Annotated in this window: 53 protein-coding genes and 2 riboswitches (1 of these 55 running past the window's edge); of the genes, 24 read left to right on the top strand and 29 right to left on the bottom strand. The window is 46.7% G+C overall.

From position 1 onward, the window contains the following. A protein-coding gene (locus KNP99_RS09030; protein ID WP_215193180.1) for a DUF3427 domain-containing protein crosses the window boundary here: on the top strand, window positions 1-1,577 show its 3' end. Its footprint begins 1,585 nt before the window's first position; the window shows 1,577 of its 3,162 coding nt (coding positions 1,586-3,162); its start codon lies off the left edge, out of view; its stop codon occupies window positions 1,575-1,577. Here KNP99_RS09030 and KNP99_RS09025 read toward each other — a convergent pair. Continuing rightward, complete coding sequence (locus KNP99_RS09025; protein WP_088838220.1) at window positions 1,552-1,956, bottom strand: (deoxy)nucleoside triphosphate pyrophosphohydrolase; 405 nt, start codon at window positions 1,954-1,956, stop codon at window positions 1,552-1,554. The two genes, KNP99_RS09030 and KNP99_RS09025, sit on opposite strands and share 26 nt — an antisense overlap. Before the next feature lie 461 nt (window positions 1,957-2,417). Here KNP99_RS09025 and KNP99_RS09020 point away from each other — a divergent pair, with 461 nt between their 5' ends. Beyond that, window positions 2,418-3,605 (top strand): class I SAM-dependent rRNA methyltransferase, encoded by a 1,188-nt coding sequence (locus tag KNP99_RS09020; protein WP_214770221.1) that lies wholly within the window; start codon window positions 2,418-2,420, stop codon window positions 3,603-3,605. A 110-nt stretch (window positions 3,606-3,715) separates the two neighbouring features. On the opposite strand, the gene KNP99_RS09015 is transcribed toward KNP99_RS09020, so the two are convergent. Beyond that, window positions 3,716-4,705 (bottom strand): zinc-binding dehydrogenase, encoded by a 990-nt coding sequence (locus KNP99_RS09015; protein WP_214845913.1) that lies wholly within the window; start codon window positions 4,703-4,705, stop codon window positions 3,716-3,718. Window positions 4,706-4,813: 108 nt separating this feature from the next. Here KNP99_RS09015 and pepT point away from each other — a divergent pair, with 108 nt between their 5' ends. After that, window positions 4,814-6,046, top strand: a complete 1,233-nt coding sequence (gene pepT / locus KNP99_RS09010; RefSeq protein WP_214805327.1) for a peptidase T — start codon at window positions 4,814-4,816, stop codon at window positions 6,044-6,046. A gap of 48 nt (window positions 6,047-6,094) precedes the next feature. On the opposite strand, the gene KNP99_RS09005 is transcribed toward pepT, so the two are convergent. From KNP99_RS09005 to KNP99_RS08990, 4 genes are all read right to left on the bottom strand, one after another. Beyond that, on the bottom strand, window positions 6,095-7,108 hold the full coding sequence (locus KNP99_RS09005; RefSeq protein ID WP_214845911.1) for a WxLIP family cell surface protein: 1,014 nt from the start codon (window positions 7,106-7,108) through the stop codon (window positions 6,095-6,097). 16 nt (window positions 7,109-7,124) lie between these two features. After that, entirely contained in the window at window positions 7,125-7,832 is a 708-nt protein-coding gene (locus tag KNP99_RS09000; RefSeq protein ID WP_088838226.1) for a WxL domain-containing protein, read from the bottom strand. A gap of 15 nt (window positions 7,833-7,847) precedes the next feature. Then, window positions 7,848-9,395 carry a hypothetical protein gene (locus tag KNP99_RS08995; RefSeq protein WP_214766313.1) on the bottom strand — a complete coding sequence of 516 codons (1,548 nt, stop codon included), beginning with the start codon at window positions 9,393-9,395 and terminating at the stop codon, window positions 7,848-7,850. Between the two features lie 255 nt (window positions 9,396-9,650). Beyond that, on the bottom strand, window positions 9,651-10,517 hold the full coding sequence (locus KNP99_RS08990) for a prohibitin family protein (RefSeq protein ID WP_088838228.1): 867 nt from the start codon (window positions 10,515-10,517) through the stop codon (window positions 9,651-9,653). Window positions 10,518-10,811: 294 nt separating this feature from the next. Here KNP99_RS08990 and KNP99_RS08985 point away from each other — a divergent pair, with 294 nt between their 5' ends. Beyond that, complete coding sequence (locus KNP99_RS08985) at window positions 10,812-12,434, top strand: ABC-F family ATP-binding cassette domain-containing protein (RefSeq protein WP_088838229.1); 1,623 nt, start codon at window positions 10,812-10,814, stop codon at window positions 12,432-12,434. A gap of 129 nt (window positions 12,435-12,563) precedes the next feature. On the opposite strand, the gene KNP99_RS08980 is transcribed toward KNP99_RS08985, so the two are convergent. The 6 genes from KNP99_RS08980 to KNP99_RS08955 all read right to left on the bottom strand — a co-directional run bounded on the left by KNP99_RS08980 (window position 12,564) and on the right by KNP99_RS08955 (window position 18,377). Then, window positions 12,564-13,022 carry an SRPBCC family protein gene (locus KNP99_RS08980; protein ID WP_088838230.1) on the bottom strand — a complete coding sequence of 153 codons (459 nt, stop codon included), beginning with the start codon at window positions 13,020-13,022 and terminating at the stop codon, window positions 12,564-12,566. A gap of 104 nt (window positions 13,023-13,126) precedes the next feature. Continuing rightward, window positions 13,127-14,074 (bottom strand): ATP-grasp domain-containing protein, encoded by a 948-nt coding sequence (locus KNP99_RS08975; RefSeq protein WP_088838231.1) that lies wholly within the window; start codon window positions 14,072-14,074, stop codon window positions 13,127-13,129. After that, window positions 14,071-15,129: an LLM class flavin-dependent oxidoreductase gene (locus KNP99_RS08970; RefSeq protein ID WP_214846197.1), complete on the bottom strand. Its 1,059-nt coding sequence runs from the start codon at window positions 15,127-15,129 to the stop codon at window positions 14,071-14,073. Before KNP99_RS08970 ends, KNP99_RS08975 begins: the two co-directional genes overlap by 4 nt. A 72-nt stretch (window positions 15,130-15,201) precedes the next feature. After that, window positions 15,202-15,306, bottom strand: a riboswitch (SAM riboswitch). Between the two features lie 189 nt (window positions 15,307-15,495). Continuing rightward, window positions 15,496-16,170: a DUF975 family protein gene (locus KNP99_RS08965; RefSeq protein ID WP_214846195.1), complete on the bottom strand. Its 675-nt coding sequence runs from the start codon at window positions 16,168-16,170 to the stop codon at window positions 15,496-15,498. A gap of 66 nt (window positions 16,171-16,236) precedes the next feature. After that, window positions 16,237-17,505 (bottom strand): DUF2325 domain-containing protein, encoded by a 1,269-nt coding sequence (locus tag KNP99_RS08960; RefSeq protein WP_214846193.1) that lies wholly within the window; start codon window positions 17,503-17,505, stop codon window positions 16,237-16,239. A gap of 92 nt (window positions 17,506-17,597) precedes the next feature. After that, window positions 17,598-18,377 (bottom strand): DUF817 domain-containing protein, encoded by a 780-nt coding sequence (locus tag KNP99_RS08955; RefSeq protein WP_088838235.1) that lies wholly within the window; start codon window positions 18,375-18,377, stop codon window positions 17,598-17,600. A 158-nt stretch (window positions 18,378-18,535) separates the two neighbouring features. Between KNP99_RS08955 and KNP99_RS08950 the strand changes: the two genes are divergently transcribed. The 5 genes from KNP99_RS08950 to KNP99_RS08930 all read left to right on the top strand — a co-directional run bounded on the left by KNP99_RS08950 (window position 18,536) and on the right by KNP99_RS08930 (window position 22,771). Then, window positions 18,536-19,204 carry a YczE/YyaS/YitT family protein gene (locus KNP99_RS08950; protein ID WP_214846191.1) on the top strand — a complete coding sequence of 223 codons (669 nt, stop codon included), beginning with the start codon at window positions 18,536-18,538 and terminating at the stop codon, window positions 19,202-19,204. 156 nt (window positions 19,205-19,360) lie between these two features. After that, the gene (locus KNP99_RS08945; protein WP_239456778.1) at window positions 19,361-19,810 is read left to right on the top strand and encodes a MarR family winged helix-turn-helix transcriptional regulator; all 450 of its coding nucleotides are present in this window, start codon (window positions 19,361-19,363) and stop codon (window positions 19,808-19,810) included. A gap of 17 nt (window positions 19,811-19,827) precedes the next feature. Beyond that, window positions 19,828-20,463, top strand: coding sequence for a nitroreductase family protein (locus KNP99_RS08940; RefSeq protein ID WP_088838238.1), 636 nt, complete (start codon window positions 19,828-19,830; stop codon window positions 20,461-20,463). A gap of 53 nt (window positions 20,464-20,516) precedes the next feature. Next, the gene (locus tag KNP99_RS08935; protein ID WP_214805337.1) at window positions 20,517-21,152 is read left to right on the top strand and encodes a nitroreductase family protein; all 636 of its coding nucleotides are present in this window, start codon (window positions 20,517-20,519) and stop codon (window positions 21,150-21,152) included. A gap of 296 nt (window positions 21,153-21,448) precedes the next feature. Beyond that, complete coding sequence (locus tag KNP99_RS08930; protein ID WP_214811028.1) at window positions 21,449-22,771, top strand: NAD(P)/FAD-dependent oxidoreductase; 1,323 nt, start codon at window positions 21,449-21,451, stop codon at window positions 22,769-22,771. Between the two features lie 33 nt (window positions 22,772-22,804). On the opposite strand, the gene KNP99_RS08925 is transcribed toward KNP99_RS08930, so the two are convergent. The 5 genes from KNP99_RS08925 to KNP99_RS08905 all read right to left on the bottom strand — a co-directional run bounded on the left by KNP99_RS08925 (window position 22,805) and on the right by KNP99_RS08905 (window position 27,484). Beyond that, entirely contained in the window at window positions 22,805-24,250 is a 1,446-nt protein-coding gene (locus KNP99_RS08925) for a DEAD/DEAH box helicase (protein WP_215193179.1), read from the bottom strand. Between the two features lie 123 nt (window positions 24,251-24,373). Further along, window positions 24,374-25,447 carry a dual-specificity RNA methyltransferase RlmN gene (rlmN, locus tag KNP99_RS08920; protein WP_088838241.1) on the bottom strand — a complete coding sequence of 358 codons (1,074 nt, stop codon included), beginning with the start codon at window positions 25,445-25,447 and terminating at the stop codon, window positions 24,374-24,376. 145 nt (window positions 25,448-25,592) lie between these two features. After that, complete coding sequence (locus tag KNP99_RS08915) at window positions 25,593-26,396, bottom strand: ABC transporter permease subunit (protein ID WP_214766298.1); 804 nt, start codon at window positions 26,394-26,396, stop codon at window positions 25,593-25,595. Next, a complete protein-coding gene (locus KNP99_RS15410; protein WP_215193178.1) occupies window positions 26,393-26,809 on the bottom strand; it encodes an ATP-binding cassette domain-containing protein in 417 nt (138 codons plus the stop codon). Before KNP99_RS15410 ends, KNP99_RS08915 begins: the two co-directional genes overlap by 4 nt. A gap of 42 nt (window positions 26,810-26,851) precedes the next feature. Continuing rightward, on the bottom strand, window positions 26,852-27,484 hold the full coding sequence (locus KNP99_RS08905; protein ID WP_088838244.1) for a methyltransferase: 633 nt from the start codon (window positions 27,482-27,484) through the stop codon (window positions 26,852-26,854). A gap of 84 nt (window positions 27,485-27,568) precedes the next feature. Between KNP99_RS08905 and KNP99_RS08900 the strand changes: the two genes are divergently transcribed. Then, the gene (locus KNP99_RS08900; protein ID WP_029332105.1) at window positions 27,569-27,898 is read left to right on the top strand and encodes a heme oxygenase; all 330 of its coding nucleotides are present in this window, start codon (window positions 27,569-27,571) and stop codon (window positions 27,896-27,898) included. Between the two features lie 161 nt (window positions 27,899-28,059). Beyond that, entirely contained in the window at window positions 28,060-28,806 is a 747-nt protein-coding gene (locus KNP99_RS08895) for a uracil-DNA glycosylase family protein (protein ID WP_088838245.1), read from the top strand. Between the two features lie 54 nt (window positions 28,807-28,860). On the opposite strand, the gene KNP99_RS08890 is transcribed toward KNP99_RS08895, so the two are convergent. From KNP99_RS08890 to KNP99_RS08870, 5 genes are all read right to left on the bottom strand, one after another. Further along, window positions 28,861-29,589 (bottom strand): GntR family transcriptional regulator, encoded by a 729-nt coding sequence (locus KNP99_RS08890; RefSeq protein ID WP_088838246.1) that lies wholly within the window; start codon window positions 29,587-29,589, stop codon window positions 28,861-28,863. 82 nt (window positions 29,590-29,671) lie between these two features. Beyond that, window positions 29,672-31,093 carry a glycoside hydrolase family 1 protein gene (locus KNP99_RS08885; RefSeq protein WP_088838247.1) on the bottom strand — a complete coding sequence of 474 codons (1,422 nt, stop codon included), beginning with the start codon at window positions 31,091-31,093 and terminating at the stop codon, window positions 29,672-29,674. A 30-nt stretch (window positions 31,094-31,123) separates the two neighbouring features. Beyond that, the gene (gene celB, locus KNP99_RS08880) at window positions 31,124-32,461 is read right to left on the bottom strand and encodes a PTS cellobiose transporter subunit IIC (RefSeq protein ID WP_088838248.1); all 1,338 of its coding nucleotides are present in this window, start codon (window positions 32,459-32,461) and stop codon (window positions 31,124-31,126) included. 14 nt (window positions 32,462-32,475) lie between these two features. Then, complete coding sequence (locus tag KNP99_RS08875; RefSeq protein ID WP_088838249.1) at window positions 32,476-32,805, bottom strand: PTS sugar transporter subunit IIA; 330 nt, start codon at window positions 32,803-32,805, stop codon at window positions 32,476-32,478. Between the two features lie 4 nt (window positions 32,806-32,809). Continuing rightward, window positions 32,810-33,106: a PTS sugar transporter subunit IIB gene (locus KNP99_RS08870; RefSeq protein WP_215193177.1), complete on the bottom strand. Its 297-nt coding sequence runs from the start codon at window positions 33,104-33,106 to the stop codon at window positions 32,810-32,812. A gap of 150 nt (window positions 33,107-33,256) precedes the next feature. Between KNP99_RS08870 and KNP99_RS08865 the strand changes: the two genes are divergently transcribed. Next, a complete protein-coding gene (locus KNP99_RS08865) occupies window positions 33,257-35,065 on the top strand; it encodes a type I phosphomannose isomerase catalytic subunit (protein WP_215193176.1) in 1,809 nt (602 codons plus the stop codon). Window positions 35,066-35,174: 109 nt separating this feature from the next. Further along, window positions 35,175-35,350: riboswitch (Lysine riboswitch) on the top strand. Window positions 35,351-35,454: 104 nt separating this feature from the next. Further along, a complete protein-coding gene (locus KNP99_RS08860; RefSeq protein WP_088838252.1) occupies window positions 35,455-37,038 on the top strand; it encodes a Na+/H+ antiporter NhaC family protein in 1,584 nt (527 codons plus the stop codon). Between the two features lie 241 nt (window positions 37,039-37,279). Here the strand turns inward: KNP99_RS08860 and htpG are convergent, their stop codons facing one another. Together htpG and KNP99_RS08850 are read right to left on the bottom strand one after the other, a co-directional pair. Then, entirely contained in the window at window positions 37,280-39,145 is a 1,866-nt protein-coding gene (gene htpG / locus KNP99_RS08855) for a molecular chaperone HtpG (RefSeq protein ID WP_214770255.1), read from the bottom strand. Between the two features lie 84 nt (window positions 39,146-39,229). Next, the gene (locus KNP99_RS08850; RefSeq protein ID WP_214802354.1) at window positions 39,230-40,087 is read right to left on the bottom strand and encodes a hypothetical protein; all 858 of its coding nucleotides are present in this window, start codon (window positions 40,085-40,087) and stop codon (window positions 39,230-39,232) included. A 148-nt stretch (window positions 40,088-40,235) separates the two neighbouring features. Between KNP99_RS08850 and KNP99_RS08845 the strand changes: the two genes are divergently transcribed. Both KNP99_RS08845 and KNP99_RS08840 read left to right on the top strand, forming a co-directional pair. Beyond that, window positions 40,236-41,057, top strand: coding sequence for an SDR family oxidoreductase (locus KNP99_RS08845; RefSeq protein WP_088838255.1), 822 nt, complete (start codon window positions 40,236-40,238; stop codon window positions 41,055-41,057). A gap of 266 nt (window positions 41,058-41,323) precedes the next feature. Beyond that, window positions 41,324-42,484, top strand: coding sequence for an ArgE/DapE family deacylase (locus KNP99_RS08840; RefSeq protein WP_214766286.1), 1,161 nt, complete (start codon window positions 41,324-41,326; stop codon window positions 42,482-42,484). 47 nt (window positions 42,485-42,531) lie between these two features. On the opposite strand, the gene KNP99_RS08835 is transcribed toward KNP99_RS08840, so the two are convergent. Then, window positions 42,532-42,900: a hypothetical protein gene (locus KNP99_RS08835; RefSeq protein WP_088838257.1), complete on the bottom strand. Its 369-nt coding sequence runs from the start codon at window positions 42,898-42,900 to the stop codon at window positions 42,532-42,534. A 101-nt stretch (window positions 42,901-43,001) separates the two neighbouring features. Between KNP99_RS08835 and KNP99_RS08830 the strand changes: the two genes are divergently transcribed. Next, window positions 43,002-43,421, top strand: coding sequence for a DUF1801 domain-containing protein (locus KNP99_RS08830; RefSeq protein ID WP_214766284.1), 420 nt, complete (start codon window positions 43,002-43,004; stop codon window positions 43,419-43,421). Between the two features lie 51 nt (window positions 43,422-43,472). Here KNP99_RS08830 and KNP99_RS08825 read toward each other — a convergent pair whose 3' ends face one another. Next, complete coding sequence (locus tag KNP99_RS08825) at window positions 43,473-44,714, bottom strand: MFS transporter (RefSeq protein ID WP_214766282.1); 1,242 nt, start codon at window positions 44,712-44,714, stop codon at window positions 43,473-43,475. Between the two features lie 17 nt (window positions 44,715-44,731). After that, entirely contained in the window at window positions 44,732-45,187 is a 456-nt protein-coding gene (locus KNP99_RS08820; protein WP_029332115.1) for a CBS domain-containing protein, read from the bottom strand. Between the two features lie 178 nt (window positions 45,188-45,365). Here KNP99_RS08820 and KNP99_RS08815 point away from each other — a divergent pair, with 178 nt between their 5' ends. After that, window positions 45,366-45,788 carry a MarR family winged helix-turn-helix transcriptional regulator gene (locus tag KNP99_RS08815; protein WP_088838261.1) on the top strand — a complete coding sequence of 141 codons (423 nt, stop codon included), beginning with the start codon at window positions 45,366-45,368 and terminating at the stop codon, window positions 45,786-45,788. Window positions 45,789-45,881: 93 nt separating this feature from the next. On the opposite strand, the gene KNP99_RS08810 is transcribed toward KNP99_RS08815, so the two are convergent. After that, the gene (locus KNP99_RS08810) at window positions 45,882-47,288 is read right to left on the bottom strand and encodes a polysaccharide pyruvyl transferase family protein (RefSeq protein ID WP_088838262.1); all 1,407 of its coding nucleotides are present in this window, start codon (window positions 47,286-47,288) and stop codon (window positions 45,882-45,884) included. Between the two features lie 223 nt (window positions 47,289-47,511). After that, complete coding sequence (locus tag KNP99_RS08805) at window positions 47,512-48,432, bottom strand: ketopantoate reductase family protein (protein ID WP_214846185.1); 921 nt, start codon at window positions 48,430-48,432, stop codon at window positions 47,512-47,514. A gap of 194 nt (window positions 48,433-48,626) precedes the next feature. Between KNP99_RS08805 and KNP99_RS08800 the strand changes: the two genes are divergently transcribed. The 7 genes from KNP99_RS08800 (at window position 48,627) to KNP99_RS08770 (ending at window position 57,471) form a co-directional block, all read left to right on the top strand. Beyond that, window positions 48,627-49,343 carry a GntR family transcriptional regulator gene (locus KNP99_RS08800; RefSeq protein ID WP_088838264.1) on the top strand — a complete coding sequence of 239 codons (717 nt, stop codon included), beginning with the start codon at window positions 48,627-48,629 and terminating at the stop codon, window positions 49,341-49,343. Further along, complete coding sequence (gntK, locus tag KNP99_RS08795; RefSeq protein WP_214770259.1) at window positions 49,336-50,877, top strand: gluconokinase; 1,542 nt, start codon at window positions 49,336-49,338, stop codon at window positions 50,875-50,877. Before KNP99_RS08800 ends, gntK begins: the two co-directional genes overlap by 8 nt. 22 nt (window positions 50,878-50,899) lie before the next feature. Continuing rightward, complete coding sequence (locus tag KNP99_RS08790) at window positions 50,900-52,246, top strand: GntP family permease (protein ID WP_029332123.1); 1,347 nt, start codon at window positions 50,900-50,902, stop codon at window positions 52,244-52,246. Between the two features lie 19 nt (window positions 52,247-52,265). After that, window positions 52,266-53,666, top strand: coding sequence for a decarboxylating NADP(+)-dependent phosphogluconate dehydrogenase (gene gnd / locus KNP99_RS08785; protein WP_214766278.1), 1,401 nt, complete (start codon window positions 52,266-52,268; stop codon window positions 53,664-53,666). Window positions 53,667-53,885: 219 nt separating this feature from the next. Next, complete coding sequence (gene ahpC / locus KNP99_RS08780; RefSeq protein ID WP_028105377.1) at window positions 53,886-54,449, top strand: alkyl hydroperoxide reductase subunit C; 564 nt, start codon at window positions 53,886-53,888, stop codon at window positions 54,447-54,449. Window positions 54,450-54,463: 14 nt separating this feature from the next. Next, complete coding sequence (ahpF, locus tag KNP99_RS08775) at window positions 54,464-55,993, top strand: alkyl hydroperoxide reductase subunit F (protein ID WP_214805359.1); 1,530 nt, start codon at window positions 54,464-54,466, stop codon at window positions 55,991-55,993. Between the two features lie 935 nt (window positions 55,994-56,928). After that, window positions 56,929-57,471 (top strand): ECF transporter S component, encoded by a 543-nt coding sequence (locus tag KNP99_RS08770; protein ID WP_029332126.1) that lies wholly within the window; start codon window positions 56,929-56,931, stop codon window positions 57,469-57,471. Window positions 57,472-57,671: the final 200 nt, after the last annotated feature.

Raw genomic sequence — 57,671 nt, 5'->3', positions numbered from 1 at the left:
GCAATAGTGGTTCTACCCAAGTCGGTCTTGGATTTTGTGTCAATATCAATCATGCTGAATTTATGGCTGCAGAATTCAATAAGCACCACATCGAAGCATTGGCAATCACAAGTAATCAAAGTGAAGTAGAACGAGAACAAGCCATTCAGCGATTAGAAGATGAACATGATCCACTGTCCTTCATTTTCACAGTCGATTTATTTAATGAAGGGGTCGATATTCCTAAAATTAACTTGATGCTTTTCTTACGTCCGACGGAATCACCAACAATTTTCATTCAACAGCTTGGGCGTGGATTACGGAAGCATGATTCGAAAGAATATGTAACGATTTTAGACTTTATCGGGAACAGTCAACGTGCTTTTGTAGCCCCACTCGTTTTATCCGGACAACAATCGTTCCATTCCATTGATCGTTATCATGTAGCAAACGCTGTCCAAAATCACTTCCCGATCCTACCAGAAGGATCACTTGCGATTCTCGATCGTGTAACCGAAAACTTTATTATCGAGCAAATGAAGAAAATTGAGTTTTCTACAAGTAAACAGCTACGTGAAAGTTATCAGCGCCTTACGACAATGATTGGTGATACACCATCACTCAATGACTTAGTGACACACCGTGATGCTCCCGCCATTGAAGCAATCATTCAACAATGGAAAAGTGTACTACGATTAAAGCAACTTGAGAAAGTCGCAACGGATGAAGAACTCTCCCTTTTACTTAATCCGGATGCACGAAAAGTCATTGAACATATCGAAAGTTGGTTCCCAATCCGTGAGCCCTTTAGTTTATTGATGATGCAGTTACTTTTAAATCAAGAAACGATTTCGGTCGATGACGTTATTCAGGCAGCTGCAAACCGCTTTGCGATTCCAACTTCTGCATTGTCCCATCGTTCGTCTCTTATTCAGCATTTATTCAAACGATGGTCGACACCACTTAAAAATGACCGTCTACCGTTACTTGTTGTATTAGACGATGGACGATTCCAGCTTTCAACGCAAATGACAGAAGCGTTATCATCCAATGAACACTTAGCTTCATACTTAAATGAATTGATTCAGGCTGGACTGCATGCTTTTGAACAACTATCGGGAGGTGAAGTCTGGTTAGCAAGTGATCAATCATTGATTTCACGAATGACGTATAGCCGCTCTGTCATACAGCGTTTACTTGAGTCACCACATCAAGAAGGTTCATGGCGGGAAGGTGTCGCGCAAGCAGGGGAAGATTATGTACTGTTCGTTAACCTACACAAAAACGAATCAATTGAAGATCAACTGAATTACCAAGATTACTTCATTGATAAAAATCATTTCCATTGGCAATCTCAAAGCATTGCGACTGCACATGGAAAAGCAGGAGAACTCTATCGTCACCATCAGGAGCGTGGCATTAAAGTTCACCTATTTATTCGTAAAGCAGAAAAAGAACAAGGCCGTTCATTACCCTTTACGTATTTTGGTGAGTTGATTCATAAAAGTAGTCATGGTTCTAAACCAATCAACGTAGAGTGGATCTTAAAAGAGCCTTTGACGGCGGAAGAATTTATTTCGTGGAAAAAACTTTCATAATTTTTTCAACAGCCGGAATATCTGCCGGCGCCCACTCTAACTGTTGTAAATCTTGAACGCGTAACCATCTAAGTTCCGCATGTTCTAACGCTTTAGGTGTACCTGCAACAATTTCCGCATAATATGTCGACAGCTCAACAATGATTTTTTCGTATTCATAAAGTGTTGTTTCAATATGTTCTTTCACTTGAATCGTACAATTTAATTCTTCGTTGATTTCACGGGAGAGCGACTGTTCTGGTCGTTCTCCTTGTTCGATTTTCCCACCAGGAAACTCCCACAAGTTCGGTAACGACATCGCTTCACTTCGTAAGGCACAGAGTACTTCATTGCTTGAATTAAATATTACAGCACCGACAACTTGGATTGTTTTTTTCAAAATAACGTCCACCCTTTCTTTAAATCTTGTCTACAGCATTCAATATAAGTATAGAAGATGATTGATTTTATACCTGAGTTAAAAGAAGATCATCTTCGTAATTACGAAGGCGGTCTTTTTTCGAAGCAGAACCTTCGTTTCCACTCGACTCCTATGGGAAAAGAAAACATGACCGGTCATGTTTTCGTCAGAGCTGAACAAGACCCGAATCGGGACAAGCATTGGACCGCTTCGCGGCTTGTTGCTCGCCCATGGAAAGCGAGTGGAAAGAGATGGTTCGTTGAAGAACGTTCACTTAAGAACGTTCACTTAAATTATCTCCACCTGGATCATCTTAACTTATCCACAGAAACCGACGAAGGACATGTTAAATATCTATCGATTTGAATTATCCACATGTGGACAACTTTTCCTATGCTATAATTTGACTACTTATCCACAACTAGAAATGAGGAACTCACGTGCCACGCGAAATCTATCCTGTCGTCGTCAAAGCGACGGCTATCGAACAAATCAAAAATGGTCAGCCTTTACTTTATAAAGAACTGTTCCAAAAAAGTAACCACCTCAAAGAAGCCGGTGCGCTACTTCGACTTACTACAGAAGATAAAGAATACCTTGCGACCGGCTATTTTGGCAAGCAAGAAAAAGGACTCGGCTGGTTGCTCTCGACGGACGAGATTCAAGAAATCGATGACGTCTTCTTTAAAGAAAAAATCGAGGTTGCTCTCGACCGGCGCGATGCTTTTTTTGAGAACGAACTCATCGATACGTTCCGTGTCTTCAATGGTTCAGGTGACGGCATCGGTGGTTTGACAATCGATTGTTTTGATCACCACTACTTGATCACGTTCGAAAATGAAGGCATCTATTCATTTAAGCAGGAAATCGTCTCTGCCCTTGAGTCGTTAATCCACTTTAAGAGCATCTACGAAAAACGTGCCTTCCAAGTCGATGGTCAGCCCGTCAAAGGCGATGATTTCTTAGCCGGTGAACGGGGAGATTTCCCGGAAGTCCTCGAGGAGAACAGTCTTCCGCTTCTCTATCACCTGGACGCCGGCATGCGGACGGGTCTCGACATTAACCAACGCGACCTTCGTGCCACCGTCAAACAACATGCGACAGGACAAAATGTCTTGAACCTATTTTCCGATACAGGGACGTTGACAGCCGCTGCGCTGCTTGGTGGAGCGCTTGAGACGACGAGCGTCGATTTCTCGACCCGGAGCCGGAACAAGACGATTGAACAACTTGAACTGCATCAGCTTGATCCAGCGGCGCAAACGATCCTCGTCCAAGATGCTTTTGATTATATCGATCAAGCTGATAAGAAAACACGTTTTGATTTTGTCATCGTCCATCCACCGGCACTCGTCAAAACACAAGCACGCCACTTCCGTGCCGAAGTCGATTTACCCGCTTTAATCCAACAAACGATTCACATGACGCATCGCGGTGGACTGTTGTTGATTACGACGGATTGTCAGCTATTTGATCAACAGCGCTTCATGAAAATGGTCGAACAAGCTTTCAAGAAACTTCGTCAAACGTACGAAATCGTTTGGGAAAGTTCCTCGCTTGAAGACTTTCCGGAGCATCCTTCGATGAAAGAAGCGGAACGTAAAGCCGTTCTTGTCCGCCGTAAATAAGCTCAAAACAAATAATTCTGCTAATCTTCTATCGATTAGCAGAATTATTTTTTGTATTAAAAGGAAAAATAAACCAAACGCCGAATCTTTTAGGTTAGTCGACATTCTGATTACACATCATATACGCTGACCTTTCCGAAATGCGAGTGTTGGTCGAAGGTTTTATACGCTTCGTTTAACGCTTCCACTTGGCGCGGGACACGCGAATCGATTCGAAGTTCAATCGTTCCGTCTGCGACTAAACCGGCGACTTCCGTAAGGTGTTCTTGTTGGCGGCGCATCTCATCTGCTTTTCCTTTTAACAACGGCAATGCGACGAATAAGGCTTCAAGCGTCAATGCCTTACTATGCATTTGCGTCAAATCTTGTGTCGTCCGTGTCGCGATTGAGATGATTTTCCCGCGTTCCTTCGCTAAGACGAACGACTCTTGTAAATGATCACCGCCCACCGTATCGATGACGACGTCGAAACCGTCAGGCGCAACACGTTCGAGTAGCGCTTCACTCGTTTCGTCGCGATACCGATGGACTTGTATCCCATGTCCTTCTAGCCAGTTCGCTTTTTCATCATTCGCGGCACTCGCCGTCACGTCGCATCCATAATGTTTTGCAAGCTGAACGACGAGATGACCAACCCCACCTGTTCCACCGACGACATACAGTCGCATCCCGTGTTGAACCATAGCCCGTTCTTTTAAAGCCTCCATCGCCGTTAAACCAATCACGGGCAGGCATCCGGCAATTTCCGAACGCAGTGCTGCTGGTTTTAAGACGGCCATGCTTTCCGGGACAAGCATCTCTTCCCCGAGTGCACCGGATCGTTCGCCTAATCCGCCTCCGAAGGCGATGACGTGATCGCCGACAGAAAAAGTCGTCACACTCGATCCAATTTCGATGATTTCCCCCGTTACATCGCCCTGGAGAATTCCAGTTGTCGGAGTTGCTGCCACATGACCGAAAAACATCTTCGTATCAAGTGGATTTAAGCTCGTCCCCGTAACACGAACGCGTAAATCGTAATGCCCCGTTTCAGCGAGTGTGACGTCTTTTTCTGTTAACGTAGCGTCTGTCCCATACTGATCGACAACAAATGCTTTCATCTGTACTCCCCCTTTTTTCTTTCCCATTTTAGCATGGTTCAGAATACTCGAATATTATCGCTTCATGATATGATAAACGTAACTCAACTCAGAAAGGACGTTTTTTCATTGAAACAAGATTTGATTCGTCGATTGACTACATATGCAAAAATCGACACACAATCCAGCTATGAAAGCACGACCGTCCCGACGACGGAAGGACAGTGGACACTCGCTCGTCTTCTCGTCGAAGAATTAAAAGAAATCGGCATGACGGATGTCACGGTCGACGCCAATGGTTACGTCATGGCGACACTCCCTGCGAATACAGACGCCGACATTCCGACGATCGGTTTTCTCGCCCATCTCGATACGGCGACGGATTTTACAGGAACGAACGTCAATCCGCAGCTCGTCGATGCATATGATGGAGGACCGATTGTCTTAAATGACGCGATTCCCGTCGTACTGTCACCGAACGATTTCCCATCCTTGACGAACTACGTCGGGCATACCTTGATGACAACGGACGGGACGACATTACTCGGCGCCGACAATAAAGCCGGGATTGCCGAAATCATGACGGCGATGGCTTACTTGATTGCCCATCCGGAAATGAAGCACGGACGGATTCGTATCGCCTTCACGCCTGACGAAGAAATCGGTCGCGGACCGCATCATTTTGATGTCGAAGCATTTGATGCCCAGTTTGCTTATACCGTCGACGGTGGACCACTCGGTGAACTCGAATATGAGAGTTTCAACGCGGCAGGTGCTAAAATCACGTTCCATGGAACGAACGTTCATCCAGGTACAGCAAAAGATAAGATGGTCAATTCACAAAAACACGCGATGGCCTTCCAAAACCGCTTGCCGGGTGATGAAGCGCCCGAGTTCACGGAAGGGTTCGAGGGTTTCTATCATTTAATTTCCTTTGATGGATCCGTCGAAAAGACGATCGTCCACTACATCGTCCGTGACTTCGATCGCCATAACTTCGAGGCACGAAAACACTTCTTAACGGCGCTCGTCGAGGAATGGAACAAAAAGTACGGCGCCGGTAGTGTCGAAATGGAATTAAATGATCAATACTACAACATGCGGGAGAAAATCGAACCGCACATGCACATCATTGACATCGCGCATGCTGCAATGGAGTCGCGTGGTATCACACCAATCATCAAGCCAATCCGTGGCGGAACGGACGGTTCGCAGCTGTCCTACATGGGATTACCGACACCGAACATCTTCACAGGTGGCGAAAATTATCACGGGAAATTCGAATTCATTTCTGTCGACAACATGGTGAAGGCGACAGAAGTCATCGTCGCCATCGCAAACGGGTTCTCCGAAAAAAAATAAGTACCTTCACACGTGCGGCCCTGCTGAATCAGCAGGGCCGCTTGCTTATTATTCGGAAGATGCTTTTCGTTTCAAGTGATAAATGTAACCGAGTAAAAGAACGATGATGGAAAGCGAAACAATCATCAACATTTTCGATGTGTCTCCAAGGAACGAATTCGGATGTTGTTCGACGTCAGGAACCGTTTTTTTCATCTGTTCCACTTGTTTTTCACTAATTGTAAAATCATCCTGCCACGTCCAGTTTTTTTCTTTCCCGATTACTTTAACATCGAGTTGATATGTTCCCGGCTTCAAAATTCCCATTGATGTAAGTGGGAACGTCATGTATGTCGTCGGAGCGAATTGAGCCGTCATTTCTTTACGAACGATGACCTTTCCACCTTTTTTGACGACAGCTTCCACCTGAAATTTTTCACTTATGGCAGGTGCTTGGTTCGCGAGGGTGACGAGGACGCTCGGACGAGACAGATAGGAAGTTGCTTTTACTCCCTCGAACAGCAAATCCGGTTCAATCTCCCGGATTGATGATCGAACCTTTACACCAATGACGTACGCTTGACGACTTTGAACACCGACTTCTGCGGATGCCTCTTCTGGTTTGTCCTGTTTCTTGATTTCAATACCTGCGAGCAGGACCCCTTCAATCGCTCGTTTCGGCAAAGTCAGCTTCAACGAAACGATTTTCGACTCCCCTGCTTTAATTGTAATTGGCTTTTCCGACACGCGAGCTAACTCGGATAGGGACACTTCCGCGAGCGTCAATGGTCCTTTCTCTTCATATACAATCAACCCGTTCCCGTTCGTCGTCGCATTTCGGAGCGAGACAAGATAGGACTGATCGTCTGATCCGTGATTATAAATCCGAATTTTCATATCAGTTCGTTGTTCCGGAGGTATCCTTAAATCGAAATACGTGACACCAGAATCCACTTGAAATTCATTCGGTATCGCTTCAACCGAAAAATTGACGTTACTCTCGGCACTGACGACTACTCCGGTCATGAGTAGATAGATGACTCCACTGAATCCAACAAGATACTGTATACCACGTTTAATCAACTCATCCCCTCCTTAATCAAGGAATCGAATCCGTTAATACCCAGTCGATTGTCGCGACGTGGGTTCCTTTGATTTGTTGATTTAATGGAACATTCAATGTAATGTTGTCATTCGACCAAAGTGATCCGTCCGTCTCAGGTGATACATCAGTACCCAACCAAGATAGTAACCAAGAGTAAGGCGATCCAGCTGTCGACGTTAAAATATCTACTGCTTCACCACCCGCAAGCAATTCAATCGCGCTTGTCACGGGTGCCGTCGCCCCGACGTTATAGGTAGGTGTATTCACGATGCCTTCCGCTATCGATAATGATGCTCCAGGCAACGTGTTTTCCCCTCCACTCGTGAACGTATTCAGCTTGGCAGTAACCGTCCATTCAGACAACACGACACGCCGGTCTGTCACTTGTAAAAAGGGTTTTTCGTCAGTCGATTCAAAAATAGCATCACTTCCAAGAATTTCATGTGTCCCAAAGTTAAAATTCGGTGCATAATCTAATGTCAACGGTCCTGTATTACCGGTCGGTGTGTTTTCACCCTTACCTGGGTCAGGTGTGTACGAATCATCGGGATTGGCTGGATCCAGAATGTCAGGTGCTTTATTCGTCTCAAAAGTGATGGTCGCGGTTGAACTTCCTGACGACGTTTCTGCAAATACGAGGGACGGTCCACCTAGTAGTAGTGCACTAGCAAACAATGAAGTAACGGTTGACTGTTTTTTCATTCAAATCTCCCCTTCTCATGGTGCATTAACTAATGTCCATTGAATTTGCGTCTGATACGTAGTAGCTCGTGGTCGTTTCCCTGTCAAATCGAGAATGATTCCTTCACTTGGTCCATACGTCAAAATTGTTGATGTCGCTCCCATTTTCCCGGATGCAATTTCGCTATCAATGGTTTGTAACGTTTGATTTGTCGCACCGACTTTAAAGAGCAGCACGTCATCTAGTACATCACCTCCCTCGCTCGAGAGTGGTGCCGTCAACCTAGCGCGAAGTTTCCAATCATAATTCAAAGCATTTTGATGCGAGATTTCAATCGTCATCGCTGTTTTTCGATTGATTACACCTTCTCTCCCTTTGATTTCCTGTGTTCCAAAATCGAGAACTTCAGGTACTTTAAGGTTAAATACGGGACCGATTGTTAAAGTCGCCATTCCAAAACCACTATTTAAAACATCCAAATCGACTACACTACTCGTCAATGAACTTTCAAATGTATACACTGAATTTGTTCCGACCGGAAGTGGATTGACTTTGAAACTTAACGTAAAGATATCTTTTGATAAAAGTGAGAGTGCAAGCAAAGAACCGACTTCTGCATAAATTTGATTACCGTTTTGTTGAATCGAACTGGCCGGTACATTTGCAACCTTCGCGCCCAGCAATCCTGTATAGGAATAACTCAAACTGATTGTCCCTGCCTGAATCGATTGCATCACTTCCTGTGGGAGTTGAAAAATCACGTATTTGCTTCCTAATCCTAAACTCAAAACGGATTGCATATCCGCAGTCAACGTAATTTTCCTTTGCGCTGCTTCATAGGCGGCGGTCAGGTTGACCGATCCTACCAACGCGACATCGAGTGCTCCTCTTTGTTCTGCTTTTTCCGCTCCTTCGTCGACAGGTATTTCCTTATCCTCTAATGCAGGATTTTGTGACTTTGATGCAGTTGATGATTCATCCTCGGATTCTAGTGATTCTTTCTCTTCAGGTACTTGAGGATCTAGTGTCAGGGGTATGTCAGTCTCGGGTGTTGGGGACTCTTCCTCTTCTGGTGCTTGAGGTTCTGGTGTCGGGGGTATCTCAGTCTCGGGTGTTGGGGACTCTTCCTCTTCTGGTGCTTGAGGTTCTGGTGTCGGGGGTATCTCAGTCTCGGGTGTTGGGGACTCTTCCTCTTCTGGTGCTTGAGGTTCTGGTGTCAGGGGTATTTCACTCTCGGGTGTTGAAGATGCTTCCGGTGACGCAGGCTCTGCGTGATCAAGTTCGTCGTTTTCTGGTGGCACGACCGCTTGATCCTCACCTTTTGCCCTATCGTCTTCTTCCTTTTTTGCTTCTTCGTTGGATTCATTTTCTGCTTCATTCAAGGTGTTTTCACAATAATCGACTACATCGATTGCATTTTGGTCAGGTGGCGGTTGTGCTTCGAGAATGCTTACACATTCTTTTAACGTCGGATTACCTTTAATCGTAATCGAAGTTGCATTCGCTAAAGCGTGTGTGCCTGACAAGAAAATAATAAGCATTAATATTGTTGGGATAGATTGGATTGGAGATTTTTTTATCAACCACTACCTCCCCCTCCTAACGACCGATTACGATTAACTCATTCACGACTTACTTCAACAATTACCTTATAAACACTAAAATAAACCAATTATTTTACAATTAAAAAGAGGTATCTTTCTTATTTTTTTCCTGAAATATGTTTATATGCTTGATATAACTCATTTATTCTCTCGTATCACTTTATCAAAATTATAATTTACTGTTTAAAATCTTCAAAAAAATACACCTTCCCATCGGAAGGTGTATTCCATTACTTATTCCTTCTCTGTTTCCTGATCCGGAAGCGGCAACTGCACCATGCTGCCCGATCCACTCACAAGTGGTGACTTTCCGTCCCACTTCTTGACAGCTTCATATTGAATCATTTCGGCAGTCAACGTTTTTTGAAGTTCCTTCTGTGCTTTCGCCAAACCTTGCGCTTCAATCAAACGCGCATCTGCTTCCCCTTGTGCCTCGACACGAAGTCGTTCTGCTTCAGCTTTGGCAATCGCGAGATCCGTTTTCTTCTTATCTAGCTCTTGTGAGGCTTTAACACGAGAATCGATGGCTTCTTGTGTTTTTTCATCTGGTTTCGGAGCACCGAGTGCAACGTCCTCAATGATGAAACCGATTTTTTTAACGTCTTCTGCAAATTGCGTTTGGATGCTCGTTGAAACATTTCCTGACTCTTCACCGAACAGTTCGAGTACCGTTACTTTCGAAATTTGCTCTCGTGACGCATCATATAAACGTTGTTTCAAATAGCCATCTGCGATTTCATCGATATCGATCGGTCCGAACTTATTGAATACTTTCGTGACTTGATCGGGAGAGACTGCAAAACTGTACGTAAAGTCGACAACAATGTTCTTCCCGTCTTTTGTCGCGAGTGTCATATTGTCGAGCGACTTCGTTTGTGTCCGAATCGGATACTCCGTCACACGTGTGATCGGTGAAACGACGTGCCACCCTTGCGAAAGTGTTTCGTCCTGGACACCGCTTGACGGTTTGTAGACGACACCGACTTGCCCCGGTTCAATCTGTTCGACGATGAACGGTGTCATGGCAAGGAGTGCAACGACGATGACACCGGCGATGATCATCGCTGGGTTAATTCTTTTCTTTGGTTTGATTTCTCTCATTATGAGTCCCCTTTGTCAATTTTGTCTTGGATATATTTATACAGTTCGATTCCTAACAAGGCGATGAGTGCGAAAAACAGTAAGGTAAACAATGTTGCCATGATTTCTCATCCCTCCTTCATCCTGCCTCTTTAACTTATACGGTTGATTTCAGAAAATGTTTCATGACCATGGTTGCTTATTTTTAGAATCTGTCTTAACATGTAAAGAACTTTGTCCTTGAAACGAGCCGTATCATTTTGTGGTACACTCGTAACAGCACATCACACACTAGAAACGAGGGTTCATCTCTATATGATTACAGTACAAAACGTCGGCCTCCGCTTTGCGGACCGCAAATTATTCGAAGACGTCAACATCAAGTTCACACCAGGTAACTGTTACGGTCTGATTGGTGCGAACGGCGCCGGTAAATCGACTTTCCTCAAAATTCTTGCAGGAGACATCGAAGCACAACAAGGCGATGTCATCATCACACCGGGTGAGCGTCTTGGCGTACTCCGTCAGAACCATTATGAATATGAAGAGTTCCAAGTCATCGAAACCGTCATGATGGGACACAAACGTCTGTATGAAGTCATGAAAGAAAAAGATGCAATTTATATGAAAGAAAACTTCTCGGATGAAGACGGCATGCGTGCCGCTGAACTCGAAGGAGAATTCGCAGAAATGAATGGTTGGGAAGCTGAGTCTGAAGCTGCGATGCTCCTTCAAGGTCTCGGAATCAAAGAAAGCCTGCACACAAAAACAATGGCTGAATTAACAGGTGGAGAAAAAGTTAAAGTCTTGCTCGCGCAAGCGTTGTTCGGTAAGCCGGATATTCTGTTACTCGATGAGCCGACCAATGGTCTTGATTTGAAAGCCGTCAAATGGCTCGAAGAATTCCTGATCGGGTTTGAGAACACGGTCATCGTTATTTCCCACGACCGTCACTTCCTCAACAACGTCTGTACGCACATGGCCGATCTCGACTACGGGAAAATTCAACTCTATATCGGGAACTATGATTTCTGGTATGAGTCAAGCCAACTCGCTTCACGGATGGCTGGCGACCAAAACAAGAAAAAAGAAGAAAAAATTAAAGAACTTCAAGCCTTCATCGCGCGCTTCAGCTCGAACGCTTCAAAAGCGAAACAAGCGACGTCACGGAAGAAGTTGCTCGATAAAATCACACTTGACGACATCCGTCCGTCATCACGCCGCTATCCGTTCGTCGGTTTCTCACCGGAACGTGAAATCGGAAACGATTTGTTGACGGTTGAAGGTCTCTCGAAGACAATCGATGGCGTCAAAGTCCTCGACAACGTCCGTTTCTCATTAAATAAAACAGACAAAGTGGCATTCATCAGCCAAAGCGATATCGCCATCACAACACTGTTTAAAATTTTGATGGGTGAAATGGAAGCAGACAGCGGGACATTCAAATGGGGTGTTACGACGTCACAATCGTACTTGCCAAAAGACAACTCGGAGTTCTTCGAAGGGTCTGACAAAACGATTCTCGATTGGTTGCGCCAATACTCACCAGCTGATGAAAGTGACACATTCCTCCGTGGTTTCCTCGGTCGGATGCTCTTCTCCGGAGAAGAAGTCATGAAAAAAGCGTCAGTCCTCTCTGGGGGAGAAAAAGTCCGTTGTATGTTATCGAAAGCGATGCTCAGTGGTTCAAACGTCCTCGTCCTTGACGATCCGACGAATCACTTAGACCTCGAATCAATCACAGCACTCAACGATGGCTTGATTGCTTACAAAGGTGCGATGCTCTTCAGCTCGCATGACCATCAGTTCGTCGAAACAATTGCGAACCGCATCATCGAACTCACACCAAACGGAATCGTCGATAAAGAAACGACGTACGATGAGTACCTCAACAACGATTCAATCCAACAACAATTGACTGCGTTATACGCACATTGATTTGTCTACTGTCCTCGTTAATCGGGGGCAGTTTTTTGTAAATACGTTTATATTTTTTTGTTAAGTATCATCTTCCTTACTTAAAAAGGTACGCCTATTCTCGCAGTAATCGAGAGTAAGCGTACCTTTTTATTCTTGGATTTGCTTCACTTCTTTTTCGAGCCGCTCGAGAAATCCTTTGACGATTTTCTCGTTTTCACGTTCTCCGCCTAACGATAAGAGACTGCGACCGACGAAGTTGACGCCTTCATTTTTCCCCGTGTAAATCAAACGGCAGCTCGTCGCATCGATTCGCTTCAGCGCAAACGACATCTCAAGGCGAAACATCTTCGCTAACGTAAAACCAATCGTATTTTGTTTATAGTCCGGTTCATTCGTATAAGCGAGATCGGTCACGATGTAGGTTTCAAGACGATTCCCTTGCATGTAGGTTTGCCGGTACGTCGATCCGACGACGCCCGGCTTACGTTCAATCACCTCATGCTGGACGACACCCGGAATGAGTCGTTGCAGTCGATCGTGATCAAACAGATGCCACGCCTGTTCGATTGGAATCGCAAGTACTTTTTCTTCACGCCACGTCACCATGACACCACCTCCTTTTAGTTTAAAAATACCCTGATGTCCGTCGTTCTAACGCTCGACTCCGGCACAATCAGGGTATTTTTCTTACTTCAAGTGGTTTTTGATGTTCACTTCACGGTTTGACGTTCTAACGCATGACCAAGGAATGTTGCGAGTTCCAGCATCCCGAACTTCCCAGCTGCCGCTTCAGCGTCCGAATTGTAATTCGTATTCGTATTGACGTCGTACGTATAAATCGTCCCGTCTGCATCCTTGATGAACTCAATCCCGGCGACCGCGATTTTATTTTCTTGCAGGAACGCTTCATACTGGGCGATGATCGGGTCATCGAACCCGTCGACAATTTGGAATTTCATCGGTGTCTCTGCCGCCTCTTCTCCGACCGGGCAGAACAAATCATCGATGACACAAGCATCCGCGGGGCAGAGCTCGAATCCTTCCGACGTATCGACACGGACCGCATAGACGAACTTACCACCGACGAATTCACAACGCGTAATGTAGGGTTCAGGTGCTTGAATGTACTCTTGAATCAACGTGATGCCGTCGACCGGCTCATCGAATGTCGGTCCGTCAAGATACGTCTCGAGTGCTTCAATCGAGTGGAACAATTGAACGCCGAGTCCTTTACCGGCACGATTGTGTTTCGTGATGAACGACGATACTCCGATGTTTTGAGCGGCTTGGACGATTTGATCACGTCCGACGGCTGCCGTCGTTTTCGGAACACGGATACCTGCTTTTCGTAAGGCGGTGTATTGGTTGACCTTACTGACCTCGAGTCGTAACGCACGGGTTCCGTTGAAAACGGTCCGGTCATGTTCTTCGAGCCAAGCGAGGACCCCTTCCGTCAATTCTGGTGCATAGCGGTGCCCGCGCGTATGGGACGAGGCACTCATCCGGCTGTAAAAAACGCCTTCCGGTGGTGTTTCATCGAGTGGGACGACCCCTTCGTTGAGGTGCCACTGTTCATACGGTAAGTTGAGTTCCTCGAGTCGCTTGATTAAATGATCCGTCCATTCCTGATTTTCGTGTAAGATATGAATTTTCGTCATTTTAGTTGACCTACCTTTCGTTTCGCTTCGACGCGTGGCATGACCTCGCGGGCAAAGCGTTCCATTTCTTCGAGTTGCGGAGAAAATTGAAGCAAGAGCAATGTCACGCCGACTGCTTCAAATTCAAGAATCCGTTCTGCGATTTGATCCGGCGTCCCAATCAAGTTCGGACGCAGTCCCCGGTTTGAGACCGAATAGTCATTTCGTTTGACCTGTTGTTCGAGTTGCGATTTACTGACGAAGTCGTCATACCCGGCATATCCGGCACCGTCTTCTTTAACGTTCGTAATCCGGTGCCATTCTTCGAGCGCCGCTTCTTCCGTCTCGCGACAGATGATGTAGGCCGCCAGTCCGAAACTCGCAAGCGGCTGCTTCCCGGTCGCCGCGCGGCGGGTTTTCATATCCGTAATTTTCGTCGCGACTTCATCGACCGTTCCTCCATGCATGACATAGGCATCACAGTGATTGACGATCGTCTGTTTCCCCGTCTCACTCTCACCACCAGCGTAGAGCTTGATTCCGGGACGCTGAACGGGTTTCGGGTGAAGCTCTGCCCGTTCCAGCTGATAGTACGCCCCATCAAAACTATAGGGTGATGCGTCCGCCCATAATCCTTTCATGACCGTCACGAATTCTTTCGTCCGGGCATATCGTTCGTCATGGGCTGTAAAAATCCCATTGTATTGACGGGCTTCTTCCTCCCACCAGGCCGAGACGACGTTGAGCGTAAAACGTCCGTTACTCAACTGATCGAGGTTCGCCGCCATTTTTGCTGTCGTCGCCGGATTATGAAAACCGGGCCGGACGGCTGTCATGATTTCCAACCGTTCCGTTGTCGCCGCAATCGCCGCTGCCGTCGTCCACGCCTCAAGACTCGGTTCGGCTATTCCTTTAATGTCGTTTAAGTTCAATTCTGCAATCAATGTCGTAGAAAAGCCAATCCGTTCTGCCGTCTGTGCGACTTGTTTCGCATAATCGAATGTCGCTGGCATTTGTTCATCCTCGACGTTTCGTAACCAACCCCCGAAGATTGGTAACCAAAATCCGTATTCCATCCCCTGTGCCCCCTTTTTGCATAAAAAATCGCTCTTTTCGTTTAGAAAAGAGCGACGAATATCTACTGTCGGCTCTTATCTTCAAAGGAATAAATTCCTCTTGGAAGTAGCACCTTCCGCTCATGCGGGGTTGCTGAAGTGTCGTCGGGCCAGTCCCTCGACTTCTCGTGATAAGAATAATTGAAATTAGCGTACATCTTTTAGCAGAGTAAAGCAACCTTTAAACCTTCTTTTCCTATCGGAATTAAAAACATTTGGAAAATCACTCTGTTTCTTGATACTTCTTTGTCTAGAAGCTAAAAACAGGAATTGCACATCGGTTTAAGATGGCAATCCCTGCTTTGTATGGTGCTGTTCAAAATCAATTCATTCTGGTGATACGAACGGTGAGTCATTGTGATTTGCATCCATCATGGCTGTCCGGTGACCAGTCGTCGAAACTTCTTCCCCACGCACGCGATCGTAGAACTTCGCGATTGTGACGCTGAAGTACGGGCCAATCCAGAGGAAACCGATTCCGATCGTAACAATTCCGAGCAAGAACCAACCGATGAACGAAAGGACGAGGAAAAACGCCTCTTTTTTGTGTCCATCCATCATTTGGCGTGAACGCGTAATGGCATCAAGGATGCCAATCGATGGTTCGTCCCGAATGATGTAATACGTCAACATGTAAGAGAATGACTTAATGATTCCTGGAATGATGAAAAGTAAGAACCATAGCCCTAAGAAAAAGGTTTGGACGATTGACACTCCAATGGCTTTCAAGAACATTTTGTACGGCTCAAACAAATCGGCGACTTTCGTCTGCTCGTCTCGGGCGACAGATAGGGCGAGCCATGACCATCCCATTGCAACCGGTAAGGTCAACACCGTCAAGAGCATACCAATCAAGTCGATAAATTGGAACTCCTCTTCGGGTGAGGACGCAAATCCGTTCGGAACGCCTTGAATGATTAAGAACAACAACATCATTAATGCCATGAAGCCCCATCGTCCCTGCAACGACTCGCGCGCTGCTAATTTTAATTGTTTTGACATCGAAAGATCCTCCTCAAAAATAAGTGCTACCTTTCTTTACGGTTTATTTTTGAGGAGGTTTCATTTTTAACGCTTGTCTTTTAGTAAACGTTGGACCATTGCTTTTTCAAGTTGTTGCTGGCACGCCGTATACAAAGAGCGTCGTCCATCGAGTCGTTCAATCGCAAACGGAATATCGTGCTTTTTTGCTTGCACGAGGACATGTGCCGCTGCTGCGTGAGAAACCCGACTTTTGACGACGACGATCGCGTCCGTCTTTTTCGCGAGACAGGCGATTTTTTTTGCGGCTTGGGCGTCACCGCCAAGATGGATTAATTCAATCCCCGTCTCCGCAAAGAAGTCGCGGTAGACGGCGCGCTGTTGCTCATTACCGACGATGACGAGACGCATGCCGTCGTAGGAAGCAAAATCGAGTGCCGTTTTATCAACAAATTCGATTGGTTGACCGGGTAACGTCGTCGTATCGAGGCGTTCGAGTTGCTGGACTTTCTTTTCCCGGAGGCGCCGCTCTTTTTTGACTTTCTTCGCCTTCGGTTTCCGTTGCATCATCTTGTCGTAGCGTCCTGTTTTCGCCTGTTTGTTTGCAGGTGACGCAGTGGCGGACTCGGGCGAACCACTCGATACGTCGCGTGCCGGTAATTCCGTCATGGTCGGTACTTCGTAATGAAATGCGTGTTTCCAGACAATCGTCAATGTCTCCGGATGACCTTTCCACATGACGAGGTCGACGAGTTGACCTGCTTTCAGTTGGAAGAACCGCATGCCTTCGAGTGGTGTCGTGTAATAGAACGGTTTTCCCGTCTCATCTTGCAGTGGACCGTCAATCGTTGCTTCGATGATGCCATGGTTCTTGACGATACACTTTTCAAAAACGATTCGCTCTGCAAGTGGTTTTACTTGATCCGTCGCGACGACGGCTAAGATTTCAAGCGACGTCCGGCGCTCATCTTGATGTAGGACTTGGACACGGACTTCCATCCCATGCTCCAGGTTCCAGTCACGGATTTCTGTTTCTGAGACATGACTGTTTGGCCATTCCCGTAACGAGCCGCCCTTTAATTGCCGTTCGAACGTATAAGAATACCGTTGTTCGACAATCCGTTCAACTTCTTCCTTCCGTTCCTGGATCATTTTGATCGGGAGGCTAGATGGTGTTTCCGGACGTTCTACTAGTTTCGTCGTTGTTTGACGTGGCGCGTAGTACTGCGACAGCTGGACCCATTCATCGATTCCGTTGATTTCTTCAAGTAACAAACCCCAGTCGTCTGCTGTCTCGACGATGTTCAGTTTGCTTGTAACTAACTCCTTCGCCCGTTCGATTACGTGATGCATCATGTTAAAAACCCCTTTGCTATTTTTTCCAACTATAGCAAGGTCAAGATGCTTCACCCGTGTAAAAAAACAACCGGGTATTTTTTTATTACGGGTTACGATTTAACTTCGACTGCGGAGTCGCCACTTCGGTATTTTTCGACGACGACAATCAAGACGGTAATGATGACGAGTAAGAACCAAGACGATAATTTGCCAAAATCGACAAGTGCCCAGCCCTCTTGCTGATGCGGATAGACCCAGCCCTTAAAAAAGGTGACGATGTTTTCCGCCAGCCAAATGAACCAGGCAATTAGTAAAAATGATAAGACAAGCGGGAGACGGTAAACCGTATCCTCTAGTCGGAAGTAGACCCACGATTTAAAGAAGACGACGATGACGAGTCCCATCAAGAACCACCGTAAATCGAGCATCCAGTGGTGCGTAAAAAAGTTTAAGTAAATCAAACTCCCGACAGCAAGTGCGAGGGTCGGACGTGGAAAGGACGTAAACCGAAGATCAAGTCGCCGAAACGCCTGACAGATGTAACTCGCGACACTGGCATACATGAAACCTGCGTAGAGCGGAACACCAAACACTTTCGAAACAGCGTCTTCCGGATAACTCCACGAGCCGACGTGGACTTTAAACAGCTCAAGTCCTAATCCGATGACGTGAAAAATAAGAATCAGCTTGAACTCTTCTTTCGTTTCATAACGAGTCACGAGTAAGGCGACTTGGACGAACAGACACCACAGTAACAGGATGTCATAACGGGCAATCGGTTCACTCGGCAAATAACGTGATAAGGCGAGTGCAGCAAAGATGGCTACTGGAAAGATACAACAGAGCGCTTCAAGATATGTAAAACGGATGAGATGGCGGATCAATCGCATCGACGTCCCTCCTCTTCTTTCTTTAAGTATACGAGACGTTCGCCGTACCTCCCTCCTTCTCAAGTTGGACATTCGACAATTTGTTGCTTCTGCTTTAGTCCACGAACGTGATACAGTTAACGAATACGTATCTTATTGAATCGAGGTGACACGCAACGATGTTTAAACGTTTCCATACGTCCTGGTTGCTGCGCGCAACGTTGAAGTGGTTCTTATTTTTAAGCGGTCTCTTTTTACTCGCCGTCGGTTCCTCCATCATGATCACCGCTAACCTCGGTGTCTCGACTTGGGATGTCCTGCATCTCGGTCTTCAAAACAAAACACCTTTGTCAGTCGGGACGGTCATTCTTCTCGTCGGTCTGCTGCTCGTCCTCGTCAAATACTTACTCGACCGGATTCGACCGCAAGTCGGGACACTCGTCAATGCAATTTTCGTCGGTGTCTTCATGAACCTCGTACTTGGTTCTCATTTGCTTCCATCGTTCTCAACTGTCTGGCTAAACGCTGTATGGCTCATCTTCGGTATTTTCATCATCGGCATGGGGGCAGGGCTATACGTCGCCGTCGGATACGGCGCCGGTCCACGTGACGGATTGACCTTGACGTTAGCGGATCGTTTCGGAACCTCAATCCGGATGATGCGGACAATCATGGAGATAACGGCATGTGGTCTCGGTTGGTTACTCGGTGGCCCCGTCTTTTTCGGGACCATCCTCTCGATCTTTTTGATTGGACCGTTTCTTCAATTTTGGTTAGTCTATTTCCGGCGGATGATTGCCGCAATCGATGCTGGGGTCGTTCGACCGAACGAACAAAAAATCAGCTGAGCCGCCTGACTCGATATCGTTTCGAAAGAAATGGTATCTTTTTTTCGTGGATGAAGCAGATTAGTTGCACCTAGAAAAAATACACGTTATATTCGTTTACATATCAATCTTTGATACGTCAAAGGTTTCTTGGAACGAAGGGAAGGATGTGATGATTTGAGTATTTCTTGTACGGAAAAAGGACGCCTCATTTATGCGCTCGTCTCGGTCAATAAGACGATTGCGCAAAAATTTGATTTATGTACAGATGGCTTCAGTCAGACTCGGATGGACTTACTAGCCCAACTCGAGGTCGGAAAGACGATTAGTCAAAAAGAATTGCAGCAACGCGTCAATGTCGACAACGCTGCTGTGACGCGACATTTAAAACATCTCGAAACGAACGGAATGATTCAACGTGTCCGTTCTGAGAGCGATAACCGTGTCATCCTCGTCTCATTAACTGCAGAGGGTGCCACGCGTATCACACAATTGCGCCAGCAAAAAGATGACTTCTTGGAAAGTCTGTTAACCGGCTTTACTGAAGAAGAACAAGATCAACTCGCACAAATGATTCAGCGCATTGAAGATAACGCGTTAACATTACCTAAAACTACTGCACGATAAAAAAGGAGAGCTTACTCATGACAACACAAACATCTACTGACTTTATGGAAATCGTAAAAGGCCGTCGTTCAATCCGCAACTACGACACGGACGTAAAAATCTCAAAAGAAGAAATGACACAAATTCTTGAAGAAGCAACACTCGCACCGTCTTCAGTCAACATGCAACCATGGCGTTTCCTCGTCATCGACAGCGAAGAAGGAAAAGCGACGCTCGCTCCACTCGCGAAGTTCAACCAAGTCCAAGTCGAGACATCATCTGCTGTCATCGCTGTCTTCGGTGACATGAACGCCATCGATCAACTCGAAAACATTTACGATACGGCCGTCGCACAAGGACTTATGCCGCAAGAAGTCCGCGATCGTCAAGTTCCGGCAATCAAAGGTATGTATGAAAACGTTCCTGCTAGTGCACTTAAAGACAGCATCTTGATCGACTCAGGTCTTGCTTCCATGCAATTGATGCTCGTCGCTCGCGCACACGGTTACGATACGAACCCGATCGGTGGATACGAAAAAGATCAAATCGCTGAAGCTTTCGGCATGGATAAAGATCGTTATGTACCAGTCATGCTCCTTTCAATCGGGAAAGCTGTTGATGCAGGATACCCATCAGTCCGTCTTCCAATCAACGATATCGCAGACTGGAAATAAGTTCGATTCGCTTCATCAAAAAATAGAGAACACAACAAGGGAGATTGAATACTATGACAACTCAAACAACTACTGACTTTATGGAAATCGTAAAAGGCCGTCGCTCAATCCGCAACTACGACACGGACGTAAAAATCTCAAAAGAAGAAATGACACAAATTCTTGAAGAAGCAACACTCGCACCATCTTCCGTCAACATGCAACCATGGCGTTTCCTCGTCATCGACAGCGAAGAAGGAAAAGCGACACTCGCTCCACTCGCGAAGTTCAACCAAGTCCAAGTCGAGACATCATCTGCTGTCATCGCTGTGTTCGGCGACATGAATGCGGTCGATAGCATCGATACAATCTACGACATGGCTGTTGAAAAAGGGCTTATGCCGCAAGAAGTCCGCGATCGCCAAGTTCCGGCAATCAAAGGATTCTACCGCCCAGAAGATACAGACACACTTCGTGACAGCATCTTGATCGACTCCGGTCTTGTTTCGATGCAATTGATGCTCGTCGCCCGTGCGCACGGTTACGATACAAACCCAATCGGTGGATACGAAAAAGATCAAATCGCTGAAGCTTTCGGCATGGATAAAGATCGTTACCTCCCTGTCATGCTCCTTTCAATCGGGAAAGCCGTTGACGCAGGATATCCATCAGTCCGTCTTCCAATCAACGACATCACAGATTGGAAATAAGCAATCCGCACGACGAAGAGAGCACCTCGTTTTAACGGGGTGCTTCGACTGTAGACAAAGTTCTATCGGGAGATAAAAGCGTCTTTTTTCGTTGCTTTCCTCGGGCGAGGCGTGACAGGGAAGCGCAAACGGATTGCCTCTCGATATAACATGTTCACGCTTCATAAGCGTTTGTCTTCACGCTGAGCACCTCGTTTTACGGGGTGCTTTTTGCTATATCTCCTGTCCCTTCTTTGCATTTAAATTCAGTTCCAGTCAATCCTTTTGTATACTGAACGAAAAAGGAGCGGATGCAGGTGTATGACGTAACGATCATCGGCGCAGGTGTCGCCGGAATTTTTCTGGCACACGAACTCGTACAGGACGGACAATCCGTCTTAGTGATTGACGCCGGAAAACCGTTAGCCGAAAGAACCGTGACAGACGCTTACCTCGGCTTTGGCGGACTCGGTAAATCAGAAGGAAAATACAATTATTCAACAGAGTTCGGGGGCGAACTGGAACAAAAGTTAGGTCCGGAAGCGACACTTCGCTTAATGCAACAAGTCGATGCTGTCCTGTGTCAGTACGGAGCACTGGAGGTCCCTTTGTATTCCACTCATAATGCGTCATTTGCGGCGCGTGCTGAAGACGCTGGTTTACATACAATCGAGACGTCCGTCCGTCATCTCGGAACTTCACTTACGAAACAGGTGCTCGCCCGACTGGAGGACATGTTGATGCAGACGGTCACGTTCCGCTTTTCGACGCAAGTCGAACAGATACAGAAACAAGCGGATACTACATTCACACTCAAAACAGCGTCAGAGACGTTCTCGAGCCGACGAGTCGTGCTTGCGACCGGACGTTCCGGAACGGACTGGATGCGCCAGCAGCTAAAGCAGCTCGGTCTGGTGCAAACGAAAACACGACTCGACCTCGGGATTCGGATTGAAATGGATGAAGCGCCTTTTCGGACTGTATTACAGGACACGTTCGAAACGAAGCTGGCATACGCATCTGACGCTGGAACGGCCGTCACCTACTGCATGAATCCGACCGGTCGGATCATCCGCAAATATCAAGAAGGTCTCGTCATGCCGGACGGACAAAATTTCCGCGAACAGACGACGGGGACGGCAAATTTAAACTTCACGTTGTTTTTACCACGCTATTTCGATACGTTGACCGCAGCGAATCAATTTGCGACTTCAGTCATCGGACAAATCAACCAGGGGTCGGACCGGATTGTCGTCCAACGTCTCGGTGACTTGCTTGCCGGTGTAGCTTCTACAGCAACCGGAATCGCTCACAATCAAGTCGTCCCGACGCTCGAAGCAACACCAGGAAACCTGCTCGACGAGGTCCCGGACACAGATCTCACCGTGTTACTCGGATTTTTCGAGCGGCTCGAACGTTTGCTCGAAACTCCGCTCTCCCCTGATACATTGCTTTACGGAATGGACGGGAAGTTTTACGCTCCGGTCCTCGCGACCTCCCGCGACTTCGAAACAGACATCACGGGACTGTATGCAATCGGGGATTGTTCCGGCGCGACCCATTCGCTTTCGCAAGCAGCGGCGAGCGGTCTCCACCTCGGACAAGTCTTACAGCAAAAAACAGCCGTTTCGGGAGAGTAAGCTCTCTCAAAACGGCTGTTTTTCATTCAGTTCTTATTTTTTAAACGCTTCATATACTTTCAGTTGTTTCCCTTTGACCTTCGTCGTCTTCATCGCGCGTAAGACGAGTGGCCCTTTACCGTTCAGAATCTCGACATACGTTACCGTATCTTGAATCGTAATGATCCCGATATCCTGAGCAGTCACCCCTTCGACTTTCGCAATCGTTCCGACAAAATCAACGGCCCGAAGTTTCTTTTTCTTCCCGCCATTGAAATAGAGCTTCATGATGTCAGCGTTCAGTTGTTGTGTTTTTGATGTGCGGACATCCGTCGTCGTGATTTTCTCTTCGAACGCATCTGCCGTCCGAATCAATTCACGTTCCGTCGGTGCTTGACGTTTTTCGATTGCTTCGCCACGGTACTGTTCGACTTCACGAAGACGGCGCATATCCGCTTCCGTCACGAGGCTGATTGCTTTCCCCATTGCGCCCGCACGCCCTGTCCGACCCGTCCGGTGCACATAACTTTCTTTTTCGACCGGCATGTCGTACTGGATGACGTGGGTGATGTTTTCGATGTCAATTCCACGTGCTGCGACGTCTGTCGCGACCAAGTAACGGAATTCGCCTGCACGGAATGCCTTCATGACCGCAAGGCGCTCGTCCTGTTCCATCCCGCCGTGAATTTTCTCGACCGGATACTCCATCGCCGTCAGTCCTTGGGCGACAAAATCGACATGTTCTTTCGTCCGGCAGAAAATCATACAACGGTCCGGATTTTCGACGACCGTGACGTCTTTCAAGATTGCGAATTTCGTCTTATCGGTTACAGAAATATAACTGTGATCGATTTGAGCGATTTCGGTTGCATTTGTCGTGATTTCGACCTCTTTCGGCGACTGCATGTAACGTTCGCTCAGCTTGTGAATGTCTTGCGGGAACGTCGCTGAGAACAACATCGTCGTCCGTTGTGTCGGCAGTTGTTTTAAAATCGTATCGACTTGCTCGAGGAAGCCCATGTTCAGCATCTCATCCGCTTCATCCAGGACAAGGTATTTGACCTTTTCAAGCGAAAGTGTCCCTCGCTCGAGGTGATCGAGCACACGACCTGGTGTTCCGACGACGATATGGGTCTTCTGTTTTAATTCCGTGACCTGACCACGGAACGGCTGTTTCCCGAAAACGGCTGTCGCTTTAATCCGCTTGTAACGCCCGATGTTCATCACGTCTTCCGTGACTTGCAGCGCCAGTTCACGCGTCGGTGTCAAAATTAGCGCTTGTGGTTTATTTTCTTCCCACTCGACGAGTTCACAGAGTGGAATGCCGAACGATGCCGTTTTCCCGCTTCCTGTGCGTGATTTGACGATGATATCTTTTTCAGACAAGGCGACCGGAATGACGGCTTGTTGGACATCCGTCGGAGTATGGTAACCAAGTTGTTCAATCGCTTTTAAAATTGGTGAACTGAGTTGAAAATCAGTGAATGGTTTTTTTGGCATGTGAATCCCTCATTTATTATATAGTTTCGAATTGACCGTACATCTCATGACCTCTCATTATGCGCTACTTTCCGCAGGACGTCAAAAGAGCTTCCCGTCAGAGTGACAGGAAGCTCCACTTGCTTATTTTGCTGCGACTTTATCTTTTTTGATTTGTTTACTACGTAACTGTCCACATGCTGCATCGATGTCTGTCCCGTGCTCGAGACGAACACCACAGTTGAGACCGTTCTTTTTCAACGTATCGTAGAATGTCGAGATATCTTCTGACGTACTCCGTTGATATTGACCATGCTCATCAACCGGGTTGTACGGAATCAAGTTGACATACGTCAAGTGACGTTTGTCTTCGAATAATTTCGCAAGTTCGATTGCTTGTGCTTTTTGGTCATTGACTCCACGAAGTAAGATGTACTCAATCGTAATTTTACGATTCGTCGTCTTCACGTAATAATCGATGGCAGGCATCAATTTTTCGAGTGGAATCGCACGGTTGATTTTCATGATTTGTGTGCGCAACTCGTTGTTTGGTGCGTGCAATGAAATCGCCAAGTTCACTTGAAGTTTTAAATCTGCGAATTTGTAGATTTTATCAGCAAGACCACTTGTCGAAACAGTGATGTGACGTGCACCGATCGCAAGACCGTTGTGATCTTTGATGACGTTCAAGAAGTCGACCATGTTGTCGAAGTTATCAAACGGCTCACCGATACCCATGACGACGACGTGGCTGACACGTTCTTCTTTACCGACAGCATCGAGGTGATGTTGGACGTTCATGATTTGTTCGACGATTTCACCAGCTGACAAATCGCGGCTCTTCTTAATCAATCCACTCGCGCAGAAGCTGCAGCCGATGTTACAACCGACTTGTGTCGTCACACAGACAGAGAGTCCGTATTTGTGACGCATGAGGACTGTTTCAATCAAACTGCCGTCATACAACTTGAAGAGGAACTTGATTGTTCCGTCCGCTGATTCTTGTTTAACTGATTCTGTCATCGAGCCAATCGCAAAACTCTGATCTAACAACTCAAGGCAATCCTTGTTGACATTCGTCATTTCAGCGAAAGTAGTGACACGTTTACGATAAAGCCAATCCCAAACCTGCTTCGCACGGAACGGCTTGTGACCTTGATGCGATAACCAGTCTGTCATCTGCTCAATTGTTAATCCATAAATGGATGGTTTATTCATTAGTGAGACCTCATTTCTTTTTCCAGAACTATAACATTCCTTTATCTTAGTAAAAATCGGGCACTTACGCAACGTTCAAATCCTAAATGTTCACTTTCTGTAGATTTCGAAAGGCTGTTTCGCTTTGTTTTGTCAAAAAAATGCCTCAAATCGATAAATTCCGTTTTCGAAAACTGATAAAAGCAAAACTACTGAACATCAGACAGATTAGCACAAGTAGAAGGATGTGCAACAGTAAATGTTCTGTCCCCGCCAGCAATCGTCCCGTATCAAACAAACTGAAGATCGATCCATAACGCATCCAGTCCGTTTTTTCACTTAAGCCCGCTCCAATCGTCAAGACAATCGAGAAGACGAGGACACCGGCAGCGACGGAAAAGGCACGACGCTCATCGTCAAAGAGTGTCGTGATAAACAACGTGAAACCAGCAACCGCATACAGCAAAAACAAAGCATTGACTTGCAGTCGCAATAAAGTCATACCATCAATCGAGATACCAGACATCGTCCAGTCCGCCATCAGTAAAACGAGCCCATTCAATAGAATGAGACAGGTACTCGCAATCAGCATGACGATGAGCGCTGCTGCCGTATATTGAATCCGCGTGATCGGGGATGCTAGATATAAAATCAATTCGCCATTGTCGATCGGACGGGCAAGTAACCGTGCCGCGAGGGACAACATATAAAACGTCGCAATAACTTGAAAAATCAAGCCGTAATAATTGCCGGCTAAGAGATCGAGCAGATTATTGAACGTCACCTTGTCATATTGGAATGCCTGTAACAATTCTTTTGGGAGAGCTTCGAGTTTTGCCTCGAGCAGACCGGTCTTCATCATCGATGGATACAAGGCGGCGAGCAACAATAAGTACAAACTGGTACCAAGTGAATAGGCAACGATCGGTTTGACGTTCTGCTTGAGTAAAGACCAGACGACCACGCTCATGATTCGTCACCCTCCCCGTAATAGTGCAAAAAGACATGCTCCAAATCATCAGCCGTCGTCTGAATCGAACGAATATCGTACGCAGTCAGAAGACGGAGAACTTGACTCAGTGTCAATTGGTCACTCGTCAAGATGTGGTCTCCCGTAAAGTCTCCCGGCAAACTGATTTCTCCCGGCAGATAACCGACGAGTCGTTTCACTTCTTTTGTTTCAACCCAGCAATCAAATCCACCAATCGTCGCATGACCGGAGTCAGCAGCAATCAAGCCCATCAATTGACGAAGTGCCGTTGATTTCCCTGCCCCATTCGGACCAATGAAACCAAAGACCATTCCTGGCTCGACAGAAAAACTGACATCGAATATTCCTTTACCCGACGCGAACGCTTTCGTGACATGTTCGAGATGAATCACTTCAACCGCCTCATTTCTTTTTTAGGAAATGGCTACAGTTAGTTATACCCGTTCTGTCATCGTGTCGGACGTAGCGAATCGATAAATCACAAACCGTTCATCATGATTTTTTTCGAATAAATCGCGTAACCGGACTTCCTCGATTTGTTCGAACGCCGTCTGGTTCTCTAAAAAATACCGGTATTCATCTGCCGGATAATAAAGAATCAAATCGATGGTCCGGGGCGCCTGCTCGACCGACTGTAAGATGTGGTTGACGACCTTGATAAAAATTTGAACGGAAAAAGGGTTAAAAAAATAAAACTTTGTCGCTTCTACCGGAATCGGATAACTTTCTGCATAGACATGTTCAAATTGAAGACTCCCGCGCCGTTTTTTAACTCTTTTTAAGTAATTCATCTGATTCGTCAGTGCATCCTCATAAAACTGACCGTTCATCTCGATTCCGATGACAGAACAGTCAAACCGATCGTGGAGATAAAAGTTCAAGCGTCCCTTCCCGCACCCAAAATCAATCACCGTATCCTCAGGATGAAACGGATAGACCGCGCATAGCTCATCCAGGGCTGCATATGGGGTCGGTTCATAACGGTTATAGTGACTGAAGGCATTGTAGAGGTGCTGGACATCAATCGTTTTAATGTGGAGCCGCGTTTCATATTCTTGTTCATTCATAGTTCAACTTCCTTCTTTCAAGCATTGTTTTCTCCATCGTACTATACTAAAGAGGTACGTAATTCGATAAAAGGGGATGTTTTTATGATCGTCGTAACGAACCGGATTAAAGTCAAAAAAGGGATGGCTGCTGCACTAGCACCTCGCTTCACACGCCCGAGTGGTCTCGACTCGATGGACGGATTCATTCGTGTCGAAGTTCTATTAACGCAAAATATCGAAGAACATGACGAAATGAACGTCAACATGTACTGGGAAGACATGAAGCACTTCGAAGCATGGCGGAACAGTGATGACTTCAAGGAATCGCATAAGCGTCCTGCGCAGCAAGAAGGCGAGGCACAGGAGTCACCGATGCTCGGCAGTGAAATCATCACCTATGAAGTCGCTTCTGTAAAAGAAAGTACACGTTAATCGATACGACTTAAATCCCCGAATCCTTAAATCGATTCGGGGATTTAATTTTTCAAACGTTATTTTGCAATTAACCTCGCACAATATTTAACAAGGGTTAAATTGTATATCGTTCCATTTATTGTTATTATATGTCCAATACTAGAGAGAGAGGACATATTATGATTGATTCCTTAACGATTTTTGAACAAGTCATTCGAGATTTGCCTGTCGACCGGTCGTTGACACGAGAAGATATTTGTACAGAAGATTTTTTATTGCAAACGGAACATGAGTTATCGGTCTATTATTCCCCAATCGGTGACTACATCAATCCTTTCGCAAAAGTCATTATCGTCGGAATTACGCCAGGACTTGAACAGATGCGAATCGCGTTCGAAGAGATGGCCGATGCCTTACACCATGGTGTTTCGTTAGAGGAAGCGGCAAAAATCGCCAATTATTCAGCTAGCTTTTCCGGTGTGATGCGTCGAAATCTCGTAACGATGCTGGACGAACTTGATTTTGCGACAATGCTGTCGATTCCGACGACCGCTACTTTATTTAATGAACACCAGGAATTACTCCATGCGACCTCCATCTTAAAACATCCTGTTTTCTATCGCGGGAAAAACTACAGTGGTCATCAACCGAAGATAGATCGTATCCCTTTACTCCGACACTATGCGTATGAACACTTCGCAGCAGAATTGAATCAATTAAACGAACCTGCCCTGATTATTCCGCTCGGCCGAATCGTTGAGGCGACGGTTCGGACCTTACTTCATCAAGGACGGATTCGAAAACATTTTCTTTTATCGGGTTTTCCTCATCCCTCTGGTGCCAATGGCCATCGTAAACGTCAATTCGAAGACAACCGTTCCTACCTCAACCAACAATTGATTCACTACTTCACGCGTTCGGATTAAATCAAAAAAAGAGTCCCTGTCGTACCAGCTTCGCGCTGAGACGTCAGGGACTTCTTATCGACCGATATGCACAGATGTGAACACGAATTTGTCATACCGGTGCCGCGAAAATGAATATTCAAATGGTTTTCCGTTCCCTAAAAAAACGACTTGTTCCACTTCGATGACAGGATCGGTTTCGAGATTTCCAAGATATTTTTGATCCCATTCATTCGGTTTATCTGCACGGATCATTTTGTGCGAGCTCGTAATCGTATAACCAAGTTCTTCTTGAATATAGCGGTAAATCGATTGATCGAGAATCGCCTTCGTTAAACCTGTAATCAAGGAGGAAGGCATAAATGTATGCTCAATCACGTAAGCCTCTCCTTCGACGTAGCGGACACGTCTAATTTCATAGACTGGATCCGTTTGCTCAATCATCAAATGTCGTGCGACTTCCTTCTCCGGAAAGCGCACCTCAAATTGAAGTACTTCGCTTTTAACAGCCCGTTCCCCAAGCAATTTGGTCAATCCTTGCGATTCTTTGTTCAGAACGTTAATACGTCCTTGTGAAAAATTCGATGGTAAAATAAACGTCCCTTGTCCCCGTTGTCGGTAAATAATTCCTTCTAAGACGAGAATCTCAAGTGCTCTCTTCATCGTCATCCGGCTGACTTCGAATTCTTCTGCTAAGTTGATTTCGTCCGGCATCGCCTGATCGACATCATATCCCCCATTTAGGATTCGTTTGCGAAGTTCATCAGCAATTTTCTCATATTTCGGTTGTTTCTTTATAGACATGACTTCACCCCATGTATAGACATATAAAAATAATATAACAAAAAAAGATGATCAGGACTAGACATCCTAATCATCTTTTCAATTATTTCGTAAATCCTTGCTCTTCAATCAATTGTTTGAACCAATGGCCGCTTTTCTTGACCGTTCGTTTTTGGGTCGCGAGATCGAGTCCGACAAAACCGTAACGGTTTTTATAGGCATTGCTCCAAGACCAGTTATCCATGAACGTCCATAAGTGATAACCTTTGACGTTTGATCCTTCCTTCAGCGCACGATGCATCCATTGCAAGTGAGAGGCGATGAAATCGATGCGATAATCGTCCTGAACACTGCCGTCCTCGTCCCGGTAACGTTCCTCCCCTTCTACACCCATTCCATTTTCAGAAACAAAACACTTGATGTTCCCGTAATTCTCTCGCAGGTTCGTCAAAATATCGTAAATTCCCTTTTCGTAGATTTCCCAGCCACGATATGGATTCATTTTTCTTCCCGGCATCTCGTAATAATCGAACAGATGCTCCGGCATGAAAGGTGCATCTGGATGCGGAAGGTGCTCTTTTACTTTGATGCGTCGTGGTTGATAGTAATTAATTCCGAGTAAATCAACGGTATTTTTCGCGATGAGTTCCAGGTCACCTTGAACGACCTCGGGCAAAGCACCTTGTTGTTCCAATAAATCGACCAATTCGGCCGGGAACGTTCCGAGTACGGAAGGATCCAAGAAGGAACGATTGAACAATACGTCGGCTACTTGGGCCGCTTTCACATCCCCAGCATTTTGGCTTCGAGGATAAGATGGCGTTAAATTCAAGATGATGCCAATTTCACCCGTCTGCTCTGTTTCTTTATAGGCCTGTATTGCAAGTGCACTCGATAAAATCGAATGATAGGCCACTTGAACGGCACGCTTGAAATCAACAACGTTAGGGTAGTGGAAGTCGTATAAATAGCCACCTTCTACCGGGACGATTGGCTCATTATGCGTAAACCATTTACTGACACGATCTCCGAATAGTGAAAAGCACGTTTTAGCATATTCTGTATAGGCGGTGACGACGGCACGACTTTCCCAGCCACCGATGTTTTGCAGTGCAAGCGGCATATCAAAGTGATATAGATTTACGAACGGTTCGATGTCCGCTGCAATCAATTCGTCAATCACACGATTATAGAAATCAATGGCAATCGGATTCATTTCCCCCTGCCCCTCAGGAAAAAGACGTGACCAGGAAATCGAGATTCGAAACGAGTTGTGTCCGAGTTCTTTCATCAACGCAATATCTTCTTCATAACGATAATAAAAATCAGAGGCTACCGTTGCATTTACACCATCGAAAAAGCGATTCGGTTCTTGTTCGTACCAATGATCCCAAATGTTCGGTCCTTTTCCACCCTCAAATGCTGCCCCTTCCGTTTGTGTCGCTGAAGCTGCTGTTCCCCACCAAAAATCTGCAGGGAACGTATACTTTTGTTCTTTTGCCGTCGTAACTTCCGTTTGATTCATCTCATCCACGTCCTATCTCTATTTTTGAATTCAACCTACATGTTGATTTTCATCTCCGGCAACATTCGCTTCTTCTCGTTCTTTTTTCATATTCAAGCGGTCAATGAAGACTAGGAATGGGAACCACACTGCCATGATAATGGCGAAGTTGACGAGTTGTAACAATCCGCCCGCCAGTGAATTCGTTGCCATCATGCCACTGATAAACATCGGCACCGTCCAAGGCACAGCAACTCCTGTTGGCGGCGGAACGATTCCTGTCGACATCGCAAAATAAGTAACGGTTACGGTAATCAACGGTGCAAAAATCCAGGGAATCATGATGAGGGGGTTCATGACGATTGGTAACCCGAAAATGATTGGTTCATTGACGTTAAAGATTCCGGGTCCGATCGATAACTTACCGATTTGCTTCAACTGTTTTGAGCGCATGAAAAGGAGGATTGCGACGACGACAGCCAGTGTCGAACCGGAACCACCAATTCCAACTGTATAAATTTCAATGAATTGTTTACTGATGATATTCGGGAGTTCTCCATTCGCCGTATAGGCGTTTAAGTTTTCAAGTGACAAAGTGTTCCAGATCGGATCCATGACCGAATTGACGATAACTTGACCATGCAGGCCGAAAAACCAAAACAATTGAACAAAAAAGATGGCGATTAATGTCGGAACCAAACCGTTCCCAAGATTCACGAGTGGTTTTTGAACTAAATTAAAGATTAAATCGTGGAGATTCGTGTCTAAAAGCGAGGTGATAGCGATGTTAATGCCAAGGAAAATGGAAAGTGTCAAAAGTGCAGGCACAAGAGCTGAAAATGACTTAGCCACAGCAGTCGGCACACCAGCCGGCATTTTAATCGTCCAGTTTTTTTGAACGACAAATCGATAAATTTCTCCTGCTAAGAACCCTGTCATCATTGCAAGGAACATGCCTTTTGCACCGAGACGGTCAAGTGGAATGACATTTCCGACAGGATCAGCAACATTTTCGACTGCTACAAAGAAAGGTGTTAAAAGTAAAAAAGAAACAAGGGCGATTACACCACCAAAAACAGCTTCTACATCATAGCTTTTCGAAAGATAATATCCGATACCGAAGACGACGAATAGTGACATGATTCCCATCGTCGCCGAGGGGGCGTTTCCTAATGAAGTTTTAAAAGCATCCAATACTCCAGGCGACATAAATTTATCTAAGAATGGTAAATTCGCAATAACAACGATTAATGAACCGAACATCGTAATCGGAAAAGCGAGCATGAACGCGTCACGTAACGTCTGAAGATAGCGGCTATTGTTTAAATATGCCGCAATCGGCATCAGAAAACGACTCAACAAATCGAACCACTTACTATTACCAGCCATTTCAATCCCTCCTCTTATTTTTGAGAAAATTTATGTTCCATCATTTCAACTAATCCTGACGTCAAATCAAGCATCGTTTGTGTCGACATCAAATGATCTTCTGCATGCAAAAGCAGTAAAGACAATGTCGTCGGCTCACCGCTCGCTTCTTTTTGGACTTGACCGAAATGAATCTGGTGCGCTTCTTGCAACTGTTCTCGGGCATCTGTTAATAACCGCTCAAATGCCTCAAATGATTCTTCCTTGTACACTTCGATTGCTTCACGAATCGTACTTCGCGCATTTCCACTATGCAAAATCATCATGAATGCTACTTGTTCCATCGTCTGTTCATTTGTTTTCATTTCTTCACCCCATCAACTTAACGGCTTGTTCATAGGCCGCTTTTCCGTCGGCCATTCCGTACGCTATCATATCGATGACTTCTACTGGTTTATCTGTCGCTTGTTGAAATTTTGATAATAAAAAGCGCATTTGTGGACCAATCAATACAACATCTGCTCCATCCATTTCTTTTAAAGCCTGGTCTTGACCGACTGCCCAAATTGTCGCCTCTTCACCAAGTGATTGGGCATGTTCCTGCATCTTAGTGACGAGAATACTCGTCGACATTCCTGAACTACACGCCAACATGATTTTTTTCATTTCAACCATTCCTCCCGCGTTTTGGAATCGCTTACAACTTTGATTATACGGATTTTACTACCCATGTCTATACTTGATTTTTATTTTGTTTATTTTTATTTTTAAAAAGTGTAGTGTTGTAATCGAAAACAACTTGGAGGAGGAACAATCATGGAAGAACTGATTCGTTTTGAGCCGATTTTACAGGAGCGGATATGGGGTGGATGTAAGCTTGGTGCATATGGATTTGATACGTTAGGCAAACAAAACATCGGTGAAGCTTGGACCTTGGCTGATCACCCAAACGGGCAAACCAAGGTGAATGCCGGACGTTTTTCCGGTGATGCACTACGGGATTTATGGTCAAATCACCCTGAAATTTTCGGGATGGACACAACGGAAGCTTTTCCTTTACTCATTAAGTGGATTGACGCTGCGGATGATTTATCCGTTCAAGTCCATCCTGACGATCATGATGCCTGTCGCCTAGAAGGACAGCCTTACGGGAAAAATGAATGCTGGTATATCGTCGATTGTCCGGCAGACGCCACCATTATTTATGGGCATGACTTCAAAACAAAAGCTGATTTGTTGCGCGCTGTCCGTGAAGACGATTTAACTTCCGGCTTAATTGATTTGCCTGTTTCACCCGGCGATTTTTTTTACGTTCCAGCAGGTACTGTTCATGCTTTAACCGAAGGGTGTCTTGTCATCGAAATCCAGCAGAACTCTGATACCACGTACCGGTTGTACGATTACGATCGAATTGACCATTCGACCAACAAACCGCGTCAACTCCACCTTAAAGAAGCACTCGAAGTCATTCAATTTCCTCATTTCCAGTACGAGGAGCCTTATGTACCGACCTCTTTTTGTTCAAGACTACTGACAACCAACGCCTATTTTTTTGTCGAGGAATGGGCCATCCATGACATGATTACGATTGCACCACGAACTTCCTTCCAAGTCATCACTATCATCAGTGGCACGCTGATCATCAACCAATTGCGTTATACCGCCGGAGACACGGTTCTGATTCCGGCAAAAGTAACTTGTACCGTTTCTGGAAAGGGGAAACTTCTATTGACTGGTCCAAATCCAACACCGAAACAACGACTTCACATCGGAATTGATCTTGGTGGGACTCACACGCGTGTTGCCGCAATCAATCAGCACCATGTCGTAAAACAATATCGATTTTTGACAGAGGCGGCTGCTGGCCCGGACTATACAATTAATCATTTAAGACAAGCCATCCAAAAGCTACTTGAAGAATTTGAAGTCGAACGAATTGGTATCGCAGCGCCTGGTCCGCTTGATGCAGCAACGGGTCGGCTATTGTCACCTCCGAACCTGCCGGGTTGGGACGATGTAAATTTGGTTCGCCCGTTAGAAGAGTTCTTCAACATCCCGGTTTCCCTTGAAAATGATGCAAATGCCGCCGCGCTCGGCGAAGCATTGTTCGGGGCAGGACAAGACTATACATCCATCTATTACATGACAGTCAGTACAGGAATCGGTGGTGGATATGTCTATCAAAAGACGTTGATTCGAGGCGCACACGGATATGCTGGTGAAATCGGAAATACGATCATCGATGCTTCTGGACCGGAACATCACGTCTTGAACAAAGGCTCACTCGAAGGATTAGCAAGCGGTACGGCTCTTCAGACGCGGGCTGATTCATTAAATGAATCTTCTCTTGCACAACTTCTTGGCAATACACAGGAAAGGCTTCGTTTCGTAAATCATTTAGCAACAGGCGTAGCGAACATCATTCACACACTTGATCCGGAAGCCGTCATCATCGGTGGCGGTGTTACGGCTTCCGCCGATTTATTTTGGGAAGAGCTCTTACAAGCCGTCAATGCCCGTCTCTACCCGACGTTACGTCAAAAAACAATCATTCGCTTAGCTGCATTGGAAGGAAATGCCGGTGTCATCGGTGCTGCCCATTTAAATCGGATGAACGCCGAATAACTTCATTGTTCCTTTTGAACAGACTTTACTACTTTTTTTAAAAACAGACTTGAAACTTTTTTCTGAAATATGATAAGGTTTTCTTATTAAAAGAATATGACTATTCTATCGATGAGGTAGAGGCGCGGTCTTAATGAGTATTTGATCTGAGGATGACAACGAGGACGATCAAGGAAAGGTAATGCTGCCGAAGTATCGTCAAGTGTCTGACTTGATGGTACTGGTCGAATTGGGAAATACCCGTTCGATTGCCATACGTGTTTTGTATGGAGCGCTCCAATTCGGCTAAGAAAGACGCATCCAGCAAGGGTGTCGGCTTTGTTGCCGGTGCCCTTGCTTTTTTATATGCAATGGGTCTCATCTTCTAAAAAAAGAGGAGGAACCACACAATGGTCAATTATTCAGATTCAATCGTTGCGCTCATTCCAGCTGTCATTGCAATCGCACTTGCAATCGTGACGCGCAAAGTCGTTATTTCACTTGGTGTCGGTATTTTGATTGGTGCTTTATTGCTGCATAGCTTTAATCCAATCGATACGGTCGTCTATCTCGGCAAAAACATCTTTAGTCTATTTTGGGCGGATGGGGCGTTAAATGAATGGAACGTCTTATTACTCATCTTCTTACTATTACTCGGTGTTCTATCGACGCTTATCCAAACATCGGGCGGTGCACATGCCTTCGGTGAATGGGCAACAACACACGTCAAGACAGCGCGCGGCGCTCGCCTCGCAGCATTTGGTTTAGGTATTTTAATCTTCATCGATGATTACTTCAACAGTCTTGCTGTCGGGAATGTCAGTCGTCCGTTAACGGACCGTCGTGGCGTCTCGCGGGCAAAACTTGCGTATATTATTGACTCGACGGCTGCTCCAGTCTGTGTCATCAGCCCGCTTTCAAGTTGGGGAGCGTTCATCATCTCGATCATCGCTGGTATCTTAACGACACATTCGATTACGGAGTATTCCGCATTCAGTGCTTTCATGATGATCGTGCCACTCAACTTCTATGCGATTTTCGCTCTATTGCTGACGCTTTACATCGCGTACACAGGGATTGCGGTCGGACCGATGCGGACGCATGAACTTCGTGCATTAAAAGGTGAACTTTTCGATGCAAGTAAAGGAACACCGATGGGGATGGCAGAGGAAGTCAAAGAACACGAAGGTGGAAAAGTACGTGACCTCGTCGTTCCGATTATCGTTCTCGTCATTGCAACAGTTTCCGCATTACTCTTTACCGGTGCTCAGGCACTCGCTGCTGACAATCGTGCATTTACGTTGATTGGTGCATTTGAAGCGACAGACGTAACACGTTCACTCGTTGCTGGTGTCGTCATCAGTTTAGTCGTTGCTTTCCTGATGTTGATTGGTCGGAAAATCCCGGCGCGCGAATACGGACACAGCATCTGGGCTGGGATGAAATCCATGTGGCCTGCTGTCGTCATCTTATTATTCGCTTGGACAATCATCGCTGTTATCGGTGACATGAAAACAGGTGAGTACTTAGCAAGCTTCGTCAGTAAGTCGATTTCTGCTTCGTACCTCCCCTTCTTATTGTTCTTGATTGCAAGCTTAATGGCATTCTCGACAGGTACAAGTTGGGGAACATTCGGTATCATGCTGCCGATCGGTGCTGACCTCATCATGGCGGTCGAACCGAATCTCTTACTTCCGACGCTCGCTGCCGTTCTTGCCGGATCCGTCTTCGGAGACCACTGTTCACCAATTTCCGATACGACGATTCTCAGTTCGACAGGTGCCGGTTCGCATCATATCGATCACGTCACGACACAACTTCCGTATGCGTTGGTTGGTGCAGCGACATCGGCAGTCGGCTACCTTGTGCTCGGTTTAACCGATTCATCAATCATCGGCTTCATCGGTGCACTTATCGCCTTCTTACTCGCACTCGTCGTCCTGAATGTCGTCTCGAAACGCGGCAAAGTACCAACTGAACTTCGCGCTGAATAATAAAAAAATAACGCTCAGCTTAGCCGAGACGAGAAAAAAAGAAGGGATTGCCATCTACGATGATGTGCAATCCCTTCTTTTAAGTTGTAGACAACATGGTATGAAGAAATAAAAAGCGTCTTGTTTCGTTGCTTTTTAGGTAATACCGTGAGAGAAATACAGGAAAGCACGAACGAATTGCAATTCGATATCGCATGTTCACGCTTCATAAGCGTTTGTCTACACGCTGAAGCGATCATTCTTACACCATCAAGGCACACACTTCATTTGCAAACGCAACTGGATCTTCGATTGGCAAGCCTTCCATGAGCAACGCTTGTTGGTACATTAATTTCGTATAGCGTTCAAATTTCGGACGGTCTTCTTTAAAGGCCGTTTCAATGGCTTGGAAGACGTCATGCGACGTGTTCAACTCTAAAATTTTCACGGCTGAAACATCTTGGTTGTTCGGCATCGATTTAAGAATTTTCTCCATTTCAATCGAAACGGCACCATCCGTCGCGAAGCAGACCGGATGTGATTTTAAGCGTGAAGAAGCTTTGACTTCTTTGACTTGCCCAGCAAGCACTTCTTGCATCGCTGTAAACATCTCGACTTGTGTTTCGGTCGTTTCTGCTTGATCCGCTTGCTCGATGCCAAGATCACTGCTCGTAACCGATTTAAATTCTTTTCCTTCATAGTTGAGCAACATTTGAATCGCGAACTCATCGATTTCTTCCGTAAAGTACAGAATGTCGAACCCTTTGTCTTTGACAAGCTCCGACTGTGGCAACTTATCTAAACGGTCCGTACTTTCCCCTGAAGCATAGTAAATGTATTTTTGATCTTCCGGCATCGCCGCGACGTATTCAGCGAGCGTGACCAGCTTCTTCTCTTTTGCCGAGTGGAACAGGACAAGATCTTTGACCGTCTCTTTATGCATGCCGTAATCATTGTAGATTCCAAACTTCAATTGACGACCAAAGGCTTGATAAAAGGCTTCATACTTCTCGCGATCGTCACGAAGCAGTCCTTCAAGTTGCGTCTTAATCTTACTTTGAATGTTTTTTGCAATCAATTTGAGTTGGCGGTCGTGCTGCAACAACTCACGTGAAATATTGAGTGACAAGTCTTCCGAGTCGACCATCCCTTTGACGAAGCTAAAGTGGTCCGGCAAGAGGTCACTGCATTTTTCCATGATCAAGACGCCGTTCGCATACAGTTCAAGACCTTTCTCGAACTCTTTCGAATAATAGTCGAAGGACGGTTGCTCCGGAATGAATAAAATCGATTGATAACGGACGGCACCATCTGCACTGATATGGATGTGCTTGACTGGTGTATCAAATCCATATCGTTTTTCTTGATAGAAGTTCGTGTAATCCTCGTCCGTCAACTCCCGTTTATTTTTCCGCCAAATCGGCACCATGCTGTTGATTGTCTTGACGACCTTCACTTCTTCCATCTCGTCCGATCCTTCAATCGGTTGACGTTCCGTCTCTTCCATCTCAATCGGATAGCGGATGAAGTCGGAATACTTTTTGACGATCGTCCGCAAACGATGCGTATCTAAATACTCATCATAATTTTCATCTTCTTCGTTCGCTTTGATGTGCAGCGTGATTTCCGTCCCGACTGTAGCTTTTTCGACTTCTTCAATCGTATAACCGTCGACACCGTGCGACTCCCACTTGTACGCTGTTTCGCTACCGAATGGTTTCGTGATGACCGTGACCACATCCGCGACCATGAATGCCGAATAAAAGCCGACACCGAACTGTCCGATGATGTCGTGTCCGTCTTGCGCGGCATTCTCCGCCTTAAAGGCAAGTGACCCACTCTTCGCGATTGTTCCGAGATTCGCTTCGAGCTCCTCTTTTGTCATCCCGATTCCCGTATCACGAATGACGAGCTGTCGTGTCGTTTGATTCGGTTCAATCGTAATCTTATAGGCATCCTTTTCGAACGTCAGCGTCTCGTCCGTCAATGCTTTGTAATAAATCTTGTCTATCGCGTCACTAGCGTTCGAAATCAACTCACGTAAAAAGATTTCCTTATGTGTATAGATGGAATGAATCATCATTTCGAGTAAACGTTTCGACTCTGCCTTGAACTGTTTCGTTTCCATTTCCGATACCCCCTAGTTCTTTTTTAGCACTCTAACAACAAGAGTGCTAATACAAATCTATTATTACGGATTGGAAAAATAGTGTCAATCCCCTTCTTCGAGTCGGCTGCGGATATATTTTCCGATTTTACGTAAGCTTTCCGCCGACCCGTATGTGCCATGACTGACACCATGGCAGTCCGGCCGATTCCCGAGTCCGATGAACTGCTCACTCGGTTTAAAGTGAAGACCGATGATTGGAACGGAAAATTGTTCCGAAGACCCGAGTTCGACGACGGCATCCGGATACCCCGGGACCGGCTCGGGTGCTTGCCATGTAGCCGTCTGATCGATTGTCCGGTAACGTTCCGTATGTTCCCGTCCGAGAAGAATAATTCCGCGTAACGAAAAAAGACGAATCAATTTCAAAAGGAACGTCTGACCAAATACGGTTTCTTCCAGTTCATGTCGCTGAGCAATCGTTCCCATGTAACGTTTCGTCGGAAATGGAAAAAAATCCGCATGGATGACCGGCTCTCCGGTTCCGTAAAAAGAAGCTTCGAATCCATTCAGAAAACCTTCCAATTTTCCTCCCCCCTCCCGTCCGAACCACGATTTATAAATGTCCGGCTGTTTGAAATAACGATTATAGGAATCAATCATTTGATTAAATCGTTGGTCCGTCCGGTACTCCGTAAGCGGCGCATCGACTTCTCTTAGGACGAATGGTCCTGTCGTCTCATAGCGTAACGTGCCATCCCGGTTCAAAAACTGGCCTGCCGACGGATTCGTCGCAATCGTAAGCCAGCTACGCTCGCTTACGTCACCAAACCATAAGACCGGTGTCGTCCGGTCAATCAACTCATCCTTAAATACATCTTTCTCTAACTCGATTTGGTACAGAATCGCTTCATCGAGTAATTTTTTTGCATATTCACGTTGTTCGGATGTCAGCGTTCTCATTCCTTTCCTGTCGGGTTTTCACTTTTCATCTGTTCCCGTTCTCATGGATTGCTAGACAGTTCAGTAGGTTTATCCTCCAAAGTCAAGGGAATGATTCATAAGGTGAACAACATTCGGAGCAAGAGTACTTAGAAGGAGGAAATTACACATGGGTCGATTAGAGAATAAAGTAGCAGTTATTACAGGTTCAGCTACAGGAATTGGTCAAGCAACGGCACTCGTCTTTGCCGAACAAGGGGCGAAAGTCGTCTGTGCTGACGTCAATCTTGAAAAAGCACAGGAGACGGTCGAAAAAATCAAACAGGCTGGTGGACAAGCGGAAGCGATTCACGTCGACGTCACGCAAGTCGATAGTGTCGAACAGCTCGCGACACAGCTGAAAGACACGTACGGAACGATTGACGTTCTGTTCAACAATGCCGGGATTGATCAGCAAGGCGGAAAAGTCCATGAATATCCGATTGAACTGTTTGACCAAATCATCGCGGTCGACTTACGTGGTACATTCTTGACGAGTAAATTCTTGATTCCTTTAATGCTTGAGAAGGGCGGATCGATCATCAATACGTCATCGATGTCAGGTCGCGCTGCCGACTTAAACCGCTCAGGTTACAACGCAGCAAAAGGTGGAATCACGAACTTTACACGGGCGATGGCAATCGATTATGCGCGTGAGGGCATTCGTGTCAACTCGCTCTCACCAGGTACGATCGAAACACCACTCATCGACACGCTCGTCGGTGGAAAAGACGAAGACCAAGGAAAACAATTCCGTGATGCCAATGCATGGATCACACCAATGGGTCGTCTCGGGAAACCACGTGAGATGGCAACGGTTGCCCTCTTCCTCGCTTCCGACGACAGCTCTTACGTGACAGGTGAAGACATCACAGCAGACGGCGGGATCATGGCCTACACATGGCCTGGCGAGATGTTGATTGATGATAAATGGAAGACGGATGCTGAATAACGATCCATTTGACGCATGAAACATCGCAACATCTAAATAAAGAGGAGGACGATTTCGAATCGTCCTCCTCTTTTTCGTATGTCCTTCGACTTATTAAATCAACAATCTGCGCCTTTTGACCACAGTCCTTTGACGCATCCTCTTAAAAACGGACCATTTGATTCTAAGAAATACCGCGATTTTAAATTTTCTCCTCGCTTGTTTATCTCTCGGATAGCTTTTTTTCGGGGAATACTCTAGTGAATGTAAATCAAGGAGGAATCAGCATGACGCAACAACAACAAATCGAATCACTGCAACACTGCCTGCAAATTCCGAGTGTCAATCCGCTCGACGGGGAACGAGACGTCGCGACTTTTGTCTATGACTACTTGACCACTCACGAAATCGAAACCGAATGGATTGAGGTCGCGCCAAAACGAATCTGTCTCGTCGCGACCCTTCCGGCAAGCGAGGTAGCCACCGAACCAAAAACAATCGGTTTCTCGGGTCATCTTGATACCGTACCTGTCCAAACGACCGGTTGGACAAAACAACCTTTTGGTGGTGAAATCAGCGACGGACGGATTTACGGTCGCGGGGCATCCGATATGAAGTCTGGTGTGATGGCAATGGTCAATGCGATGATTGAGTTAAAGGACTGTGCGGACCGCCCGAATCATCTCAAACTACTTATTACATCTGATGAAGAAAATGGTATGACAGGCGCGAAGTATTTGACGGAACGTGGTGACGCCGACGATTTAGATGCGCTGTTGATCACGGAGCCGACAAGCGGAATGATTGGGTATGCTCAAAAAGGTGTCGTCGGAATCGAAGTGACGTGCGTCGGTAAAGGGGCTCATAGTTCCGCGCCGCAACTCGGAAAAAATGCCATCGATGATCTGTATCGTGTCATTCAGGAAGTGAAGTCGGACCGTTTCACGATCACCGACAATCGCCACCCGCAACTCGGTCCTGTCGTCGCCTCGATCACGTCGATCCAAGGCGGAGAAGGTCCGAATGTCATCCCGAGTAACGCTTCCTTTTACATGGACATCCGGACGATTCCCGGATTCGGACGCCTCGAGATTTTAGAAGCTTTTGCGCAGATCGAACAACGGCTGCGTAAGGAAGATCCGACGTTCGCGATGACCCTGCGTGTCATCAAAGAGATTCCTTCATGTGAGACGGATGCGAATGCACCGTTCCTCGAAACGGTTGCACGACACATGGAAACCATCACGGGTCATCCGGCGCGGCGCGTTGCGATTCCGGGTGGGACGGACGGAGCCATGTTCAGCCAAGCCAACCGGACCTTCCCGATTGCCGTCGCTTCGTTCCACGACTTCCGTTTCGCCCATCAAGTCGATGAATCGATTCCCTTGTCGGAGTATTTCCAGACGATTGCGTTATGTAAGCAACTCGCACTTGAACCCCTAGCCTGAACGAAAAAAACCGCTCAAGCCTTCTCTTTCGAAGACTCGAGCGGTTTTTACGTATAGACTCCGATACTCGCAAGCGCTTGTCCGAGATAACTCTGATCACTTTGCAACGCTATTGTCTGTTGACCCTTCCATCCGATTTCAATCGTGACGTGACCGAGACGATGATAGGTCAACGTCATGTGAAAATCTGCTTGCGTATAGGTCGCAGATCCACGAAGTTGCTCATGGACCGTTAAAAAATCATGCGCAAAGGAATCATACTCAGCGAACGACATATTTAATCGATGACTGGTCTGGTTGTCCGATTGCGATAGGACGACATCAATTTCCAGTATTTCTTCCAGACGATTGACCCGTAAAATACGCCATTCGACCTTCCCTTCATAACCAATAAAGTAAATACTATGGACCTTCATCACGCTCACCTCGATTCTTATTGAGTGGATCGACATAAAATCGGGAAAAGAAGAACTAAAATCATAAATATCAATAGGTGTTTTCAGAAAGGAGCCGCCATATGACTTACAAACAAAAAACGCAACCCAACACAAACAGTGTGACTGAATTTTTAAATCAAATCGAATCCCCTGCAAGGCGCGCAGATTGTCAGGTATTACTTCAGCTATTTGAAAAAACGACGAACGCTCCACCTGTCATGTGGGGAGAATCAATGATCGGATTTGGTCACTATCATTATAAATACGCCTCCGGACATGAAGGAGATGCCTTTCTCGTCGGTTTTTCACCTCGCAAAGCAAACATTAGTCTTTATTTCGCTCCCGGGGCTGATCGTGAGGCATTGCTCGCCAAGTTAGGTAAACACAAAAGTGGAAAGGCATGCGTCTATATCAATACGGTAGCAGATGTCGATCTGGCTGTCATCGAATCCCTTATCGTCGAGTCTATGACTTTTTTACGTACTACGTATCCTGATTAAGAAAAACAATCCGCTCTTCTTTCTTAAGCAATTGAAAGAAGAGCGGATTGTTTAGTGACCGCTATCGATTGTATCGATGTGACGGATGTGCTTAAGATTGACCCCGATGATGACGACAGAGAGTAAGACAAATCCGCTCCCGACGTAAAACGGCAAGTTTGCGTTAAAGATTTCAGCCAATTTACCGGCCATGAATGGCGCGATGGCTGCCCCAAGGAAACGTAAAAAGCTGTATGCAGCAGATGCGGTCGAACGTTCGACCGGTGCCGCGTCCATGACGGCTGTCGTAATGAGTGTGTTGTTATTACCAAGTACCGCCCCGGCAAGAATCACACAGACGATGACGACAGCTGGTGTTTCCGTAAAGATCCCCATCAATAGTAAGAGAACGGCGAACAGTAACAGCATCAACACCATCGCTTTAATCGTCCCGAGCCATTGTTTTAATTTCGGTGCCGTCAAGACAGACGTGATGGCGAGCAACATCCCCCATCCCAGGAAGACGAACCCGAGACCTTGTGCCGGCAGTTTCATGACGAACGGCGCATAGGCCATGATTGTAAAGAAACCGACGTTATAGAAGGCCGCGACAATCCCGAGTGTCAAGAGCGACCGGTGTTTCATCGCTTGGAAAGGCGCGAGCAAGGAAATTTTTTGCCGTGGTGCCGTCGTTGTTGCGACCGGTTTCGGCATCAAGAACAACAGGACAAGGAAGGCGATGACCATGATTGTCGCGACACCCATGAATGGTGCACGCCATGTGATCGAACCGAGTGTCCCTCCGAGAAGCGGCCCAATTGAAATCCCGAGACCGACAGCTGCTTCATATAAGATGATTGCTTTTGCTGTCCCGCCTGACGAAAGGGAGACGATGGCCGCAAGTGCCGTTGCGACGAACAAGGCATTTCCAAGCCCCCAGCCGCCACGTAAGGCGACAAGCGTCCAAATGCTATCGGCTTGCGCTGCAAATCCAGCGACGAGCGCGATGACGGCAATTCCTAACATCAATGTTCCCTTTTGACCGATCCGTGATGAAATCGCACCTGTGATCAGCATCGCGAATGCCATGACGGCATTATAACTTGTAAATAAGAGCGTGACTTCACTTTTTGAGGCTTCTAAATTATCGGCGATCGTTGGTAAAACCGGGTTGACGAGCCCCATCCCCATGAATGCCGTGATACTCGCAAAAAATACTGCCCACACGGCAATCGGTTGGTGGAATAATCCATGCTTGCTTTCTTCTAACACCGTTTCCGGCGCAAGCGTCGTTGTTTTATTGGCAAGTGCCATATTGTCCCTTCTTTCTCTTATAAGAACCGTTTAAAGGAGTGACGGATGACGTCGCCCCGACTGATGATTCCGACAAGCTTTCCTTGTTTTAAAATCGGTAATTTTTTAATCCGTTTCGAACCGAGCGTCGCTGCGATTTCTTCCATCTCCGTTTCAACATCTGCCGTGACGACTTTCCGGCGTGCCATCTCCATGACCGGACGGTTCAGAATGTGACGCACCCGCGCGTCATAATCTTCTTCATCCCCTTTGATGACATCTACATATAAAAACGTATCGACGATGATGTCTTTGTGCTTTCCAATCGCCCGCATGATGTCACCATCACTGATGTACCCAACGACTTCGCTCTCGTCATTGATGACGGGAACACCGCTGATTCCGGATTGGATGAAACGTTCGACGACATGGCGGATGACGTCTGTTTCGTGGACTGTGATCACTTCTTGTTTCATCGATTCATAAGCTTTCATCGGAATTCTCCTTTTGTGTGTGTTCTGAATAAATAAGTTGTATGATGCAATTAAATAACAGAAATGATTGTATAATACAACTAATGGACTGTCAAGTTTCCTGACCTCTCATTGACAGGGGCTAAGTCCTTGCGTAATGATGGGAAACATGAAGCACTTAGGAAAAGAGGGGATTAACATGTCTGATCAGGCACTCGAAGTGATTGAACTAGAACTTGCGATTCTGATTCGTCGTTTGACGACAGCGACGGCCGATAACCGAAATTTAGATCGCGCGTCGTATTTGTTACTGCGTCAACTGTCCGAGTCTGGTCCAGTCGGGGTGAAGACATTGGCACGCGAATTGCAACTTGACGTCTCTACCGTCAGCCGGCAAGCGGCAGCGCTCGATCAAAAGAAATTGGTCGAAAAAGTACGCGATGAAGCAGATGGCCGTGCCTTCTTCTATCACATCACTTCATTCGGACAGGAAGAATTGACGATTTACCGGACGGCACGCCTCGCGAGCATCGAACGCTTACTGACAGACTGGTCAGGCGATGATACGGAAGCATTTGGACGCCTGCTCCAACAATTTAATCGTGAACTACGGGAACGTTAATTAAAAAGCTTCATCTCTTCTTTTTTAGGAGATGAAGCTTTTTCTATGCAATAAAAAACGTCTCACACCGCATTGGCATGAGACGTCTTATTTTTATTTCTTCGCGAAGAGATCGGCTGTCTTAAGTGCCATCCGAACCGCTTTACGGTTCAATGTACCTTCTTGATGTTTAACCATCTTCGTCTGCTTGTTGAGTTTACCTTGTAATGTTTTAATCTTTTTATCTTTATCTTTATCGCGTTTTTGGATCGCAGCGATTTTTTTCTCTTCTTCCGGGAAGAATGATTCAAAACGAGCGATTGCTTCTTCCATGCTGATTCCTGTGATCGGTTTAACCGCTGGGAGAAGTTCTGTTTTCGCCATTTCACGGTCAAACGGCACGTTCTCTGGGTAGTTCGTGTCTTGGTAGATGTGCTCCAATTCGTTTGTGTTCAAGAAATCGACGAAGTTGTCGAAGTTTTTCGCTTGAATCCGAGCCGGGCTTTGGAAGTCAGCTGTTTCGACGATGTCTGAAAGACGTGTGTCTGCCGTGATATCGTTCGCCCAGATGTGCGTCAATTGGTGGTAATCCGTCAATTCACGCATCCGTGCATCTTTCGGAATCAAAATACTTGGTGTTCCAGCGAGCGTCGCTGTGATGTTTCCGTGGAGACGCGCACCAAAGCTCAAGTCAGCTTCTTTGAGGAAGTCGAACCAAGTTTGAGCGTTCAAGAAGAAACGAACACGGTCGTTCATATATGTCGGGTCAGACATTTTAACCGGGTAGTTCGTGACAGAAAGGTCCGCGATCGGATGCGTTCCTGTGTACGTCAATTTCAATTCTTTCATCCATTGCGGGATGAAGTAGTGATTTGGATACTCTTCCATTCCACGTGTGATGAAATCAAGGACGTTTTTCGGCGAAAGACGTGACGAGTTAACACTGATCATCGAATCTTTCGTGATGTTTGTCTCACGGATGTGAAGATCACGACCAAACGCATACATCGATGGGCAACCGATGACTTTGTGATCGATGCCTTCACGGAAACCGAGGCGTGTCAGGTATTTCGATGTGATTTCACCACGAAGTCCGATGATGCTTGAACGTTCGAGGACTGCGCTGACGAATGCTTTAACATCCTCGTCGAACGGGAATCCGCCTTTTAAGTCCGGCTCGAATGGTGCGCGTAGACCAACACCGATGACGACGACCGGAATTTTCAATTTCTTAATCAAACGTGTGTACTTACGAAGTGATGGTGCGAACTCTTGACGGAATGCATCCGCAAGTGGAATGACGTAAAGATCGAAGTTTTCGTTGATCTCGTCTGCACGCTCTTCATCGTAGTAGTAATAGTCAGGTGTGATCGTCGTTCCTTCTGTCATCAATGTACGGAAGATACTGTACTGATAGATCAAGTTCCCGACGTTCCCTCCGATTGAGTTTTCTTTCATCATGTACTCAGCGTCGAACTGCTCAAACGGTGTCATACCGGCGCGAATGATAATACGTTTCATGTAAATTAAATCCCCTCTCACATCTGTTGTTCAGTTTTATATCCAAATGGTACTACACAATATATTGATGGTTTTTTCAATCTTACTAAGAATAGATGAATTCTAGTAAGGAAGTCAATGCTATGTCCGCGAGATTCAGCTAAAGTTCAGCTAGAACGTTTGTGCTCTCCAGTCTACTCTCTCCGCTTAATTTTACCAGTATAGTAAACAGCGTACTAATTCCTTATTCGGAAACTCCACTCCGCAATCGTTCATATATCTTTAAATTCGTATGAATCATCCGTAACGTCGGGTGCACCGCTGGCTCCGCTCCTTCTATTAAACTGCCAAACAGATGGTCTGCTTCGACCATGCCTTGTTTTTCCATGTCCCGTTGCAACGACGACTTCATATCCGGTGCCATTTGGTGAATCCGTTTTTCCTGCTCCTGTTCGATATGTTGCACGAACGTTGCCCCTTGACTTTCCATGGCTTGTTTTGCTTCTTGTAAGACATTCCGGATGACACGATCCCCGGCTGCGTCGTCGCGAATCGGACCGATCGGTGCCCGAAATAGCGAAGTCACTCCGGAAAAAGTCGTAATGAAGAGATACTTTTGCCACATATCTTGCATGATGTGGTCTGATGCTTTAATCGATGCTTTCGTCCCTGCAAGTGCTTCCTTCACCTCAAACAAGCGATCCGTCCAGTCCCCTGTTCTTGGACCAAACACGAGTTGATGGGCAGGACTCGTCTGAATGACGCGTCCATTCGTGTCAAGCGTCGATTCAATGAAGCATAAGCCTCCGAGGACACGCGTCTCGCCAAATTTAGCGACGAGTTGTTCGATATGCCGCATCCCGTTCAAGACAGGTAACACATATGTATCAGGTCCGACGAACCCTTCGAGATCCCCGATGACATGCTCCAGGTGGTACGCTTTCGTCGACACGATGACTAGGTCAAACGTCTCTTTTGTTCCAACTTGGATTAAACGCGGCGTCAACGACACGTCTCCGTGCGGACTGTCAATCTCAAGACCTGTTCGCTCTAACTCCTTTGCCCGACGCTCACGGACAAGAAACGTCACGTCTTCCCCTTTTTCTGCTAGGCGTCCCCCGAAGTACCCTCCGACAGCTCCTGCACCCACGACTAAAATCTTCATCATATATCCTCCTTTGTCTTAAAGATCAACATGTTTTTCTCAGAAAATTGTTTTCTACATCCTATCATACTGAAGGTAATGCGAATGTAAACCAAACGAAATAAAGCGTTTTCATTAAAGCGCTTGCATTTTATATTCAGTCGTTTATACTACTTGTATACAAGTATACTCATAAAACAAAGCAGGTGATTTTTATGTCTGATTTTTTATACCCGATTAAATGGTTATCAAAAGCATCAACTGGAGATCGTGTCGCCCACGAACTCCGGATGCGTATCATTTCCGGAAAGATTGAGCAAGGGACCGTCCTTTCTGAAAATAAATTAGCGACGGATTTTTCCGTCAGTCGCTCGCCCGTTCGCGACGCTCTAAAAGTTCTCGCTGCTGAACGGATCATCCGGCTTGAGCGGATGGGTGCCGTCGTCGTTGGTTTGTCGGAAAAAGACATCCGCGAGATTTATGACGTCCGCCTGTTAATCGAAACGTTCGTCTTCGAACGGATCGTCCGGATGGACCGTCAAGAACTCGTCCGTGAACTGAGCAAGATCCTTGAGATGATGAAAGTCGCGATCAAGTTTAATGATGCCGACGAATTTTCGTATCAAGATGTTTTGTTCCACGAGACGATCATCCGGTCGATTGATCACAGTTATGTCAGCATGATTTGGCAAAACTTAAAACCGGTCATGGAAAGCTTCATCCTCTTATCGATGCGGACTCGCTTCGAAGGACAGATGGAGGATTTCGACCGGATCATCGCCAATCACGCACTTTATATCGAAGCCATCGAAACAGGAGACCGTGAACGGATGGTCACGTCTCTACACCAGAACTTCGACGATGTCCAAGAAGTCGAAGATTTATGGCAATCGCAACAGATGATGACGAAAGGAGTCGAACCACATGACTGAATACATGCTAGGAATCGATATCGGGACGACGAGCACGAAAGCCGTCCTCTTTACGACAAAAGGAGAAGTCGTCGGCCAGACGAACGTCGGTTATCCGCTCCATACACCAAACCGTTCGACTGCTGAACAGGATCCGGAAGAAATTTTCCACGCCGTCCTCGAAACAATCCGGCTGCTGACGAGGCAGTATCCGGACCAAAAACCGAAATTCGTCGCTTTCAGTAGTGCAATGCACAGCTTGATTGCCATCGATGAGGAGGACCAGCCTTTGACTGCCTGCATCACCTGGGCGGACAGTCGGAGCGAAGCCTGGTCGAACCGGATTAAGGAAGAGTACGGAAATGATGTCTACCACCGGACCGGTACACCGATTCACCCGATGTCCCCTCTCGCGAAAATCTTTTGGCTCGTCGAAGACCGGCCGGAGATTGCCGAGCGGACGAAAAAATACATCGGAATCAAGGAATTCGTCTTCCAGCGTCTGTTCGGACGTTACGTGATTGATCATTCGCTCGCATCGGCGACAGGATTGTTCAATATCCACGACATGAAGTGGGACTCGAAAGCCTTAGAGATCGCCGGCATCGATGCTTCAAAATTGTCGGAACCTGTCTCGACGACGACACAGTATTCGGACATTAATCCTGAATATGCAAAACAAATCGGACTTGATCCGGCAACACCTTTCATGATCGGTGCCAGTGACGGGGTCCTGTCAAACCTCGGTGTCAACGCCATCCGTAAGGGCGAGATTGCCATCACGATCGGGACGAGCGGTGCGATCCGGACTATCATTGACCGGCCGCAGACGGACGAAAAGGGACGGACATTCTGTTACGCACTGACTGAAAAGCACTGGGTCATCGGTGGTCCGGTCAACAATGGCGGGATGGTCTTACGCTGGATTCGTGATGAGCTCGCATCGGCTGAAGTCGAAACAGCGAAACGACTCGGGATTGATCCGTATGCGGTGTTGACGAAAATCGCTGAACGGGTCCGTCCGGGTTCAGACGGACTGTTGTTCCATCCGTATCTATCGGGCGAACGGGCACCTCTTTGGAATCCGGACGTCAGTGGCTCATTCTTCGGATTGACGTTGTCACATAAAAAAGAACATATGATTCGTGCCGCGTTAGAAGGTGTCATCTACAACCTGTACACTGTCTTCCTGGCATTGATTGAATGTATGGATGGTCCTGTCACACGGATTCAAGCAACCGGGGGGTTCGCGCGATCTGAAGTGTGGCGTCAGATGATGGCCGACATCTTTGAGTCGGAAGTCGTCATTCCAGAAAGTTTTGAAAGTTCATGTCTCGGGGCTTGTATTCTCGGATTGTATGCGACTGGGGAAGTCGATTCATTCGAAGTAGCTGCTGAGATGATTGGGGAAACACATCGTCATGTACCGAATGAAGAAGCGATGCACGAATACCGTCAATTGCTACCGATCTTCATCAGCTTGGCACGGACGCTTTCAGCCGACCATCGGCGGATCGCAGAGTATCAACGTAGCTTGATTCAGCAAGAAAACTAATTTATCTTTTGGGGGAAGTCACATGCCGTTAGTCATCGTTGCCATTGGGATCATCACATTACTCGTTTTAATCATGGGGTTGAAATTAAACACGTTTGTTTCATTAATCATCGTCTCGTTCGTCGTCGCTATACTACTTGGAATGCCGCTCGACCAAATCGTCACGACGATTGAAGCCGGTCTCGGCGGAACACTCGGTCACCTTGCGCTGATCTTCGGACTCGGTGCAATGCTCGGGAAATTAATTGCTGACGCCGGTGGTGCACAGCGGATCGCGATGACACTCGTCGCGAAATTCGGGGAAAAGAACATTCAATGGGCAGTCGTCGTCGCTTCATTCATCATCGGGATCGCGTTATTCTTCGAAGTCGGACTTGTTCTATTAATTCCAATCGTCTTTGCGATTTCACGTCAGCTTCGCGTCTCGATTCTCTATCTCGGGATTCCGATGGTCGCAGCACTTTCTGTTACACACGGCTTTTTACCACCTCACCCCGGTCCAACTGTCATCGCGGGTGAATACGGGGCAGATTTAGGGCAAGTCTTACTTTACGGTTTCTTAGTCGCTGTTCCGACGGTCATCATCGCCGGACCGCTCTTTACGAAAGTCGCAAAACGTCTTGTGCCGGAATCATTCAAAAAAACAGGTAACATCGCCTCACTCGGCGAACAAAAAGAATTTGATTTAAGTGAAACACCTGGATTCGGAATCAGTGTGTTCACAGCAATGCTACCTGTACTCTTAATGTCGATCGCCACGATTTTGACATTGCTACAAAAAACGCTCGGCTGGGACGGCAATGCGGTTCTTTCTGCCATCCAGTTCATCGGGAATGCTTCCACAGCAATGTTGATTTCGTTACTCGTCGCAGTCTATACGATGGGACTTGCACGTAATATCCCAATCAAGACCGTCATGGATTCATGTACGACAGCGATCACACAAATCGGAATGATGTTACTCATCATCGGTGGTGGCGGTGCCTTCAAACAAGTCTTAATCGATGGAGGCGTCGGTAAATATGTCGCTGAACTCTTTGCTGACACAACACTTTCACCGATTTTACTCGCGTGGTTGATTGCCGCGATCTTACGGATTTCACTCGGTTCGGCGACGGTCGCTTCACTGACGACAGCTGGACTCGTCATCCCGCTCCTCGGTCAATCAGACGTCAACCTCGCCCTCGTCGTGCTTGCGACTGGTGCTGGTAGCTTAATCGCTTCGCACGTCAACGATGCCGGGTTCTGGATGTTCAAAGAATACTTTGGTTTAACTATGAAAGAAACTTTCGCGACGTGGACGCTGCTTGAGACAATCATTTCCGTCTTCGGACTTGGATTCGTCCTCCTCCTCAGTCTCGTCGTCTAAAAAAAGGAGTCGTTACACTATGCTAAATTCAATCGGAGTCATCGGCCTTGGTGTCATGGGACGCAACATCGCCATGAACATGGCGAGCCATGATGAAAACGTCGCTATCTATAACTACACGCCAGACTTAACGGAACAACTCGTCGCGAACCGCGAAGGGTTACCGCTTCATCCGTACTATGACGTCGAAGCCTTCGTCCGCTCACTCGAGCGTCCACGCAAGATTTTCGTCATGGTCACGGCGGGAAGTGCCATCGATTCAGTCATCGGTTCGCTTATCCCGCACCTTGAGACGGGCGATATCATCATGGACGGTGGGAACTCCCACTTCCTCGATACGGAACGTCGCTTTGATCAACTAAACGAGCAGGGCATCGAGTACATCGGTGTCGGTGTCTCGGGTGGTGAAGTCGGAGCCCGGACCGGTCCTGCCATCATGCCGGGCGGAACAAAAGAAGCGTACGATCAAGTTGCGCCGATTTTGACAAAAATTGCAGCACAAGTGAACGGCGACCCATGTTGTGTCTACATCGGACCTAAAGGGGCCGGACACTTCGTCAAGATGGTCCATAACGGAATCGAGTACGCTGACATGCAGTTGATTGCAGAAGCTTACAGCTTCCTCCGTGTCCGTCTCGGACTCGATGTCGAAGAAATTGCGGACATCTTCTCCTCATGGAACGACGGCGAGTTAAAAAGTTATCTGATTGAAATCACGGCTGAGATTTTACGGAAAAAAGATGACGAGACGGGTCTTCCCTTGATCGACGTCATTCTCGATCAAGCCGGTCAAAAAGGAACGGGCAAATGGACGAGCTTGCAGTCCATTGATAATGGGATCGCTTCCTCTATCATTACGGAGGCACTCTTCGCCCGTTATCTCTCTGCCGTCAAAGAAGAACGTGTCGCTGCCGCCTCTGTCCTCGGTGGACCGGAAGCCCGTGCAGCGCTCGACAAAGACGTTTGGATCGAACGCATCCGCCAAGCACTCTACATGGGTAAAATCGCGGCTTACGCACAAGGCTTCACCCAGTACCGGACTTCATCCGAACTGTATGACTGGAACTTACGTCTTGAAGAGATTGCCTTGATTTTCCGTGGCGGTTGTATCATCCGCGCTGAGTTCCTCAATGTCATCAGCGAGGCTTTTGCAACGGACGCATCACTCGACAACTTAATGCTCGCACCGTACTTCGCAGACAAGGTACAGGCGTATCAAACGTCGCTCCGCCAAGTCGTCGCAGAAGGTGCGCTCACAGGTCTTGCGTCACCGTGTCTCAGCACGTCACTGACGTATTACGACAGTTACCGGACAGCGAATTCAAATGCCAACATCCTGCAAGCACAACGTGATTATTTCGGAGCTCATACGTATGCCCGGACCGATCGCGAAGGAATGTTCCATACTGAATGGCAATGACTTATACAGCTCCATCTCCCTGTTTCATTCAGGGAGATAGAGCTCTTTTTTTGTTCACAATTCATTTCTTGAAATAAGAATTTACAGGTTAAACCTTGACAAAAGAGACGCTTTATATGAAATTAGTATTAGATTAGAATTATTCTAGTGTGATAAGTACAGTTATTCTTAACGACTAGAACAGATTCTTAAATAGAACCCAACAGGAGGATTTTTATCATGTCTTTAATCGGAAGTGAAGTAAAACCATTTAGTGCATCAGCATTCCACAACGGAGAGTTCGTCGATCTTACAGACGCTAACCTTCGTGGAAAATGGAGTGTCGTTTGTTTCTACCCAGCAGACTTTACATTCGTTTGCCCGACTGAGCTCGAAGATCTTCAAAACCAATACGCAGCACTCAAAGCGCTTGACGTTGAAGTGTACTCCGTTTCAACAGATACGCACTTTACACATAAAGCTTGGCACGAAACTTCAGAAACAATCGGTAAAATCGAGTACGTCATGATTGGTGACCCGTCACACGTCATCTCACGTAACTTCGAAGTCTTAAACGAACAAGATGGACTTGCTGATCGCGGGACGTTCATCATCGATCCGGACGGCGTCATCCAGACTGTTGAAATCAACGCTGGTGGAATCGGCCGTGATGCAAGTACACTCGTCAACAAAATCAAAGCAGCACAATACGTGCGCAACAACCCAGGTGAAGTTTGCCCGGCGAAATGGGAAGAGGGTTCTGCAACACTCACACCTAGCCTTGACCTCGTAGGGAAAATTTAAGGAGCGGATTTGAGATGGCTTTAGCAGCAGATATTAAAGCACAACTCGCTCAATACCTCGATTTGTTAGAAGGAGACATCGTCCTCGCCGTCAGCGCCGGGACGGACTCCGTCTCACTCGAGATGAGCGAACTCGTCGAAGAAATCGCGAGTATGTCACCACGCATCAGCATCGAACAGGCGACGCTCGCCCGGACACCGAGCTTCAGCGTCAACCGCGCTGGTGAAATAAGTGGAATTACGTTCGCCGGGATTCCGCTCGGTCACGAGTTCACGTCACTCGTCTTGGCTTTGCTCCAAGTCAGTGGTCGTGCGCCGAAGATCGATGCGCCTGTCATCGAACAAATTAAAGGCATCAAAGAGACGTATCACTTCGAGTCGTACATCAGCCTCAGCTGTCACAACTGCCCGGATGTCGTCCAAGCCTTGAACGTCATGAGCGTCCTCAACCCGAACATCAGTCACACGATGATTGACGGTGGAGCGTTCAAAGAAGAAGTCGAGCAAAAAGAAATCATGGCTGTCCCGACGGTCTTCGTCAACGGCGAAGCATTCGGGAACGGACGGATGTCACTCGAAGAGATTCTTGCGAAGCTCGGTACGGGTACAGATGCAGCCGATTTCGCTGACAAAGATCCGTACGACGTCCTCGTCGTCGGTGGCGGTCCTGCCGGTTCAAGTGCCGCGATTTACGCAGCACGTAAAGGCATCCGGACCGGGATTGTCGCAGAACGTTTCGGCGGACAAGTCATGGATACGATGAGCATCGAAAACTTCATCAGCATGAAGTACACGGAAGGTCCGAAACTCGTCGCGAGTCTTGAAGAACACGTCAAGGAGTATGGCATCGATGTCATGAACCTGCAACGGGCAACACGTCTCGAGAAAAAAGACCTCGTTGAGCTGGAACTTGAGAATGGTGCGGTCCTCAAAACGAAAACGTTGATTTTGTCGACAGGTGCACGCTGGCGTAACGTCGGTGTCCCAGGCGAACTTGAGTTCAAGAACAAAGGTGTCGCGTACTGCCCACATTGTGATGGTCCACTCTTCGAAGGAAAACGCGTTGCGGTCATCGGCGGCGGTAATTCCGGTGTTGAAGCGGCAATCGACCTCGCAGGTCTCGTCAAACACGTCACGGTCCTTGAGTTCGCACCTGAACTGAAGGCAGATGCAGTTTTACAACAACGTCTCGCAAGTCTTCCGAACGTCACGGTCGTCGCAAACGCCCAGACGAAGGAAATCACGGGGACGGATAAAGTAAACGGCATCACCTATGTCGAGCGTGAAACAGGCGTTGAACAACACGTTGAGCTGGAAGGCGTCTTCGTCCAAATCGGTCTCGTGCCGAACACGGACTGGCTCGGTGATACGGTGGAACGCAACAAATTCGGTGAAATCCTCGTCGACCGTCATGGTGCGACGAATGTCCCTGGTGTGTTCGCAGCAGGTGACTGTACCGACAGTGTGTATAAACAAATCATCATCTCGATGGGCTCAGGCGCGACAGCTGCACTTGGTGCCTTCGATCATATGATTCGCAATTAATCGTTTAAACGTCTTGCTTCGGCAAGGCGTTTTTTTAATTTAAATACTATGTTTTCATCGATGTACGATTCTTATTTCCATTGCTTTCCTCGGGCATTGCTCCTTGCCTAGCGGACAATGAGTAGGGTCTCGCCTGCCTCTGGCAAGTCGCGTTAATAACGCACTTCAGACTGTAGACAAAGTGATATCGGGAGATCAAGCGTCTTTTTTTCATTGCTTTCCTCGGGCGAGGCGCAAGCCGTTGCTCCTTGGTCCTAGCGGACAATGAGCAGGGTCTTGCCTGCCTCTGAAAGTGCGTTAAAAACGCACTTTTCCCCGCAGGAGTCAACGAAACGTGACACTTTTTAGGTAATACCGTGAGGGAAATCCAGGCATGCAGACGGCTTAGAGCGCAATCCGTCTCGAATCGCTTTTAAAGCGAAAAGCAATCGATCGCGACCCTGCAGCTTTGCTGTAGCGGCGTGACCGATTGCCGCTTTGAAGACGAGGCGAGACAGGGGAGCGCGACCCTGCAGCTTTGCTGTAGCGGCGTGACCGATTGCCGCTTTGAAGACGAGGCGAGACAGGGGAGCGCGAACAGATTGCCTCTCGTTATCGCATGTTCACGCTTCATAAGCGTTTGTCTACACGCTGAGTGCGTTAATAACGCACTGTTCCCGTAGGAATCAATGGAAAATAAATCTTTTCCGAGACCATTTGGCTGAAGCACTATGTGAAACACAGATCTTTTAACGCGTATCCTGAATGGTATTGCTCCAACGCGAAAAACAAGCAGAAGCGAATTTGAACGAATACATACGCCGTCTTCCCTCTTCAGTATAAAAAGCAACGGTTCAACTGACCCCTATAAATTGTTCGATATTGACACTTTTAGCTAGTCCAGTATTTTGATAGATTTAAGCTATTCAAAATCTATCATAAAGAAGGTCTGACTCATGCAAAACGCAACACCGTATTCAAGCACTCGTACCCGGCAACTCGTCATCACGTCGATGTCGATTGCACTTGTTTTTGTCGCAACATTCTTTATTAATATTAAATTGCCAATCGCAGCGAACGGCGGACTTGTCCATATGGGGACGGCCATGTTGTTCATTATCGCCCTCTTGTTCGGACCGCGAACTGCCATGATCGCCGGAGCAGTCGGAATGGGACTCTTCGATATCGTATCAGGCTGGACACTTTGGGCTCCGTTCTCGTTCGTCGGACGTGGTCTGCAAGGTTTCGTTGTCGGTTATATTGCCTGGACATATGGTCGTAAAGCAACGAATGTCAGCGTCAACGTACTCGCAATGATTGCTTCTGTTCCATTTATGCTTGGCGTTTACTATATCTGTGAAGGGATTCTTTATAGTAACTGGATCGCTCCTGTTGCTTCAATCCCAGGTAACCTCGTTCAAAACGTCGTCGGAATCCTCGTTGCGATTCCGGTCAGCGCAGCTTTAAAGAAAACAGCATTTTTCCGCCAGCGCGGATAATCCATATGAAAAAGCCCTGTCTCCTAACGATTTGAACTGAACCCTAAATGGTGGACACTTGATAAAAGACCCCATTCGGGGTTTTTTGTGTTCAGAGATATCGATATACTATATCTATTCAATTCATACGGGAGGACTATTTATGAACAGACGTACCTTTAATCCAGATCAAATCAGACAACTTGAAGCGAATCCCCACG

Source organism: Exiguobacterium sp. s95 (assembly GCF_018618655.1).
GTDB lineage: Bacteria > Bacillota > Bacilli > Exiguobacteriales > Exiguobacteriaceae > Exiguobacterium_A > Exiguobacterium_A oxidotolerans.
This window is presented reverse-complemented; position numbering and strand designations above follow the sequence as displayed.

Excerpts from the sequence above, each read along its gene's own strand:
- KNP99_RS09015 (WP_214845913.1), bottom strand. The coding sequence starts at position 4,705 with ATGAAAGCATTTGTTGTCGATCAGTATGGGACAGACGCTACGTTAACA.
- KNP99_RS09000 (WP_088838226.1), bottom strand. The coding sequence starts at position 7,832 with ATGAAAAAACAGTCAACCGTTACTTCATTGTTTGCTAGTGCACTACTA.
- KNP99_RS08990 (WP_088838228.1), bottom strand. The coding sequence starts at position 10,517 with ATGAGAGAAATCAAACCAAAGAAAAGAATTAACCCAGCGATGATCATC.
- KNP99_RS08985 (WP_088838229.1), top strand. The coding sequence starts at position 10,812 with ATGATTACAGTACAAAACGTCGGCCTCCGCTTTGCGGACCGCAAATTA.
- KNP99_RS08980 (WP_088838230.1), bottom strand. The coding sequence starts at position 13,022 with ATGGTGACGTGGCGTGAAGAAAAAGTACTTGCGATTCCAATCGAACAG.
- KNP99_RS08975 (WP_088838231.1), bottom strand. The coding sequence starts at position 14,074 with ATGACGAAAATTCATATCTTACACGAAAATCAGGAATGGACGGATCAT.
- KNP99_RS08970 (WP_214846197.1), bottom strand. The coding sequence starts at position 15,129 with ATGGAATACGGATTTTGGTTACCAATCTTCGGGGGTTGGTTACGAAAC.
- KNP99_RS08965 (WP_214846195.1), bottom strand. The coding sequence starts at position 16,170 with ATGTCAAAACAATTAAAATTAGCAGCGCGCGAGTCGTTGCAGGGACGA.
- KNP99_RS08960 (WP_214846193.1), bottom strand. The coding sequence starts at position 17,505 with ATGATGCATCACGTAATCGAACGGGCGAAGGAGTTAGTTACAAGCAAA.
- KNP99_RS08955 (WP_088838235.1), bottom strand. The coding sequence starts at position 18,377 with ATGCGATTGATCCGCCATCTCATCCGTTTTACATATCTTGAAGCGCTC.
- KNP99_RS08950 (WP_214846191.1), top strand. The coding sequence starts at position 18,536 with ATGTTTAAACGTTTCCATACGTCCTGGTTGCTGCGCGCAACGTTGAAG.
- KNP99_RS08940 (WP_088838238.1), top strand. The coding sequence starts at position 19,828 with ATGACAACACAAACATCTACTGACTTTATGGAAATCGTAAAAGGCCGT.
- KNP99_RS08935 (WP_214805337.1), top strand. The coding sequence starts at position 20,517 with ATGACAACTCAAACAACTACTGACTTTATGGAAATCGTAAAAGGCCGT.
- KNP99_RS08925 (WP_215193179.1), bottom strand. The coding sequence starts at position 24,250 with ATGCCAAAAAAACCATTCACTGATTTTCAACTCAGTTCACCAATTTTA.
- rlmN (WP_088838241.1), bottom strand. The coding sequence starts at position 25,447 with ATGAATAAACCATCCATTTATGGATTAACAATTGAGCAGATGACAGAC.
- KNP99_RS08915 (WP_214766298.1), bottom strand. The coding sequence starts at position 26,396 with ATGAGCGTGGTCGTCTGGTCTTTACTCAAGCAGAACGTCAAACCGATC.
- KNP99_RS08905 (WP_088838244.1), bottom strand. The coding sequence starts at position 27,484 with ATGAATGAACAAGAATATGAAACGCGGCTCCACATTAAAACGATTGAT.
- KNP99_RS08900 (WP_029332105.1), top strand. The coding sequence starts at position 27,569 with ATGATCGTCGTAACGAACCGGATTAAAGTCAAAAAAGGGATGGCTGCT.
- KNP99_RS08895 (WP_088838245.1), top strand. The coding sequence starts at position 28,060 with ATGATTGATTCCTTAACGATTTTTGAACAAGTCATTCGAGATTTGCCT.
- KNP99_RS08890 (WP_088838246.1), bottom strand. The coding sequence starts at position 29,589 with ATGTCTATAAAGAAACAACCGAAATATGAGAAAATTGCTGATGAACTT.
- KNP99_RS08885 (WP_088838247.1), bottom strand. The coding sequence starts at position 31,093 with ATGAATCAAACGGAAGTTACGACGGCAAAAGAACAAAAGTATACGTTC.
- celB (WP_088838248.1), bottom strand. The coding sequence starts at position 32,461 with ATGGCTGGTAATAGTAAGTGGTTCGATTTGTTGAGTCGTTTTCTGATG.
- KNP99_RS08875 (WP_088838249.1), bottom strand. The coding sequence starts at position 32,805 with ATGAAAACAAATGAACAGACGATGGAACAAGTAGCATTCATGATGATT.
- KNP99_RS08870 (WP_215193177.1), bottom strand. The coding sequence starts at position 33,106 with ATGAAAAAAATCATGTTGGCGTGTAGTTCAGGAATGTCGACGAGTATT.
- KNP99_RS08865 (WP_215193176.1), top strand. The coding sequence starts at position 33,257 with ATGGAAGAACTGATTCGTTTTGAGCCGATTTTACAGGAGCGGATATGG.
- KNP99_RS08860 (WP_088838252.1), top strand. The coding sequence starts at position 35,455 with ATGGTCAATTATTCAGATTCAATCGTTGCGCTCATTCCAGCTGTCATT.
- htpG (WP_214770255.1), bottom strand. The coding sequence starts at position 39,145 with ATGGAAACGAAACAGTTCAAGGCAGAGTCGAAACGTTTACTCGAAATG.
- KNP99_RS08850 (WP_214802354.1), bottom strand. The coding sequence starts at position 40,087 with ATGAGAACGCTGACATCCGAACAACGTGAATATGCAAAAAAATTACTC.
- KNP99_RS08845 (WP_088838255.1), top strand. The coding sequence starts at position 40,236 with ATGGGTCGATTAGAGAATAAAGTAGCAGTTATTACAGGTTCAGCTACA.
- KNP99_RS08840 (WP_214766286.1), top strand. The coding sequence starts at position 41,324 with ATGACGCAACAACAACAAATCGAATCACTGCAACACTGCCTGCAAATT.
- KNP99_RS08835 (WP_088838257.1), bottom strand. The coding sequence starts at position 42,900 with ATGAAGGTCCATAGTATTTACTTTATTGGTTATGAAGGGAAGGTCGAA.
- KNP99_RS08830 (WP_214766284.1), top strand. The coding sequence starts at position 43,002 with ATGACTTACAAACAAAAAACGCAACCCAACACAAACAGTGTGACTGAA.
- KNP99_RS08825 (WP_214766282.1), bottom strand. The coding sequence starts at position 44,714 with ATGGCACTTGCCAATAAAACAACGACGCTTGCGCCGGAAACGGTGTTA.
- KNP99_RS08820 (WP_029332115.1), bottom strand. The coding sequence starts at position 45,187 with ATGAAAGCTTATGAATCGATGAAACAAGAAGTGATCACAGTCCACGAA.
- KNP99_RS08815 (WP_088838261.1), top strand. The coding sequence starts at position 45,366 with ATGTCTGATCAGGCACTCGAAGTGATTGAACTAGAACTTGCGATTCTG.
- KNP99_RS08810 (WP_088838262.1), bottom strand. The coding sequence starts at position 47,288 with ATGAAACGTATTATCATTCGCGCCGGTATGACACCGTTTGAGCAGTTC.
- KNP99_RS08805 (WP_214846185.1), bottom strand. The coding sequence starts at position 48,432 with ATGAAGATTTTAGTCGTGGGTGCAGGAGCTGTCGGAGGGTACTTCGGG.
- KNP99_RS08800 (WP_088838264.1), top strand. The coding sequence starts at position 48,627 with ATGTCTGATTTTTTATACCCGATTAAATGGTTATCAAAAGCATCAACT.
- gntK (WP_214770259.1), top strand. The coding sequence starts at position 49,336 with ATGACTGAATACATGCTAGGAATCGATATCGGGACGACGAGCACGAAA.
- KNP99_RS08790 (WP_029332123.1), top strand. The coding sequence starts at position 50,900 with ATGCCGTTAGTCATCGTTGCCATTGGGATCATCACATTACTCGTTTTA.
- gnd (WP_214766278.1), top strand. The coding sequence starts at position 52,266 with ATGCTAAATTCAATCGGAGTCATCGGCCTTGGTGTCATGGGACGCAAC.
- ahpC (WP_028105377.1), top strand. The coding sequence starts at position 53,886 with ATGTCTTTAATCGGAAGTGAAGTAAAACCATTTAGTGCATCAGCATTC.
- ahpF (WP_214805359.1), top strand. The coding sequence starts at position 54,464 with ATGGCTTTAGCAGCAGATATTAAAGCACAACTCGCTCAATACCTCGAT.
- KNP99_RS08770 (WP_029332126.1), top strand. The coding sequence starts at position 56,929 with ATGCAAAACGCAACACCGTATTCAAGCACTCGTACCCGGCAACTCGTC.